The sequence below is a fragment of the Paenibacillus sp. J14 genome (assembly GCF_000518465.1).
Classification (GTDB): domain Bacteria; phylum Bacillota; class Bacilli; order Paenibacillales; family Paenibacillaceae; genus Fontibacillus; species Fontibacillus barengoltzii.
In genome coordinates, this window is record NZ_JADQ01000014.1 from 57185 (window position 1) to 101414 (window position 44230).

The 44230-nt window shown below is 52.3% G+C and carries 51 protein-coding genes and 1 pseudogene (1 of these 52 only partly in view); 6 read left to right on the forward strand and 46 right to left on the reverse strand.

The genetic code is table 11. The annotated features are described in order from the left end of the window. The 3 genes from spoIIM to M891_RS0107355 all read right to left on the reverse strand — a co-directional run. Positions 1–13: the beginning of a stage II sporulation protein M gene (spoIIM, locus tag M891_RS0107345; protein WP_374700816.1), read on the reverse strand. 611 nt of this gene lie to the left of the window's left edge; 13 of the gene's 624 nt are visible here — the first part of the coding sequence; its start codon is at positions 11–13; its stop codon lies off the left edge, out of view. Between the two features lie 103 nt (positions 14–116). Continuing rightward, positions 117–1325 (reverse strand): endonuclease Q family protein, encoded by a 1209-nt coding sequence (locus M891_RS0107350; protein WP_028538357.1) that lies wholly within the window; start codon positions 1323–1325, stop codon positions 117–119. Further along, complete coding sequence (locus tag M891_RS0107355) at positions 1322–1888, reverse strand: NUDIX hydrolase (protein ID WP_084628835.1); 567 nt, start codon at positions 1886–1888, stop codon at positions 1322–1324. Before M891_RS0107355 ends, M891_RS0107350 begins: the two co-directional genes overlap by 4 nt. A 108-nt stretch (positions 1889–1996) precedes the next feature. On the opposite strand from M891_RS0107355, the gene mciZ reads away from it, so the two are divergent. Both mciZ and M891_RS0107365 read left to right on the forward strand, forming a co-directional pair. Then, positions 1997–2176, forward strand: coding sequence for a Z-ring formation inhibitor MciZ (gene mciZ / locus M891_RS23470; protein ID WP_036699636.1), 180 nt, complete (start codon positions 1997–1999; stop codon positions 2174–2176). A gap of 3 nt (positions 2177–2179) precedes the next feature. Next, positions 2180–2743, forward strand: a complete 564-nt coding sequence (locus M891_RS0107365; protein WP_028538359.1) for a tetratricopeptide repeat protein — start codon at positions 2180–2182, stop codon at positions 2741–2743. Between the two features lie 81 nt (positions 2744–2824). Here M891_RS0107365 and M891_RS0107370 read toward each other — a convergent pair whose 3' ends face one another. Further along, entirely contained in the window at positions 2825–3955 is a 1131-nt protein-coding gene (locus M891_RS0107370; protein ID WP_028538360.1) for a M20/M25/M40 family metallo-hydrolase, read from the reverse strand. Positions 3956–4030: 75 nt separating this feature from the next. Here M891_RS0107370 and prli42 point away from each other — a divergent pair, with 75 nt between their 5' ends. Next, the gene (prli42, locus tag M891_RS25265) at positions 4031–4129 is read left to right on the forward strand and encodes a stressosome-associated protein Prli42 (protein ID WP_127575074.1); all 99 of its coding nucleotides are present in this window, start codon (positions 4031–4033) and stop codon (positions 4127–4129) included. 21 nt (positions 4130–4150) lie between these two features. Here prli42 and lipB read toward each other — a convergent pair whose 3' ends face one another. The 5 genes from lipB to lpdA form a co-directional block, all read right to left on the reverse strand. Further along, on the reverse strand, positions 4151–4837 hold the full coding sequence (gene lipB, locus M891_RS0107380) for a lipoyl(octanoyl) transferase LipB (RefSeq protein WP_028538361.1): 687 nt from the start codon (positions 4835–4837) through the stop codon (positions 4151–4153). 30 nt (positions 4838–4867) lie between these two features. Next, a complete protein-coding gene (locus tag M891_RS0107385) occupies positions 4868–6268 on the reverse strand; it encodes a dihydrolipoamide acetyltransferase family protein (RefSeq protein ID WP_028538362.1) in 1401 nt (466 codons plus the stop codon). Positions 6269–6286: 18 nt separating this feature from the next. Further along, the gene (locus tag M891_RS0107390; RefSeq protein WP_016311726.1) at positions 6287–7273 is read right to left on the reverse strand and encodes an alpha-ketoacid dehydrogenase subunit beta; all 987 of its coding nucleotides are present in this window, start codon (positions 7271–7273) and stop codon (positions 6287–6289) included. Positions 7274–7275: 2 nt separating this feature from the next. After that, on the reverse strand, positions 7276–8301 hold the full coding sequence (locus tag M891_RS0107395; RefSeq protein ID WP_028538363.1) for a thiamine pyrophosphate-dependent dehydrogenase E1 component subunit alpha: 1026 nt from the start codon (positions 8299–8301) through the stop codon (positions 7276–7278). 127 nt (positions 8302–8428) lie between these two features. After that, complete coding sequence (gene lpdA, locus M891_RS0107400) at positions 8429–9850, reverse strand: dihydrolipoyl dehydrogenase (RefSeq protein WP_028538364.1); 1422 nt, start codon at positions 9848–9850, stop codon at positions 8429–8431. A gap of 162 nt (positions 9851–10012) precedes the next feature. Here lpdA and M891_RS0107405 point away from each other — a divergent pair, with 162 nt between their 5' ends. After that, positions 10013–10339 carry a DUF2627 domain-containing protein gene (locus M891_RS0107405; protein WP_028538365.1) on the forward strand — a complete coding sequence of 109 codons (327 nt, stop codon included), beginning with the start codon at positions 10013–10015 and terminating at the stop codon, positions 10337–10339. 62 nt (positions 10340–10401) lie between these two features. Here the strand turns inward: M891_RS0107405 and M891_RS0107410 are convergent, their stop codons facing one another. The 34 genes from M891_RS0107410 to M891_RS0107575 form a co-directional block, all read right to left on the reverse strand. Beyond that, positions 10402–10611 carry a hypothetical protein gene (locus M891_RS0107410; protein ID WP_028538366.1) on the reverse strand — a complete coding sequence of 70 codons (210 nt, stop codon included), beginning with the start codon at positions 10609–10611 and terminating at the stop codon, positions 10402–10404. 29 nt (positions 10612–10640) lie between these two features. Next, the gene (locus tag M891_RS0107415; RefSeq protein ID WP_028538367.1) at positions 10641–11588 is read right to left on the reverse strand and encodes a cation diffusion facilitator family transporter; all 948 of its coding nucleotides are present in this window, start codon (positions 11586–11588) and stop codon (positions 10641–10643) included. A gap of 11 nt (positions 11589–11599) precedes the next feature. Then, positions 11600–11908, reverse strand: a complete 309-nt coding sequence (locus M891_RS0107420) for an ArsR/SmtB family transcription factor (RefSeq protein ID WP_016311720.1) — start codon at positions 11906–11908, stop codon at positions 11600–11602. Positions 11909–12151: 243 nt separating this feature from the next. After that, complete coding sequence (gene spo0A, locus M891_RS0107425) at positions 12152–12955, reverse strand: sporulation transcription factor Spo0A (RefSeq protein WP_028538368.1); 804 nt, start codon at positions 12953–12955, stop codon at positions 12152–12154. 303 nt (positions 12956–13258) lie between these two features. Beyond that, entirely contained in the window at positions 13259–14590 is a 1332-nt protein-coding gene (spoIVB, locus tag M891_RS0107430) for a SpoIVB peptidase (RefSeq protein ID WP_028538369.1), read from the reverse strand. 99 nt (positions 14591–14689) lie between these two features. Next, positions 14690–16429 carry a DNA repair protein RecN gene (gene recN / locus M891_RS0107435; RefSeq protein ID WP_028538370.1) on the reverse strand — a complete coding sequence of 580 codons (1740 nt, stop codon included), beginning with the start codon at positions 16427–16429 and terminating at the stop codon, positions 14690–14692. Positions 16430–16459: 30 nt separating this feature from the next. Beyond that, positions 16460–16909: a transcriptional regulator AhrC/ArgR gene (ahrC, locus tag M891_RS0107440; protein ID WP_028538371.1), complete on the reverse strand. Its 450-nt coding sequence runs from the start codon at positions 16907–16909 to the stop codon at positions 16460–16462. Positions 16910–16968: 59 nt separating this feature from the next. Continuing rightward, complete coding sequence (locus tag M891_RS0107445; RefSeq protein ID WP_028538372.1) at positions 16969–17448, reverse strand: hypothetical protein; 480 nt, start codon at positions 17446–17448, stop codon at positions 16969–16971. A gap of 156 nt (positions 17449–17604) precedes the next feature. After that, positions 17605–18468 (reverse strand): TlyA family RNA methyltransferase, encoded by an 864-nt coding sequence (locus tag M891_RS0107450; protein ID WP_028538373.1) that lies wholly within the window; start codon positions 18466–18468, stop codon positions 17605–17607. 12 nt (positions 18469–18480) lie between these two features. Further along, positions 18481–20391: a 1-deoxy-D-xylulose-5-phosphate synthase gene (gene dxs / locus M891_RS0107455; protein ID WP_009225792.1), complete on the reverse strand. Its 1911-nt coding sequence runs from the start codon at positions 20389–20391 to the stop codon at positions 18481–18483. 176 nt (positions 20392–20567) lie between these two features. After that, positions 20568–21443: a polyprenyl synthetase family protein gene (locus M891_RS0107460; protein ID WP_036645822.1), complete on the reverse strand. Its 876-nt coding sequence runs from the start codon at positions 21441–21443 to the stop codon at positions 20568–20570. Between the two features lie 47 nt (positions 21444–21490). Continuing rightward, positions 21491–21772 carry an exodeoxyribonuclease VII small subunit gene (xseB, locus tag M891_RS0107465; protein ID WP_009225790.1) on the reverse strand — a complete coding sequence of 94 codons (282 nt, stop codon included), beginning with the start codon at positions 21770–21772 and terminating at the stop codon, positions 21491–21493. After that, positions 21747–23129 carry an exodeoxyribonuclease VII large subunit gene (gene xseA, locus M891_RS0107470; RefSeq protein ID WP_028538375.1) on the reverse strand — a complete coding sequence of 461 codons (1383 nt, stop codon included), beginning with the start codon at positions 23127–23129 and terminating at the stop codon, positions 21747–21749. The genes xseB and xseA overlap by 26 nt, the downstream gene beginning before the upstream one ends. 247 nt (positions 23130–23376) lie before the next feature. Beyond that, the gene (gene folD / locus M891_RS0107475) at positions 23377–24234 is read right to left on the reverse strand and encodes a bifunctional methylenetetrahydrofolate dehydrogenase/methenyltetrahydrofolate cyclohydrolase FolD (protein ID WP_028538376.1); all 858 of its coding nucleotides are present in this window, start codon (positions 24232–24234) and stop codon (positions 23377–23379) included. A gap of 43 nt (positions 24235–24277) precedes the next feature. After that, positions 24278–24727 carry a transcription antitermination factor NusB gene (gene nusB, locus M891_RS0107480; RefSeq protein WP_028538377.1) on the reverse strand — a complete coding sequence of 150 codons (450 nt, stop codon included), beginning with the start codon at positions 24725–24727 and terminating at the stop codon, positions 24278–24280. Positions 24728–25003: 276 nt separating this feature from the next. Next, positions 25004–25237, reverse strand: coding sequence for a DUF2273 domain-containing protein (locus M891_RS0107485; RefSeq protein WP_009225785.1), 234 nt, complete (start codon positions 25235–25237; stop codon positions 25004–25006). A gap of 14 nt (positions 25238–25251) precedes the next feature. Next, positions 25252–25791 (reverse strand): alkaline shock response membrane anchor protein AmaP, encoded by a 540-nt coding sequence (gene amaP, locus M891_RS0107490; protein WP_028538378.1) that lies wholly within the window; start codon positions 25789–25791, stop codon positions 25252–25254. A gap of 105 nt (positions 25792–25896) precedes the next feature. Beyond that, the gene (locus M891_RS0107495) at positions 25897–26304 is read right to left on the reverse strand and encodes an Asp23/Gls24 family envelope stress response protein (RefSeq protein ID WP_009225783.1); all 408 of its coding nucleotides are present in this window, start codon (positions 26302–26304) and stop codon (positions 25897–25899) included. A 112-nt stretch (positions 26305–26416) separates the two neighbouring features. Continuing rightward, the gene (accC, locus tag M891_RS0107500; protein WP_028538379.1) at positions 26417–27760 is read right to left on the reverse strand and encodes an acetyl-CoA carboxylase biotin carboxylase subunit; all 1344 of its coding nucleotides are present in this window, start codon (positions 27758–27760) and stop codon (positions 26417–26419) included. 87 nt (positions 27761–27847) lie between these two features. Continuing rightward, positions 27848–28345 carry an acetyl-CoA carboxylase biotin carboxyl carrier protein gene (gene accB, locus M891_RS0107505; RefSeq protein WP_016311706.1) on the reverse strand — a complete coding sequence of 166 codons (498 nt, stop codon included), beginning with the start codon at positions 28343–28345 and terminating at the stop codon, positions 27848–27850. Between the two features lie 167 nt (positions 28346–28512). Then, positions 28513–29301 (reverse strand): SpoIIIAH-like family protein, encoded by a 789-nt coding sequence (locus M891_RS0107510; RefSeq protein WP_028538380.1) that lies wholly within the window; start codon positions 29299–29301, stop codon positions 28513–28515. A 58-nt stretch (positions 29302–29359) separates the two neighbouring features. After that, positions 29360–30007: a stage III sporulation protein AG gene (gene spoIIIAG / locus M891_RS0107515; RefSeq protein WP_016311704.1), complete on the reverse strand. Its 648-nt coding sequence runs from the start codon at positions 30005–30007 to the stop codon at positions 29360–29362. Between the two features lie 20 nt (positions 30008–30027). After that, positions 30028–30858, reverse strand: coding sequence for a stage III sporulation protein AF (gene spoIIIAF, locus M891_RS0107520; RefSeq protein WP_028538381.1), 831 nt, complete (start codon positions 30856–30858; stop codon positions 30028–30030). A gap of 47 nt (positions 30859–30905) precedes the next feature. Beyond that, on the reverse strand, positions 30906–32102 hold the full coding sequence (spoIIIAE, locus tag M891_RS0107525; RefSeq protein ID WP_028538382.1) for a stage III sporulation protein AE: 1197 nt from the start codon (positions 32100–32102) through the stop codon (positions 30906–30908). Between the two features lie 32 nt (positions 32103–32134). Beyond that, positions 32135–32524, reverse strand: a complete 390-nt coding sequence (gene spoIIIAD / locus M891_RS0107530; RefSeq protein ID WP_016311701.1) for a stage III sporulation protein AD — start codon at positions 32522–32524, stop codon at positions 32135–32137. 11 nt (positions 32525–32535) lie between these two features. Next, positions 32536–32739 carry a stage III sporulation protein AC gene (spoIIIAC, locus tag M891_RS0107535; RefSeq protein WP_009225775.1) on the reverse strand — a complete coding sequence of 68 codons (204 nt, stop codon included), beginning with the start codon at positions 32737–32739 and terminating at the stop codon, positions 32536–32538. Positions 32740–32799: 60 nt separating this feature from the next. After that, a complete protein-coding gene (gene spoIIIAB / locus M891_RS0107540; RefSeq protein ID WP_028538383.1) occupies positions 32800–33318 on the reverse strand; it encodes a stage III sporulation protein SpoIIIAB in 519 nt (172 codons plus the stop codon). After that, positions 33311–34309, reverse strand: coding sequence for a stage III sporulation protein AA (gene spoIIIAA, locus M891_RS0107545; RefSeq protein WP_028538384.1), 999 nt, complete (start codon positions 34307–34309; stop codon positions 33311–33313). The genes spoIIIAB and spoIIIAA overlap by 8 nt, the downstream gene beginning before the upstream one ends. Before the next feature lie 129 nt (positions 34310–34438). After that, positions 34439–34705, reverse strand: a complete 267-nt coding sequence (locus M891_RS0107550; RefSeq protein WP_009225772.1) for a YqhV family protein — start codon at positions 34703–34705, stop codon at positions 34439–34441. A 132-nt stretch (positions 34706–34837) separates the two neighbouring features. Further along, entirely contained in the window at positions 34838–36091 is a 1254-nt protein-coding gene (locus tag M891_RS0107555; RefSeq protein WP_028538385.1) for an aspartate kinase, read from the reverse strand. A 209-nt stretch (positions 36092–36300) separates the two neighbouring features. Next, a complete protein-coding gene (efp, locus tag M891_RS0107560; RefSeq protein WP_016311697.1) occupies positions 36301–36858 on the reverse strand; it encodes an elongation factor P in 558 nt (185 codons plus the stop codon). 164 nt (positions 36859–37022) lie between these two features. Further along, positions 37023–38096 carry a M24 family metallopeptidase gene (locus M891_RS0107565; protein ID WP_028538386.1) on the reverse strand — a complete coding sequence of 358 codons (1074 nt, stop codon included), beginning with the start codon at positions 38094–38096 and terminating at the stop codon, positions 37023–37025. 50 nt (positions 38097–38146) lie between these two features. After that, complete coding sequence (aroQ, locus tag M891_RS0107570) at positions 38147–38590, reverse strand: type II 3-dehydroquinate dehydratase (protein ID WP_016311695.1); 444 nt, start codon at positions 38588–38590, stop codon at positions 38147–38149. A gap of 68 nt (positions 38591–38658) precedes the next feature. Further along, positions 38659–39219, reverse strand: coding sequence for a YqhR family membrane protein (locus tag M891_RS0107575; protein ID WP_028538387.1), 561 nt, complete (start codon positions 39217–39219; stop codon positions 38659–38661). 186 nt (positions 39220–39405) lie between these two features. Between M891_RS0107575 and M891_RS0107580 the strand changes: the two genes are divergently transcribed. Both M891_RS0107580 and M891_RS0107585 read left to right on the forward strand, forming a co-directional pair. After that, the gene (locus M891_RS0107580; protein ID WP_028538388.1) at positions 39406–40404 is read left to right on the forward strand and encodes a DUF1385 domain-containing protein; all 999 of its coding nucleotides are present in this window, start codon (positions 39406–39408) and stop codon (positions 40402–40404) included. A 5-nt stretch (positions 40405–40409) separates the two neighbouring features. After that, positions 40410–40736: a hypothetical protein gene (locus M891_RS0107585; RefSeq protein WP_028538389.1), complete on the forward strand. Its 327-nt coding sequence runs from the start codon at positions 40410–40412 to the stop codon at positions 40734–40736. 41 nt (positions 40737–40777) lie between these two features. Here the strand turns inward: M891_RS0107585 and M891_RS0107590 are convergent, their stop codons facing one another. The 3 genes and pseudogenes from M891_RS0107590 to M891_RS0107600 form a co-directional block, all read right to left on the reverse strand. Further along, positions 40778–41752: a patatin-like phospholipase family protein gene (locus M891_RS0107590; protein WP_028538390.1), complete on the reverse strand. Its 975-nt coding sequence runs from the start codon at positions 41750–41752 to the stop codon at positions 40778–40780. A gap of 67 nt (positions 41753–41819) precedes the next feature. Next, a complete protein-coding gene (locus M891_RS0107595) occupies positions 41820–43535 on the reverse strand; it encodes a proline--tRNA ligase (protein WP_028538391.1) in 1716 nt (571 codons plus the stop codon). Positions 43536–44018: 483 nt separating this feature from the next. Beyond that, positions 44019–44230, reverse strand: a pseudogene (locus tag M891_RS0107600) (ISLre2 family transposase); the annotation flags it as partial.

Here is a 44230-nt window from a genome sequence, read left to right on the forward strand (position 1 = left end):
GAATTGGGTGCAGCATCGAGTTTTGCCTCCTAGCTTGTTCTATAAGGTCTTATCTTATCCCTATGAACTAGCCTCCCTGTTTATGCCTTCCGCATGTCGAGACCGCCGCCGCTAGATTAAGATTTTTTCACTTTGCCGTATATTCCCCCGCCGCCTGCACTAAGTTCGAGCCTGCCGCTGCGGGCCATGCCAATAAGCTGGGCCAGATCCATACCCACCGCCTCAGCCAGTTCCTCCTCTGGCACGTGATGCAAAATGTTCATCTCCGTGCCGAACCTGTCCAGCAGCAGCTCTAATTTTGCCGGTCCCAGGCCCGGGATAAACTCCAGGGGAACTTGGTAATGATACGGCGGACGATACCGCGGTACACTGGGTTCCGCGCGATCGGCGATCGAGCGAATGCGGTCCAGCACGCCTCGCACCAGCTTCGGGCTGCCGCAATAGGGACATCGTTCTACATTAGCTTCGGCCTCATCGATGATATAGTTACAGTTGCTGCAGTATGTTCGATGATATTTGCCAAGACGCGGATTTAGTCCGTAGTTGCCGGCCACCAACCGCCCCTCTTCACGCCGAAGAGCCTTCACGAATTCATGATAACTCGCTTCCTTCAAGCGCAGTTCATTATACTCCCGACCGATTTTGCCCAGCGAATGTGCGTCGGAATTGGTTAAAATCGGAAAAGGATCAAGCTCACTGATCAATCCGGCCATCTCCGTATCCGCGCTGAGCCCCAGCTCCACCGCGCTGATCAGGGAGAGATCCAGCACATTCGACATTCGAGGAGCGCAGCTTCCGTAAATGCTGCGATGCGGCGTGAAAATATGGGCCGGAATGATCATACCGCCGCGGGCATACACCTCTTCCTGCAGCGTAACCGCCGGAGCGTACACGCGCTGCGAGCTTAACCCCACATTTTTCATTCTTGCTTTCAGCCATTCAGTAAAGCCGCGAATCGTCTCCAGGTGTGGGAAAAAAGCAAGCAAATGCGCCGGCCCCATCCCCGGTTCTCGGATTTCCAGTTCACATCCCAGCAGAATCGTCGTCCCTTGATAGGCGATGCCGCCCTCCTTCAGCTCCTGCATTTCCCCCTGCTCCAGGCACCGGTCGATATCCTCTTGCACCCCTGGGGCATGACAGTCAATGATACCAACCAACCCGATCCCTTTGCGCTTTGCAGCCTCCTTGGCGATCCCGGCAAAGGTCAGATCACGGCTGCCGCTGATCTTCACCGGCTCCCCTCGCCCGGTTCGTCCGATGTGAATATGCAAATCGGCGAATACGGTCGTAAGCTCGGCCGAGGTGGTCGTGGAACTTGAGATCATAATCTTGCCCCTGCCTGTTCGCGCACAACCTTCAGCTGCCAGATATACACTGCCAGAATCGTTTTGGCATCCGCAATCCGCCCCTCCGAAATGAGGTCAAGCGCCTCCTCCAGCGTCACTTCCTGAACTTCAAGGAATTCGTCCGCATCCAGCGACATCTCTCCCGGACTCAACTGCTCGGCCAAGTAGAGATGAATGATTTCATCTGCGAACCCCGGCGAAGTGTAAAAGGAGTGCAAATGAATCAATTTATCGCAGCGATACCCGGTCTCCTCCTGCAGCTCACGGACCGCTGCCTCCGCAGGATCTTCGCCTGGCTCCAATTTACCCGCCGGAATCTCTAATTCACATCGGCCCATCGCTTGGCGATATTGGTCCACCAGCAACAAACGTCCCTCATGCACCGCCAGCACAGCAACCGCACCCGGATGCTTCACAATTTCACGGGTTGCCGTCGTGCCGTCCGGCAGTTTGACAGTATCCAATTGCAAGGAGATCACTCTCCCCTGGAAGATCGACTCTGTGGAAACCGTGGTTTCCTTTAATTTATCGTTAGCCGCCATTTCTTGTTCCTCCCTTAATCGTGTCATCAACCGTTCCAATCATACATAACTTGTCCACACGAGACATATGGTGTTATTATACCAAACCGTTCGGAAAGGAGCCCCCTTATGAAAAGCTATTTTACGGAAGACCGTGTACGCGCTCAGGGTAAAGCTTGGCAGATTCGCCTTCTGCTGTCCCAATGGAAAAAAGAATCAGGACGTGACGTAAAAATCACGGATTTGATTCATTCCTATCAAAATAGTTATTCAGTTAAGGGAAAATCGGTTAATAAAAGGAGGGGGTGAAAAATGCGCAGTCCTACCGGACAGCTTAAAAATATGGGAAAACTCGTAGAAATGATCCAGAATGCCGTATCCACAGGTCGGATTGACGTTGCTGAACAGCTAGCGGGGCAGATGGACAACTATTTGCTTAGCGAGCTGATCCAGTCTTTATATAAAGAAGGTTATGTCGCACTAGCCAAAGAACGGCTGCTGCAGATCGAACCTCGGTTGCTTCGCGAGCCCACTCCCCCCTTCTTGGAGCTAAGTCTGATTTGGGCAGAGATTTGTTATGATGAGAGAAATTACGAAGAAGCCGCTCCCATCTTTGAAGCACTTGCTGAGCAGAATCCCGATTTCGCAGCAGCTCGTTTCGGTGCAGCCTCCTGTTACTTGCAACTCGCGATCACCAATCTCGAGCGACGAATCCAACTGTATCACCCGCCAAAATATGAGCAGGAGAAAATATGCAAATATTTAGACGATTTCCACCAAGCTCTGAACTTGATTCAAGCTTCAGGCTGGCATACCAAGTGGAGTACTACGCAGGTTCGTCACTTCCCGGCCAAATCGTCTACTCGGCTGCATTAATGTGAATTAATGGTAGAGAATATACAAAATAAAACCCGGTGCGCATTGGTCGCACCGGGCATTCTGACATTCTTTAAGGGATCAAGAGGAGGATACCGATTGGCGTACGATCTCCAGCGCAAACTGCGCTGTTTTTACGAGATCGTCCTTCTTGATTCTTTCGCTGGTCGTATGGATGTCCTCATAGCCGATCGCCAAATTCACCGTTGGAATCCCCAGGCTATTAAAGACATTCGCGTCGCTGCCGCCGCCGGTCGTAAACGTCGTTCCCGCAAGCCCGAGCGCAGCCGCCGCTTGCTTGGCGATCCGCAGCACAGGGGCTTCCTCCGGGATCCGGAATGCCCGATACAGCACCTCGCTGCGGAATTCTCCCTTGGCTCCAAAGTCGCGGCATGCGGATTCCATCGCTTCCTTCATGTCCTGAAGCTGCTTGTCGACCTTCTCTTGGGACATGCTGCGTGCTTCGCCATATAAGATGACGTGATCCGGTACGATGTTCGTCGCACCGCCGCCTTCAAACTTGCCGATGTTAGCGGTTGTCTCTGCGTCAATACGCCCGAGCTTCATACGTGCCAACGCCTTGCCCGCGACCTGAATTGCGCTGATGCCGTCTTCCGGATTGACACCGGCATGAGCCGCTTTGCCGTAAATCTCGATTTCTACTCGCGCCTGTGTGGGAGCGCCGATGCAAATCGTGCCTACTTCACCGCCGGTGTCGATCGCGAACCCGAACTTCGCATCAACATACTGTGCCTCCAGCGCCCGTGCCCCGCGCAGGCTCGATTCCTCGCCAGCCGAGATGACAAACTGGATTTGTCCGTGTGGAATTTGCTTCTCCTGAAGAACTTGAATCAGCTCCAGCAGCACCGCTACACCCGCTTTGTCGTCCGCTCCAAGGATCGTCGTGCCGTCGCTGCGAATCCATCCGTCCTCCCCAACAATCGGTTTAATCCCTTTGCCCGGAGTAACGGTATCCATGTGGCAGGTGAACAGGAAGGGTTCCGCGGACACGCCTTCACTAGCTTTCAGCGTAGCGATCAGGTTCCCGGCGCCATGTCCCGTCTCTGCCGCCGAACCGTCCTCTACAACGTCCAGTCCCAATTCGCTGAATTTCTGTTTTAACACATCGGCTATTTGGCGCTCGTGTTTCGTTTCGCTGTCCACCTGCACCAGCTCCAGAAATTGTCCGATGAGGCGTTCCTCGTTAATCATTGGACTTTCCTCGCTTTCTTCGATACGATAATAAGAGTGAGAATAATATACGTTTAAGTCAAAGGAGTTACCATGATGCGCAAAAATACAATGAGAATCGTCGTATATTTGATGTTGTTTGCCATGCTGGCTTCAACGCTGATCGCTTTCCTAGAACCCTTCTTCATTCGCTAACCAACCCGCTTTGGGGGCTGCTTAAGCCTCGACCCAAGCCCCCGAACGCCCAAATATCGCGTTAAACTTCGGAACGATTTCCCTTGCGACTTGCTCAACCGTAAATGAGCGGCCAGTCACGTCTTCGAGCGAGGTCACCCCGTATTCTTGAATCCCGCAAGGTATTATTCCGCGAAAGCCTTCCTCTTGAATACCAGACTTCACATTAAAAGCAAAGCCGTGGCTCGTAATAAAACCTCGATGATGCCTGCATTTGTTGAACTTGACGCCAATCGCACAAATTTTCACGTCACCAACCCACACTCCGGTATATTCCGGTTTACGTGAGCCTTCGATGCCAAACTCGGCCAAATAATCGATAATCACCTGCTCCAGCTGGCGCAAATACCCGTGCAAATCCAGCCCGCGCCCGGCCTCTAACCGAAGCAGCGGATAGCCAACTAGCTGCCCGGGGCCATGGTATGTAATATCTCCCCCGCGATCGATTTCAAACACAGCAATGCCCCGCTCCTGCAGTTGCTCAGGGCTTAGGAGCAAATGTTCAGGATGGTTTTGGGAGCCTATCGTATAGGTCGGCGGATGCTGCAACAGCAGCAGGTGTTCTCCCTGCTGCTGTGCATCCATCTCTTTAATGAGCCGTTTCTGCAAATCCCAGGCTTCCCCATATTCCATCATCGGATAATAGCGTACTGTCAAGCCTTCGTTCATCGCATTGTCGCCTCGATTCTTATGTTACGTTCAATATACCTGCGTGTCCAAATTGTAGCTTTCCATATTTTCCTTCACCCGCTGCATAAAGCGGCCGCAAATTACACCGTCCAAAATCCGGTGGTCCAAGGACAGGCACAGATTAGCCATCGAACGGACGGCAATCATATCGTTGATCACAACCGGCCGCTTCACGATCGACTCAAACGTCAGAATCGCGGCTTGCGGGTAATTGATAATCGGTTGCGTCAAAATGGAACCAAAGGAACCGGTATTGTTCACCGTAAACGTGCCGCCCTGCATGTCTTCCAGCTTCAACTTGCCGGAGCGGACCTTCGTTGCCAGCTCCTCGATTTCCCGTGCCAGACCTGCGATATTTTTCTGATCGGCCTTCTTGATGACCGGCGTCAGTACCGAATCCTCGGTCCCAACGGCAAGGGAGATATTGATATCGCGTTTGACGATGATCTTGTCCACAGCCCATACCGAGTTCATGATCGGATAATCCTTGATGGCTCCTACAACCGCCTTCAGCAGGAAAGCCAGGTACGTCAGATTGACGCCTTCCTTCTGCATAAACTCCTGCTTGATCTTGTTACGCAGCTGGACCAGGTTGGTCACGTCGACCTCGATCATCATCCAGCCGTGTGGAATTTCCGACACACTTTGGCGCATCCGGGTTGCGATCGTGTTGCGGATCGGGGTTACGTCGATAAAATACTCGGAACGGTCGCCCCCTTCCACCTCGATGGTTGGGATCGGCGGGTTCTCCGTCAAGTGCAAGCCGGAATGACGCACCGGACCCGGAGCATCGTTGATCACGGCCGGGATCACGCGCTGCGACACCGGTGTAGCTGAAGACGCTGCTGGCGCTGACTGCAGCGGCACGGACGGTGCAGCAGCCGTCGTTGCTGCCGGTGCTGGTGGCGCAGCAACACTGCCGCGGCCGCCTTGCTCGATGTAAGCCAGCACATCCTTCCGCGTAATCCGTCCGCCAAGCCCCGTGCCCGTAATTTGCCGCAGATCAATCCCGTGTTGGGCAGCTAACGTCTGCACGGCCGGCGAATACCGGTGGCGCTGCGACTGATCGGGCTGTTCCCCCGCACTTGCCGCGCCGGCAGCAGAACGGGCAGCTTCATTCACCGCTGAGTCGCCGGCTGGCGCATCAGCAGCCGCGTTCGCCGTCTCGATCCGACAGATCACGGCACCAACCTGAACCTCTTGCCCTTCTTCTGCTAGCAGCTCGCCCATTACACCGTCGACCGTCGAAGGGATTTCCGCATTAACTTTGTCCGTAATAACCTCAAGGATCGGCTCGTATTGTTCAACGGGATCCCCCGGCTTCTTCAGCCATTTCCCGATCGTCGCCGAGACAAGCGATTCGGCGAGCTGGGGTAATTGCACGTCTATCAATGTTTTATTGGATGACATTCGTATCCTCACTCCCAATCAATAAAGCGCCAATTGAAGCATCGCTTCTTTGACCTTATCTTTGCTAAGCATAAAGAACTTCTCCATCGGAGGGCTAATCGGCATCGCCGGAACGTCCGGTCCGCACAGTCTTGCAATCGGAGCATCCAACTCGAACAAGCACTCTTCAGAAATAATCGCCGATACTTCTGCACCAATACCGCCGGTTTTATTATCCTCATGGATAATTAGGACCTTGCCTGTCTTGCGGGCAGCCTCAATAATAGCTTCGCGGTCCAGAGGCTGCAGCGTGCGCAAATCAAGAATGTGGGAGCTGATCCCTTGCTCTGCCGCCAGCTCTTCCGCAGCCTGCATCGCAAAATGCAGCGGCAAGCTGTAGCTTATAACCGTAATGTCATCGCCTTCCCGCAGCACCTTCGCTTTGCCGATCGGAACGATATAATCGTCCTCCGGCACCTCTTCCTTGATGAGCTTATAACATTTCTTATTCTCAAAGAACAACACCGGATCGGGGTCGCGGATCGCTGCCTTCAGCAAGCCTTTGGCATCATAAGCGGAATAAGGGGCAACGATCTTCAGCCCCGGGGTACCGAAGAAAATCGATTCCGGACATTGGGAATGGTACAACCCGCCAAAAATCCCGCCGCCGATTGGAGCGCGGACCACAACCGGGCAATTCCAGTCGTTGTTGGAACGATAGCGAATTTTCGCCGCTTCGTTAATAATCTGGTTCGTCGCCGGCAGCATAAAGTCCGAATATTGCATTTCTGCGATCGGCTTCAGACCATACATCGCTGCACCAATCGCAACACCGGCAATGGCCGATTCCGCCAGCGGCGTATCGATGACGCGCATTTCACCGAACTGCTCCTGCAGCCCTTTCGTTGTGGTGAACACGCCGCCCTTAACGCCGACGTCTTCCCCCAGAACAAACACGCTTTCGTCCCGCTCCATTTCTTCCTTCATGGCCAGACGAATCGCGTCGATATATTCCATCACCGGCATGATTACTGCTCCTCCCCTTCGCTGGCATAGACATGCAGCAGCGTGTCTTCCGGCCGTGGGAACGGCGCATTGTCAGCCGCTTCCACCGCTTCCTTCAGCTGTTGTTGGATATCCCGCAACAGCGCTTCGTCCTGCTCCTCGCTCCAAATGCCGGTTTCGATCAGGTACGACTTCATTTTAGGGATACCGTCTTTTTTCCAGTTCTCTTCTACTTCTTCCTTCGTCCGATACGCCAGATCATTATCCGATGTCGAGTGCGGAGACAGGCGGTACATCATCGCTTCAATCAGTGTAGGCCCTTCGCCGCGAATCGCGCGTTCCCGCGCTTCCTTCACAACTCGGTACACCTCCAGCGCATCATTGCCATCGACACGAACCCCAGGGAAGCCATACCCTTGAGCCCGATCCACCACGCGACCGCCCAACTGCTTCTTCACCGGCACAGAAATGGCATATTGGTTATTCTCACACAAGAAGATGACCGGCAGCTTCTGAACACCGGCAAAGTTTAACCCTTCGTGAAAATCCCCCTGATTGCTGGAGCCTTCCCCAAACGTGACATAAGAAACAATGTCTTTCTTCTGCATTTTGGCCGCCAAGGCAACGCCTACGGCATGGGGCACCTGCGTGGTTACCGGACTGGAGCCGGTCACGATACGCAGCCGTTTGCTGCCGAAATGTCCTGGCATCTGACGGCCGCCGCTGTTCGGATCATCCGCTTTGGCAAAGGCTGAGAGCATTAATTCCGTAAGCGACATGCCCACGGCCAGTACAAAGCCGTAGTCCCGGTAGTAAGGCAGGAAATAGTCGCGCTCACGATCAAGCGCAAACGCCGCAGCAACCTGCGTGGTTTCTTGACCGATCCCGGAAACGTGGAAATTAATTTTTCCGGCCCGCTGCAGCAATAGGTTACGCTCATCGAATTTGCGTGCGGTCACCATATATCTGTACATCTCAATGACTTCTGCATCTGTTAGTCCGAGTTGCTTATGTTTTGGCTCGGTTTGAACTACACTTTTGGCATTCATGGGAGTTACCTCCTTTGATTGGGGCGTTACATACCTTAATCTTAACACCAGGTACTAAGACTTGGAATAAGTTTATTATAATCGTTTTGCAGCGAAAAGGAAAATATTCATCATTTTGCCCGTTACCTCAAGCGTTTAAGGAGTTCCCGTCCACGGCCAGCGCTGCTTCCCCGATAATTTCTGCCAGCGTCGGATGGGCAAAGGTGACTTGTCCAACTTCCCAAGGCGTCGCATCCAGCACCTGGGCCAGTGCCGCTTGGCTGATCAGCTCCGTCACATGCGGCCCGATCATCTGTACGCCGAGAATATCATTGGTGCGGGCATCGGCCACCATTTTCACAAATCCTTCCGTTTCGCCATGCACCAGCGCCTTACCAATCGCCGAGAACGGAACTTTGCCAACTTTAACCTCCAGCCCTTTAGCCTTCGCTTCCTTGGCGGTGATTCCAACCGATGCGACTTCAGGACGGGTGTACACGCAGCGCGGAACTTGGCTTTCTTGATAACCATGCGAGGCTTCCCCGGCCAAATGATGGACGGCAGTTAACCCTTCATGGCTGGCGGCATGTGCGAGCTGAAGCCCGCCGATGCAATCGCCGATGGCGTAAATATGCGGTTCCGTGGTTTGCATATATTCATTTACCCGAATGAAGCCGCGTTCTAACCCGATGTCGGTATTTTCGAGCCCAATATTCTCCACGTTGGCCTGGCGTCCGATGGATACCAGCAGCTTGTCCGCTTCGAGCCGGATCGATTCGTCCCCTCGTTTTGCGGAGATTTGCACCCGGTTATGACCAACTTCTAAAGAACTCGGATCAACCGTAACCCCTGTGATGACTTGAACGCCGCGCCGTTGCAACTGCTTCTGTAATTCACGGGCGATATCCTCATCTTCTGCCGGCAGCAGCTGATTCGCGGCTTCTACCACGGTCACCTGCACGCCAAAATCATTTAGCAGGGAGGCCCATTCAACCCCGATGACGCCGCCTCCCACAATCAGCATCGAGCCGGGAAGTTCGGATAGCTGCAGCGCTTCATCGCTGCTAAGAATATAATTCCCGTCCGGCTCAAGCCCTGGCAGCATTCGCGGCCGTGAGCCTGTGGCGATGATCAAGTTCGTAGGCACGACCGTCTCCATTTCACCATCCGGAAGCTCCACGGCAACGGCTCCGCTTTTGGGAGAGAAAATCGACGGCCCGATCACTCGCCCATTTCCTTCAATCACGCGGATTTTATGTTTACGCATCAAATATTGGACCCCTTTATGCAGTTGATCCACGATGCTTTGCTTTCGTTCCTGCACTTTCGGGAATACGAGCGTCACACCGCTTGTCTCGATGCCGTAACTTGCACTGTCCTTCATTTGCGCGTAGAGCTCCGCACTGCGTAGCAGCGCTTTGCTTGGGATACATCCGCGATGCAGACAGGTTCCCCCCAGCTTGTCCCGCTCAATAATGACAACGTCTTTCCCCAACTGTGCCGCGCGAATGGCTGCGATATATCCGCCGGTCCCTCCGCCAAGCACCGCTACATCACAAGTAATTGCCATAATTCATCTCCACCCATTCTATCAATTCAGTCACTTTCCCCTATTTTACCTTGTTTTTCCGTTATTACAAATCAAAGCCGTAAATAGACATCCCCTCAGGAAAAAGGTATGATATTTTTAACAATACATAGCCATTTCGAGAGGGAAAGGAAGATCTAGCGCATGAGGCTCAAGTTCTCCCGGTTTATTGCGATTATTTTGCTGGTGATTCCCGGCATTGCAGCGATGATCGGATTTATAAAAATCAAAGACACCTTATTTGATTATATGTCAGCACACGGCGACGATTCGTTAACCCGAGTCACATTTGACTGGTTAAACTTCGGGCTAGGCGTTGTTCTGTTTGCAGCCGGCGCCGGATTTTTGGGCGGGTGGATCTTCTTCCGGGATCGCAAGCGGAATTACCTAGGTCCCAGATTTCGCAAAAAAGACGAAGCTGCCCAAGCCGCTGCAAAAGAACCAGAATCCGCTGTGGTACAGCACGACTAACCTATAGAATCATATGAAAAAACCTCTTTCGCTTTATCTTCAGCGTAAAGAGGTTTTTTAGCTTATTCATATAACGCTTCCTTCAGTTTGGTCGACATCCGCGAGCCTTGATGGGCATTTGCACGAAGCAATGCCTTGCGTAACCTAGCGTTCTCTGCAAGAAGCTGTTCGTAACGTTGGATTAGTTCCAGAAGGGCCTGCCGTTGATTTTCTTCCAAATCCGTGCCCTCCAGCAATTCCCGGTAAGCTGCCGGCTCAAGATCGTTCGTCATATTAATGCTCATCCTTTCTCCTGATGGCATTATACCATAAGCTCCCGATGCTGGATGTGCGAGGTTTCCACCTGAATGGTGGTATGACCGATGTGGAACGTCTTCTCCAAGGCAGTAATTGCTTCCTGTAACACGGCTTGGCTTTGACTGCCATCCTCTATTGTTAAGTGACAGCTTAACGCATCCATCCCCGAAGTGATGGTCCAAATATGCAAATCATGGACTTCCACAACCCCAGGAATCCCTTCCAGACACTGCTTCACCTGACTTTGATCGATCGATGCGGGCGAGCCTTCCATCAATATGTGCACCGATTGGCTGATGACGCTCCAGGCACTTCGAAGAATTAACAAAGCGACCAGAACACTGATAATCGGGTCAAAAATATACCAGCCAAACAACGACATCACGATTCCCGCGAGAATAGCGCCAACCGAACCCAAAGCATCTCCAAGTACATGCAGATAAGCGCTTTTCAGGTTTAAGTTGCCTTTGACGTCGCCTTTCTTCAGCAATACCGCTGCGCTAGCTAAATTCGCAAATAAACCGATCACTGCAATCACGATCATCGTATTGCTGGACACGGTTGGCGGATCAAGTAATCGCCCGTAAGCTTCCCAAAAGATAAACCCGGCGATCACAAACAGGGCTCCCCCATTCAGCAGAGCCGCCAGGATCTCCATACGGTGGTATCCGTACGTATTTCGCTTAGAAGCAGGTCGAGCGGCAAACCAAAAGGCAATCAGGCTAAGCAGCAGCGAGCTGGCATCGCTTAACATATGACCGGAATCAGACAATAAAGCAAGGCTGTCGGTAATCAAACCGCCGCAAAATTCAAGAACCGCGATCGAAGCCGTGATCAATAAAGCGATCCACAGCCCCTTCTTGTTTCCAGAACGCGCCGCATGATGATCGTGGAAATGGCCGGCATGGCTAGGGTCATGGCCGTGATGATGATGAGCGTGATGATGTCCCATGAATCTCCCTCCTATTCGCAACAAGCGTGTTGAATCGCCTGTTTCAAGAGTGAAATCACATGCTCGTCGTCACAACTGTAGTACACCGTATTGGCCTCTCGCCGGAACTTGACCAGCCGCAAATTTCGCAGCAAACTGAGTTGGTGGGACACCGCCGACTGCGACAAATTCAACACCTCCGACATATGCGTCACGGAACATTCTTCTTCCGACAGCAAATGAAGAATTTTGATTCGGGTCGGATCAGATAATGCTTTGAATATCGTAGAAACCTTCTCCAGTGTATCCGGGCTCAGATCAACGTGTAATTTTTTATCCACTTGGTCGTTCCCCTCTCGAAATAACTGTATATGAACATATGCTCATATACAGAATAATCCTAAAGGTCCTATATTGTCAATCAACAAGTGCGGATTTTCGTCTTAGGCAAAATAAAAAACGGCCGCATCCCGGTATACACCGAGAGGGACCGCCTTTCATTGAACCTTTCTGGATCGCTGCATAAGTGAACGACCAACGGCTTATGTTCTCCCGTCGTTATCACTATTCGTGTCCTCAGACTTTCAAGACACCTTATGCTCGATCCGCAGCTTATCCGCTACCATGGCGATGAATTCACTATTGGTCGGCTTGGATTTGGAGATATTGATCGTATAACCAAAAAGATGGCTGATGGAGTCGATATTGCCACGGGTCCAAGCGACTTCAATCGCATGACGAATTGCACGCTCTACGCGGGATGGCGTCGTTTTAAATTTCTCCGCGATTGCTGGATACAGCGTTTTCGTAATAGCGCCTAAAATTTCGATGTTGTTATACACCATTGTGATCGCTTCGCGCAGATATTGATACCCTTTAATATGCGCCGGAACTCCGATTTCATGTATGATCGATGTGATGTTCGCATCGAGGTTCTTCCCTTTGCCCAAAGGCACCACATTCGATTTGGCAAACGAAGTAGAAGGTGCGCTGTTGCTCAAGGTTTGGACACCCACGAGCTGACGAATCCGATTCGCCAACACTTCCATGTCAAATGGTTTCAAGATGTAGTAAGAAGCTCCAAGCTGAACGGCACGCTGCGTGATGTTCTCTTGACCAAAGGCGGTCAGCATGATGATTTTAGGCTGAGGGGTCAGGTTCAGGCCGCGAATGCGCTCAAGCACACCGAGTCCGTCCAGATGAGGCATAATAATGTCAAGGATCAAGACATCGGGAACTCTTGCTGCTTGATCGATCATCTCCAGTACTTCTTCCCCGTTATAGGCGATTCCCGAGACGACCATATCGTCTTGCTCCGAAATGTATTCCGCGAGCAAATTCGTAAATTCACGATTATCATCTGCCAACAACACTTCGATTTTCTGCACTGCCTACTTCCTCCTTCAGGTAATTGGATAGGTTTATTCATTGCTTCTCTTCTTACCAGAATAAGGATTCGACATGCAAAAGTAAATTCCTTCTGTCGAAAATTATTTTTATTTATTTTTTTGCATGATTGATATATAATAAATTATTTATTTACAGAAAGCGATCTAATTCGGATACATTCGACATTTGCATACAGATTGAAAGCTGTGTTTGTCGACCTATGCTTAAGGAAATTCCCTTCTTGGATGCCAATCCCCTGAAGTTTATACTTTCTGATATCTAAAAAAATCTTAAGGCAGCGTTTAGCTCGCCTTAAGATTTTGCATCGAGTCTTTCGTGCTTTGTAAAATACCGGCATCCTGCAGCATCCATTCGATAAAGCAACCATATCCTGATTTCGGGTCGTTGACGAACACATGAGTCACAGCACCGATGAGCTTGCCGTTCTGAAGAATTGGACTACCGCTCATGCCTTGAACGATACCACCGGTCTTCTCCACGAGACGCGGGTCGGTAATGCGAATAACTAATCCTTTCGTTTCCGGTGCACTCTGTTTGGAAACATGGACGATTTCGACTTTAAACCGCTCTACACGTTGACCTTCAACGACGGTCAGAATTTCAGCCGGTCCTTCCTTCACTTCTTCTGAAAAAGCGACGGGAATCGGTTTCTCATAAAGGCTATGCTCTGGATTTTGCGACATCTTCCCGAAGATCCCAAAATTCGTATTGCGTTCGATATTGCCTAGGGTCTTACCTTCTTTGAGAAAGTGAGCCCGCTTCTCCCCGGGTTCACCGCTTTCGCTCTTGGAGATGGATGTGACGCTGGATTGCAGAATTTGCCCGCTGCCGACGACGATCGGCGTTTGGGTATTCATATCGGTAATAATGTGACCGAGGGCCCCATAGACGCCGTGATCCGGGGCATAAAACGTCAAGGTGCCGACCCCTGCAGCCGAATCCCGGATATACAAGCCAAGTCTCCAGGCCCGATCCTGCTGATCATATGCTGGATTTAAGGACGTGGTGAGCTCCTTATCGTTCCGCATATAGGTGATCTTAAGAGGCCGTTGATGTTTGCCAGCTTCAGCGGCAATTTCCGCCACTTCACGAACATCGTGGAGCTTCATTCCGTTAATGTGGGTGATCAAATCACCGGCTTGGATTCCGGCCGCTTCGCCGGGTGAAACTTTGCCGGTATCCGTTACAACTTGATGATGCCCGACCACTAAGATCCCGGCGGATTTCACCTTGACACCGATGGTTTGTCCGCCGGGAATCACTTTAAGGTCCGGGATGACATTGACCTTGACGGTCTTTAGAGGAATTTGACCGAATAATTTCATGCGGAGGTTGGCTTCTCCACTCCGAAGCGACGAAAGCTTGAGCGGATGTCCTAACGATACTTTCATGGATGGGTTCGCTTGCCCGTTGACCATCACTACATCAGGGCGATCTACGCTGACTTCGGCCTGCACGGGTAAAGCAAATGAAATTTGTGTTCCCTGACCCTGAAACAGGCGTAACTCGTCCGGCAGTACAGGAAGCCGCCCTTCAGCGGCAGACGTGCCGAGAAAACAAAAGAAGAAGGCAAGAAAAAGACCGAGCATTCGATTCCTGAGGTTCGGGTTCAATGGCTGTCACGCTCCCTTAGCTTCTTTCGCTTGACGAAACGGTGGTCGCCAATTGCGTACCTATAAGATACCCCGGGTCAGGTGTTTTATTACTGTCAATCATTGTGCCAGACTTAATAAAACATCCTTTTGTGCCTGTGCCAGCTTCAGCATTTCTTGGGCATGATGCTGGGTCTTTTCCGTGATTTCTACCCCGCCGAGCATGCGGGCCAGTTCATTCACTCGTCCGGCTTCATCTAAGGAAGCAACGCGTGTCATGGTGCGGCCGTCTTCAACGACTTTCTCGATGAGGTACTGCCGATCCGCCATGCAAGCCACCTGCGGCAAATGTGTGATGGCGAAAACTTGGCACAATCCAGACAATCGCGACAATTTGTCGGCAATCGACTGAGCGGCCCGTCCGCTGACACCCGTATCCACTTCGTCAAAAATGAGTACAGGAACCTGTTCATGCCGGGCAAAGATGCTCTTAAGCGCCAGCATCATGCGGGACAGCTCACCGCCGGATGCAATCTTGCTAAGCGGTCGGAGCGGCTCTCCGGGATTTGGCGAAATGAGGAATTCAGCATTGTCGATACCGTGTTTGCCGGGACGGATCTTCTTTCCTTCCCATTCCAATCCGTTGGCATCCTCCATAAGGCTTAACTTCACTTCCAGAGAGGTCCGACCCATTTGCAGGTCTTTAAGCTCCGCCTCGATCTGGGCCGCGAGTTCAACGGCCTTCTGCTGCCGTACTGCACTTAGCTCGAAAGCCTGCTTCATCAGCCGCTCGGTTAATTTCTCCCGTTGCACCTGCAGCTGCTCCAGGCGTTCATCCTTATTCTCCAAGGCATCCACTTCCTGGCGAATCTTCTCATAATACGCAAGGATCCCTTGAATGTCATCACCGTATTTACGGCGGAGCGTCGAGATCAGGTCCAGGCGTTCCTCGACTTCTTCCAGCCGTTCAGGATTAAACTCGATCCGTTCGCGATAGTTCCGCAGGCTAAAGGACGCATCCTCCAGTTGATAATAAGCGGATTGAAGCTGCTCCAGGAGCGGAGATATTCCTTTGCTGTCATATGCGGATACTTCACTTAGCTTCGAGACAGCCTTCGCAATCGCATCCAGTCCCTGAGGGCCATACAGCAAATCATAGGCTTTCGAAATGGACTCCATCATTTTCTCGCTATGGGATAGCTTGACCTTTTCCTCCGCGAGTAATTCATCTTCACCCGGTTTTAACTCGGCTGCAGAAATTTCACTCAGCTGAAAACGGTATAAATCAAGCATTTGCAGCGCCTGTTGGCTTGTATTGCGCAGCTCGTGATATTCCTTGTCGATCCGTACGAATTCGGCGTAGGTCGCTTGGTAAGCCGCCTTCACCGGATCAACCGCCTCTGCCCCGTAGGCGTCCAGCAACTCTAAATGGCGTTCCGGTCGAAGCAGGGTTTGGTGCTCATGTTGGCCATGCAGGTTAATCAGCTTCTCCCCAACCTCACGCAGCATGGATAAATTCACGAGCTGTCCGTTAATGCGGGCTGAGCTCTTGCCTTGGACACTGATTTCCCGGCGAATAATCAGAAGCTCTCCGGGATCTCCCGCGATGCCGAATCCTTCCAGGGTTGTCCAAACCGGATGTCCTGCTGGCAGATCGAAGGAAGCCTCCATCTCGGCTTTATCACAACCATAACGGATTAAATCGGCTGACCCCCTGCCGCCGGCAATCAAGCTCAGGGCATCAATGATGATTGATTTGCCCGCCCCGGTCTCCCCTGTCAGGACATGAAAGCCGGAACCAAACGATACATCGACCGCTTCAACCACTGCCAGATTACGAATGGATAAATGAACCAACATCCGGGCAATCCTCCCCTACTCCCAACTCAATTAAGATATGTATCCCATGATCTGATCAATCAGATACCGGCTATAGTCCTCGTTGCGGCAAATCAGTAAGATCGTGTCGTCACCGCAAATTGTGCCAAGCAGATCCGGCCATTCTATATTGTCCAGCAGCACGGCTACCGAATTCGCGGTCCCCGGAAGACACTTCATGACAACCAAATTGCCGGTATAGTCGATATGCACGAAACTGTCGACCAGCGCCCGTTGCAGCTTCTGCACCGGATTATAACGCTGAGCCGTCGGCATGGAGTACTTGTACCTGCCGTCGTCCGTAGGCACCTTAATCAGCATTAATTCCTTAATGTCGCGGGAGACCGTCGCTTGAGTGACTTGATACCCCGCCTCGCGTAATGCTTCTACCAGCTCATCCTGGGTTTCGATTTCCCTGGCCGAAATGATTTCCCTTATCTTGATATGTCTATGCCCCTTCATTCTGCCCTCCATTAGCCTTGTATGGTCGTATTTAGTCGTATTTATCAGTATTTATCGGTTTAGGCGGATTCATCTTCTTCATTATCGTCCGTCGTTAGGGATATGACCTTCAGTTCCCCTTGCTCCGGATCTACGTATAACACGCCAGCGCATTCCGGATATAACAGCAGGAACGGCAACAGGTCCCGGCGCAAACCGCTACCCGTCCATTCCACCGGGCGGCGTTCCCGCGCAGTTCTAACAAGATAGAATTCCCCATTCTTGACTGCAATATAGTCAATAAAGAGACGGCTGTGCAGAAGTTCTCCGTCCACACGGAAGGTGAGCGGAACTTTCAGTTTATCGCTGACGACTTCGTACCCTGCTTCTTCCAGCATGTCCACCGCAGGGTGCTCTATAATCTCCTCATTCATCTCAAATCCGATGCCGGATCGTAAAGAAAACGGCTTGCGGACCCAGGAACGAAAACCGCGGTATAGCAAATACACGCCGATTCCCGCGATCACTACCATCAGAAGACCGTCCGAATAAGCTCCCACCGATATCACCTCATCCCTTATTTCGACGCTTCCGCGATTAGCTCCTGTCTAGAGAAGCACAAAATTTAGAAGGGAATGAGGACAACATCAAGGTTTTGATTCCATTATAGGGAACAAGCGTTCGATTTGCAAGATGCTGCAATGAAAAAAGACCCATCACTTGGATGGGCCTCCTGTAAAGGTGTTTGATGCTTCATGAACGACGCTGGCCGCCAGCTCGCGGATCCGTGTAAGCTGATCCACATCCTGCTCCTCTGCCGTACCAGCCGCAGCTTCTTCTTCCAATCTGAGATGAGCTAAAAATTCGATGTTCCCTTCCCCGCCGGTAATCGGAGAGAAGGTCAACCCGGCCACCTCATAGCCTTGCTCCACCGCAAAGCTCAGCACGGTCTCCAACACTTCCTGGTGTACTTTGGGATCGCGGACGACCCCCGATTTACCAACCTTTTCACGACCAGCCTCAAACTGCGGCTTAATGAGCGCAGCGATGTCCGCCGGCCGTTTCAACAACGCAAGAAGCGGCGGCAAAATGATTTTTAGCGAAATGAAGGAAACGTCGATACTGGCAAAATCCGGCGGAGGACCGTCCAAATCCTGCGGCGTCATATAACGGAAGTTGGTGCGTTCCTTGACGTTCACCCGCGGATCGTTGCGTAGCGACCAATCCAGCTGATTGTATCCGACGTCAATCGCGTATACATACTCAGCACCATGCTGTAAGGCGCAATCCGTAAATCCGCCGGTCGAAGATCCGATATCTAGCATCGTACGACCGGTCAGATCCAGGTTAAACTGCTTGATCGCTTTTTCCAGCTTAAGTCCGCCCCGGCTGACATAAGGATGGATCGCTCCCTTGACCGACAACACGGTATCCCGGGGAATCTTCGTCCCCGCCTTCTCGATCCGTTCCTGTCCGCCAAACACCAGTCCGGCCATGATCGCGGCTTTCGCCTTTTCTCTGCTGTCAAAATACCCCTGCTCGACGAGCAGGACGTCTACGCGTTCCTTGGAAACCGACATGCCAATCTCCCGTCAATAATTTACTTTCTTGCCTAGCGTTAAATGTGGTTCGCTCCGTAGTTTGTGTACCTCACGAACGACGTTCTCGGCGGTCAAGCCGACTTCTTCCAATTGCTCCTTGATGCTGCCGTGCTCGATAAACCGGTCGGGCACGCCCATCAATCGGATGTCCAGACCCGTGATTCCTTGCTCTGCATAGAACTCCAAGATCGCACTACCCAAGCTTCCCGCCTGCGAAGCTTCCTCCAGCACGATCATGGTCCCGCTGCTTTGCGCGAGTTGAACCAGCATCTCTCCGTCCAGCGGTTTTAAGAATCTGGCGTTCACCACCGCAGCGGACACGCCTTCCCGCTTCAGCCTTTCCGCCGCTTCTTCGGCAACCTGCACCATCGGGCCAACCGCAACGATCGTCAGGTTGTCGCCTTCCCGCAGCAGCTCCCACGTTCCGATCGGAATGGGCACCAGCTCTTTGTCCAGCGGAACCCCCGGTACGTTGATCCGCGGATAGCGGTAAGCAATCGGCCCGTCGTTATATTCCAGCGCCGTCTTCATCATGTGGCGCAATTCATTTTCATCCTTCGGCATCATTAATACGATATTTGGAATATGACGCATAAAAGCGATATCGTAAACCCCTTGGTGGGTCTCCCCGTCCGCTCCTACGAATCCAGCCCGGTCGATGGCGAACATCACGTTGGCGTTCTGGCGGCAAATATCATGCACGATCTGGTCGTAAGCCCGCTGCATGAACGTGGAATACACCGCATAGACCGGCTTCAAGCCTTCCATCGCCATGGCGGCGCACATCGTCGCGGCATGCTGCTCGGCGATACCGACGTCAATCATGCGTCCAGGAAAACGTTCGCCGAATTTCACCAATCCGGAACCGCCCGGCATCGCCGGAGTCACCGCCACGATCCGTTCGTCCTGTTCGGCCAGCTCGATCAAGGTCTGTCCGAACACCTCCGTGTACATCGGATTCCCAACAGCCTTCAGCACTTGGCCGGATTCGATTTTGTACGGCGTGATGCCATGCCATTTATGCGAATCCTGTTCTGCCGGGGTATAGCCTTTGCCCTTGGTGGTCAGAACGTGCACCAAAACTGGTCCGCTGACGTTATTGGCCTGCTTGAAGGCATCGATAAGGCCCGGCAAGTCATGGCCGTCAACCGGTCCCAGGTATTTGAATCCGAGCTCTTCAAATAAGACGCCGGATACCATCAAATACTTCAGGCTGTCCTTCACCCGCTCCACGGTTTTGGCGACTTTGCCGCCAATGGCCGGGATTTTCTTCAGCAGTTGCTCCACTTCGTCTTTGGCCCGCAGGTAATTGCGGTCTGAGCGGATTTTGGTCAAGTAGTTATGCAAAGCTCCGACATTTGGCGCGATCGACATCTCATTGTCGTTCAAGACCACCATCAAATCTTTCTTCTCATGGCCGATATGGTTCAGCGCTTCAAACGCCATCCCGCCGGTTAACGCACCGTCCCCGATGATCGCAATCACGCGGTTCGATTCGCCCTTCATATCCCGGGCCAGCGCCATCCCCATAGCCGCTGAGAGGGAGGTGCTGCTGTGCCCTGCTTCCCACACGTCATGCACGCTCTCGCTCCGTTTGACGAACCCGCATAATCCATGATGTTTACGAAGCGTGTCGAACTGGTCCTTCCGCCCGGTTAGTATTTTATGTACATAGGCTTGGTGTCCTACGTCAAAGATGAGTTTATCCTGCGGACTGTTGTAGCAATAGTGCAGGGCGATCGTCAATTCCACCACGCCCAAATTCGAAGCCAAATGCCCGCCGGTAACCGACAGCTTCTCGATCAAGAACTGGCGGATTTCCTCAGCGAGCGGCGTCAATTGCTCCAGGGACAAGTTTTTCAGATCGGCAGGCTCATGTATTTGCGAAAGCAGCACAGCCATTCCCCGCTTTCCTAAATGTATGGTTCAAAAAGCCGGCATCTAAGTCCGGCCTTTTCTTGCACATGTTGATAATAGCCTTCATTATACCATATGTCATCATGATGTCGAAATCACTTGCGGCGGATAGGTAAGTCATTTTTCCCTGATTTCGACCAACGCCTTCGATGGGAAAGTGACTAGTGATCGCGGCGAAGCAGCAGATCGGCAATTTCCAGCAGCCGCTGCGGGTTCGGAATCGCTCCGTTTTGTAACGCCTGCTTCGCCTCACTCGTCAGCCGTTCGACTTCCGCCCGGGAAGCCTCGATGCCGATAAAGTAAGGATAAGTCACCTTCTGTTGGATGACATCGCTTTGCGTTTTTTTGCCGAGCTTGCTTTCATCCCCGATCAGATCCAGGATGTCGTCCTGAATTTGAAACGCATGCCCCAGCGCCCGTCCGTACCGCTCCAAAGCCTCAAGCTGCTCTGCATTTCCCGAAGCGATATGTCCGCCCGCTCTGACCGAAAATACGATCAGATCTCCGGTTTTGTGCTCATGAATGTAGCGCAGCTGGTCGAGATCGGTCACTCCCTGCTCGCCTTGCATGTCGGCCACCTGGCCGCCCACCATGCCGCCCGGCCCGGCAAACCGCGACAATTCCTCCACGATCGCTAAGGAAGCCTCGGCCGGCACCCCTTGCTTGCGGCTCGCTTGAACCACGCTGTAAAAAGCATGCGTCAACAGCCCATCCCCGGCCAAGATGGCCATCGCTTCTCCAAACACTTTATGATTCGTTGGTTTCCCGCGACGGAAGTCATCGTTGTCCAAGGCCGGGAGATCGTCATGGATCAGCGAGTACGTATGTACCATTTCCACGGCGCAGGCGACGGGCATTGCCGCATCCCGGCTGCCGCCGAGCGCCTCCGCCGCAGCCACGACGAGCAGCGGCCGAAGCCGTTTCCCACCCGCCATCAGCGAATAATCCATCGCCCGGCTTAGCGTTTCCGGCACCTGCCATGCCGCCGGAAGGCTGGAGGACAAGCGTGTGGACACGGCTTCAGCAATCTCCTTCATGTATGCCTCTATCGATAATTGCTGCTGCAACAAGATCACCGCTCTCCTCAGAAGTCCAAACTATCGCTTAACGGCGGCTGAAACGGCTGCTTCTCTACCGCCCCGTCTTCTTCAACAATCATTTCGATCTTACGTTCCACCTGTGCCAGCTTTTGACCGCAGATTTGCGAGAGCCGCATGCCCTGCTGAAACAGATCAATCGCTTTCTCCAACGGCACGTCTCCGCGTTCCAGCTGAGACACGATGTCCTCCAGCTGGTTCATCGCATCTTCGAAATTTAGTTCCGCTTGCTGCGCCTCTGCATTAAGCTTGGTTTCCTGTTCCTTCATCTTCCCCCGCTCCTTCCGGCCTCATGCCCCAAACTTGACAATCTAGTTCTCCGTCCGTCACCTTCACCGTTATCCGGTCGCCCAGTTCGACGTCCGATAACGACTTGATGATCCGTTCTCCTCGTTCATCGTAGACGAGGCTATAGCCCCGCGCCATGACTTTAAGCGGGCTTAGCGCATCCAGATGGCGAATGCCCGAGGCCAGCTGGCTGGACTTCTCCCGCAGGATGCCCTGCATCGCTTGCCGCAGCAGGCGATCCGCCTCCCGCCGCCGGCGTCCCGCGAACTGCAGCGCATCCCGTGGATGGAAGCGCAGCAGACGCTGGTGCAGGCGGTCTTGCGCCGCGCCGGCCAATTGCAGGCGCGTCTGCATGTGGCCCGTCAGCCGCGAGGACAGCCGGTCCAGCCGCTCCGCGTGCTGGAGCAGGCTGCGCCGCGGCTGCGTCAGCGCCGGCGAGCGTTGCAGCCGGCGCAGCCGTTCGCGCGCCTGCTGCAGGCGGTGCTGCAAGCTCTGCTGCAGCACCTGTTCTCGCTGGCGCAAGAGCGCGCGCAGCTCGGCCGTGTGCGGCACGGCCAGCTCGGCGGCCGCTGTGGGCGTGGCAGCTCGCAGGTCGGCGACGAAATCGGCGATAGTGAAGTCCGTCTCATGGCCCACGGCCGAGATGACGGGAATCGCCGATTCATAGATCGCCCGCGCGACCTGCTCCTCGTTGAACGCCCACAGCTCCTCGAGCGAGCCGCCGCCGCGGCCGACGATGAGCACGTCGGCCTCGCCCATCGCGTTCAGCGTTCGGATCGCTTTCACGATCGACGGCGCTGCCCCCTTGCCCTGGACAAGCACGGGGTACAGGATCACTGCTGCCTGCGGATAACGCCGCCCCAGCGTCGTTAAGATGTCGCGGACCGCCGCTCCGGTTGGCGAGGTCACCACGCCGATCGTCTTCGGGAACCGCGGCAACGGCCGTTTGCGTCCCGGCGCGAACAAGCCCTCCGCTTCGAGCTTCTGCTTCAGCTGCTCAAAGGCCAGATACAGGCTGCCTACGCCGTCCGGCTGCATATGCGTCACGTAGAATTGATACTGGCCATCCCGCTCGTAGACGGAAACATTACCGCGTGCAATCACGCGCGTGCCTTCTTTAGGTCGGAACGGCAGCCGCTGGTTATACGATGCGAACATAATGCTTTTGATCCGGCTGTCCGCATCCTTCAGCGTGAAATACATATGCCCGCTGGAATGATGCGTGAAATTGGAAATTTCACCGCGAATCCAGACGTCGGTGAGCACCTGATCCGATTCCAGCTTCATCCGGATGTAGCGGTTTAATTCCTTGACCGTCAAAATCCGTTGCTGATCCAAAGGTGCCGCCTCCTTTCCGAGAATAAGGGCAATGTATACCCTTATTTGCTTCTCGTTGTCGCTGCTGATGAAGATAAGGGAACTTTTTTCCGTTATTTTATCGCTGTTGCCCCTATATGCGGGGTTTTCCACCTATCGCCCAGCAATAAGGCCAAAAAAGTCCTCTATTTTCCCAAAATGCCATCATCAGAGCGAAATAAGAACGTTTTGTTCCCTTATTTGAACCCAGTTATTCGACAACTTTAGCTTAAGCCAGCCCTTGCAGGCGTTTGGCTGCAATCAGCGTATTTTGCATCAACATCGTAATCGTCATCGGGCCAACGCCGCCAGGTACCGGTGTGATGGGTCCAGAGATCTCTTTTACGCTCTCAAAGTCAACGTCCCCAGCCAGCTTGCCGTTATCCAGACGATTCATCCCTACGTCAATCACGACTGCACCCGGCTTCACATAGGAAGCGTCTACGAAGTTGGCGCGTCCGATCGCAACGACAAGAATGTCCGCGAGGCGAGTCAACTCTTTCATGTTCGCCGTGCGCGAATGGCACATCGTGACCGTGGCGTTCTCCCGTTGCAGGAGCAGGGAAACCGGCTTGCCGACGATGTTGCTGCGGCCAATAACAACCGCATGCTTCCCGGCGATCTCCACGCCGGTGCGTTTGATCAGCTCAATCACCCCTGCCGGTGTGCACGGCAACAGGCTGTCGTCGCCGATCATCAAGTTCCCAACATTAATCGGATGGAATCCATCAACGTCTTTTTCCGGCGAGATGGCATCGATAACGGCTTTCTCATCAATATGCTTAGGCAGCGGCAGCTGTACCAGAATCCCATGGATATTCGCCTGATGGTTCAGCTTGTCCACCAAAGCGAGCAAGTCCGCCTGCGACGTATCGGCTGGCAGACGGTGAACCTCCGAATAGTAGCCCAACTCATGGCAGGCTTTCTCCTTATTCCGCACATACACCTGCGAAGCCGGATCTTCCCCGACGAGCACGACGGCCAGTCCTGGCGTAAAGCCTTGTTTCACCAGCTGTTCTACCTCTGCGCGCAAATCCTTGCGGATATCCTCCGAAATTTGTTTACCGTTAATAATTGGTGCTGTCATGCTCGTCCTCTCCTCTTCTATAAAATAATATTGGATGAAAAAATTATCGTTTGCTCTTCAGCTGATCGATGTCTTGAATCATCTTCCCCAGTACGCCGTTGACGAACTTGCCGGATTCCGGGGATCCAAAATGCTTGGCCAGCTCGATCGCTTCATTTACAGCGACTTTCCCCGGCACGTCATCGCGGAAGATCATTTCATAGGTTGCCAGACGCAACACCTGCCGGTCCACCTTAGACAAACGGCTGATCTGCCATCCCTTCAAATAATCTTCCAGCAAGCCATCGATCGCATCCTTCCGGCTCCAAGTGCCATTGACCAGCTCCAGGACGAAAGCTCGTGTCGCATCCACATCCGACAGCTCGACTTCACCTTCGTTCTCTTCCATCGCTTCCGTCAGCAGCATCGTCACCGCTTCGTTTGCGTCCACCTCATTCATTTCCATCTGGTACATGCTCTGCACCGCAATCTCTCTCGCCAAACGCCGTTTCATCTGTTTCCTCCTAACCAATTTCTACGCTTACTCTTCCATCATGGCTTACTTTTAAGTTGCTATGCTTCATTTCCTATCCCTCAGTACTTACCCATAAGCATAGACCAAAACCGGCTTAAACATCACCGGACATTTCACATTTCTCGACTCGCTTTAACACAAAAAAAGACCCGTAATAGGCTTACTCCACAAAAGGGGCAAGAACACGTTCCTAGCTCTTTTCCGGAGTAAGCATATCACAGGAAGCGGTAATGAGGAATTCAAAATTCAAAAATCTCATTTAAAGGGACGCCAACGCGTAGACAGCCATTCCCAAATCGTGCCCCAAGGTAGGAGCGGGCCTCCCTCCAAGTCCTTCTGCTTACCAATCGTATACCCGATAAATAGCAGCAAGGCGCAGAACAACATATTCCAGAATCCGAAAAACAGATAGATCGGGCATAAAAACACGGCCGCCGCTATCCCGAGCAGGCGTCCTTTGTGACTCTCCCACAATTGTTTCCAGAACACCCCGCTGCTCACCCCTATTCAACCCGGCCTTTGAGAACCGGGGAATGGACCAGATTGGCAATGTACACCGATACGTAGGAGACAGGAATCCCGGTAATTTCCTCGACACGGTCATGGACTTGCTTCTGAACTTCTTCCGTCAACGCAGGGATCGATGTCTCCCCGTCCACCAACGCACGCACGACGATTTCAAGGCCGGACTCCGTGATCCGAATCCGCGTCTTCACTTCCTTGATGCCGCGCACGCGGGAAGCGGCTTTATATGCTAAGTTCTCAATGGTGTCCACCGAGATCTGGATATCACCGTATTCGTTGCGTTGGTCAATCGAGGTCGCCGCACTGCGATCTCTGCTGATGGATATGTAAAATACCCGAATGCTGATCAAGAGCAGCAGGATTGCCGCTACCCAGGTACCGATATAGATCGGTTGTTGCTCCAGAACTTTCAGCTCCATAGGAACAGCGTCCGTGAGCACAAGAATGACAAATACGGATAGGATGGCAATGCTCAAGCTGTAAATAAACATCAAAATTCGATCTAAAATTTTGGCCACGACAGGTATTGCCTCCTTAAAAAGAGGGTTGCTTCAGCTTGTCCCAGCTGAAAATTACAGTAAACCCCTGACCAAGGAAGCGGTCAAGGGGTTCATGACAAATCGTTATTTCACGCGATGGGTCGCTTCCACTTCTTCCACACGTTCGGCTGCTTTGAAAATGACGTCGTGAATATGTACGTTCACTTCAACGACATTCAGTCCCGTCATGTTTTCGATGGAGCGTTTCACATTACGTTGGATTTCCGAGGCGACTTCCGGGAGACGGTTGCCGTATTCGACGATAACGGATACGTCCACCGCAGCTTCACGTTGACCGACTTCCACCTTCACACCCTTGGAAAGGTTCTTTCTTCCCAACAGTTCGGCGATTCCGCCGGCAAATCCGCCGCTCATTCCGGCAACCCCCTTGACCTCGACGGTAGCTAGTCCAGCAATCACCTCGATGACTTCAGGGGCAATTTGAATTTCACCAATATCCGTACGTTCGAATTCCGTTGGCAATGTGCTCATTCTATTCATCCACCTCTCAATAAGTATGACGCTGCTCTATCGATAGATACCGCGCACTTATTATACATACTATATCATTTTGGGTTCATTATGACAAACACGAGGCGGCTTTCTATATCTCGTTTTCTTCCAAAAATTTGATATCAAAGTCACCTTTAATAAAGGTTGGATGCTCCAGCAGCTTCTGATGGAAAGGAATCGTGGTATGAATTCCTTCGATCGCGAATTCGGACAAAGCCCGTTTCATCTTCGCAATCGCTTCCTCCCGTGTAGGTCCCCAAACGATCAGTTTCGCAATCATGGAATCATAATGAGGCGAGATCATGTACCCTGGATAAGCCCCACTATCGACGCGAACCCCTGGACCGCCCGGAGGCAAATAGAAGCCGATTTTCCCCGGAGACGGCATAAAGTTGCGAGTCGGATCCTCCGCATTAATCCGGCACTCGATCGACCAACCGTTCAGCTTGATGTCCTCTTGGGTGAAGGAAAGCGGATTGCCTTCGGCCACGGAAATCATCTCTTGAATCAAATCAACGCCGGTCACCATCTCGGTAACCGGATGCTCAACCTGAATCCGCGTATTCATTTCCATGAAGTAAAACTGTCCGTCCGGACCCAGAAGGAATTCCAGCGTACCCGCACCGGAGTAGTTTACCGCCAATGCAGCCCGAACCGCCGCTTCTCCCATCTCTTGCCGTTTCTCAGGCGAGAGCACGGGGCATGGCGCTTCCTCTAGCAACTTCTGGCGGCGACGTTGCACCGAGCAATCGCGTTCGCCCAAGTATACAGCATTGCCGTGCTTGTCGGCGATGATTTGGATCTCCACATGCTTCATGCCGGTCAAATATTTTTCGAGATACACGCCGGCATTCCCAAAAGCTTTTTGCGCTTCCTGTTGCGCCGTTGTAATTTGCTTAATCAGCGATTCCTCGTCCTCGGCAATACGAATCCCTTTGCCTCCGCCGCCAGCTGTCGCTTTGATGATGACCGGATATCCGATGTCCCGAGCAACCATCACAGCTTCTTCGAGGTCCTCAATCAATCCGTCCGAGCCCGGAATAACAGGCACGTTGGCCTCTTTCATCGTTTGCTTCGCCATCGCCTTGTCCCCCATGCGGGTAATCGCTTCCGGGGAAGGGCCGATAAACGTAATATTGCAGGAGCCGCAGATCTCCGCGAAGTCGGCATTTTCAGCCAGGAACCCGTACCCGGGATGAATCGCGTCGCACTCCGTTAACGTCGCTACACTCATCAAATTGGTCAGATTCAAATAGCTGTCCTTCGACGGCGTAGGTCCGATGCAATAAGCTTCGTCAGCTAAACGGACGTGCAGCGAATCCTTGTCCGCTTCGGAATAGACCGCTACGGTAGAAATCCCGAGTTCACGGCAAGCACGAATGATCCGCACAGCAATCTCGCCGCGGTTGGCAATCAATATTTTATGAAATTTCATGAGATACTCGTATCCTCCTTTGGAAAGCTAGGGTAACGGCCCTTGAAGCTGCAACATACTTGATGCGTTAAGGGCGTATTCCTTGGTTTACTCCGGCTTCACCAAAAAGAGAGGCTGACCGTATTCGACCATCTGCCCATTCTCCACCAGGATGTCGATGATTTCGCCTTTCACTTCCGCCTCTAGCTCGTTCATCAGCTTCATTGCTTCAATGATGCAGACCGTCGTCTTCTCGCCGACTTTGTCGCCGATATTTACATAAGGCTGAGCTTCCGGCGACGAAGCACGATAAAACGTCCCGACCATCGGCGAAACAATGGTATGTAAATTCGCAGCAGGTGCCGCCGATGGAGCCGAGTCTGTCGCTTGAGGAGCCGATACCGTTTCTTGCGGAGCCGGAGCCGATGCGGCAGCTTGGACATTTTGCGGTACAGCGGCAACAACTTGCGGCTGCACGTGAACAACTTCACTCGCGCCGTTCTTGCGAATGGACAAGCGAGCGCCTTCATTTTCGATTTCTAGTTCATGCACGGACGTTTGGTCCAGCAGCTCGATCAATTCTTTAATTTCACTCAGCTTAAACATATCTTCACTCTCTCTCCTTCAGCTTTGTAGGAAAAGCCTTGGCCTTCAACCATAAGCCTTCTCGGCTCATAACTTTATGTATTATATCATAATCGATCAAAATGGAAAGAGTCCAAGTTGCCTCGGACCCTTCCCTTCTCGGTTGCTATTCAACTGAGCCTATAACCTTATTGTTTCACATATTGTACGCTGACTTTATCCTGAGATACACCCAGTTCCTTGATCACGAGGTCCATGATGCTGACGGCTTCTTTTGCTTCCATCTTCTCGCTGATCACCACGACTTTATATTTGTCGTCCGCTTCTTGTACAACAGCATTGGCATATTGCTGTTTCAATCTTTCTTCGATGTCATAGATTTTCGCTTCCTTCTCTTCCAAAGCGCTTAATTCTTGTTGAGCCATTGCAGCTTCTTCGAGAGATTCGTTTTCATTGATCGCTTTCATCAGCTCTTCTTGCTTTTTCATGTTCTCCTGAGCACGAGCGAATTGGTAAGCGTTCAGCGTGTCCGTAGAGGAGACGCCTTGAGCTTCCAGTTGACTCAGCACGCCTTCATCTGTAGTGGTTTCCTTCTGGCCGCTGTCCGCAGCTGCCGTATTTTCCGACGCTTTACCGGCATCAGCCGTTTGCGTATCCGCGGAAGTTGCGGTATCGTCTTCTTGAGCTACATCTGTATTTTCGTTGTTGCTCTCATCGGTGGATTGCTCCGTTTGATCAGCGACCGTTGTATCGTCCGTGATCGTGCTGCTGTTTTCAGTGCCGTCCGTTGTCACTTCGGACAGGATCACGTCATCGCCTTCTGTGCTATTCATGCCGTTATTTGTCGTAGCCACCTGTTGTCCGTCAGCTGTTGTTGCAGGTTGCGGTCCTTCTTCCGTAAATAAGTAGTAAGCCGATAAAATCACCATCAAGCTCAGCATGGAAACCAGCCAAATCGTTTGTCTTTTGGATTTCATAATGGATTTTCCTCCTCAGAATGTATTCGAACAATTTCCTTCATTTTCGATTGCTTCCTTATTGAGATTGCTTGCGCGGGACGACAGAGATCCGGTAGGCCGGTACGTTAAGGCCCTTCTCAACCGCATCAACGATCAAGCTCTTCACCGTTTTGTTCTCAGCTCCTCGGGCGACAACCAGCACGCCGCGAACCTTCGGCTTGATCTTCTTGGTAACGATCGGCTGCTCGCTGCCGGAAGCTTCGTAGGTGACGATCTGTCCGTCTCGGGTATATTGGGTGATATGCCGTTTCCCCCCATCCGCATCGCTTTCTTCTGTCAGCTCCTGCGAATCTTTGATATTTCGTTGGACCACGATTTCCTCGGTCGAATCGATGGTAACCAGCACATCTACCGCACCAACGCCCACGATTTTCTCCAAAATCTCTTTGGTCTTGCCTTCGAGCGCCGTTTCGATGCTACTGAAATCATCGTCACCCGCGATGCCTGCAGATCCTGTCGAACTCGATAGGTCCTGCATCATCGGCGGTTCGCGACTCCCTTCGCCGTTGTTATCCAGCTGCTTCACGTTAACGAAGGAGTTAAACAACATGATGGCAATCCCAACCAACCCGAGGATCAACAGCCAGCGGAACGTACTTGCGGCCTTTTTGCCGTCCGTCCCCTTGCCTAACCATTGCTCCAGTTTCTTCAGCCATCCCGGCACTTTCTTCACCTCCCGGCGTGTTAATCATTTAGATGCTCGGCCCTTAGGACCGTGATTGCCTCTCGATCAACGCCCCAGTTCTCCTGGAGCAGGTCTTCGATTTGCGAGACCAGCCGGTCTGCGGCTGGCTCGGCATCGCTTGCGACCGTCTTGCCCTCTCCCCCTGAGCCGTTCTTGCCCATTGGCTCTTCAAGTGTACCAGCCATCACCGCTTGGCTCTGCGCTTCGGATTCCTCCTCAGCGTCCTTGGTCTTGCCGGAATCGCTTGTGTTTACGCTGATTTTTATTTTTTCAACCGGTGCGATCGATACCCCCGGCCCCCGTCCGGCTTCACCGGCCTTTGCGGTTTGCTCTTCCGACTTCACCTGTGCCATGACAACCTCTACCGCGGAAATGACCGGCTCAGCAGCCAGCGGAGCGACTCCTCCGGCTCCGGATTTGTCCGTTGGCTTCGTTTTCAGCTTGACCGTTACTCGTTCAACTTGCTGTCCCGTCGAGCGCTCGATCTGCTGCTTCATTTGCCTTGCCGCCTCCTCGCCTGCCCAGGCCAATGCTTCGGATTCCTGCTTCTCCCTCAGCTTCTCGCCCTGTTGCAGGATCGCTTCTGTGCTTTGAACCTGGGAATGGCTCTCTAGTCCATCCCAGCTCGTCGAGAATGCTGCCTCGAGCTGATCTTTGGCATCGGCGGAGAAGAAACGCATGATCGGGGAAATTAACGTTAGCAGGATCAGCAGGCTGACCACGAATCTGACGTAACGCTCCATCGCGCGGTTGGGCAGCAGCAAATCGATAAACACGGCGATTAATACGATGAAAATGATTTCTCTTAGCCACCCCGCCAACCAGTCCACGCATGATCACCACCCCTTGTATATCGTTTAGGTCCCCTTAGGACGACTCACCTCATCATCACGGTGATGTTTCCAGCGGTCAGCATGATCGTGATCGCCAGGAAGAACATCATGCCCACCGCGGCCAGCGCTGCGAAGACATACAACATGCTCTTACCGATCGTCTCCAGACATGCGATCACGGGTGAATCGCCGAGCGGCTGCATCACCGCCGCAGCCAGGTTGAAGATCAGTGCCAGCGTAATGATCTTGATTGCCGGGAAGGCGCATAGAAACAGCAGGATGATCACTCCAACCAGCCCGATCGAATTCTTGACGAGCAGGGAAGCCGAGATCACGGTGTCCGTTGCATCGGCGAACACTTTGCCGACGACCGGAACGAAGTTGCCGGTCAGGTACTTGGCTGCTCGCAGGGTGACCCCGTCGGCCACGGATCCGGCGATGCCCTTCACCGAGATGACGCCAAGAAATACGGTGAGCAGGACCCCAAGCAAAGCCATGCTCACGGTGCGGAGTAAATTGCCCAGCTGAGTAAGCTTATACTTGTCTGACAACGAACTGACGATGTGCAGCACCGCCGAGAAGAACAGCAGTGGGAATACGACCGTATGTACCGCTGTCCCTACCGCATGGACCATAAACACAACCAAAGGGTGAGTCACGGTTACCGTTACCGCATTGCCCAGAGAAGCTAGCAACGTGAACAGCAGCGGCACCATCGCCATCATGAAGTCAATCATTCCGCTAATCGCATTCGTCGCATAGGTGATCGCCACATGGAAGCTGTTGATCGCAAGCACCAAAATCACCATATAGCAGATGGAGTAAGCCACTTTACTGACCTGTTTGCGCTCGAATGCGGTTTGCAAGGTTTCCAGAATCATACTAAAAATGGAGAGCAGCACGATGGTCACTAAGATGTGCCCGTTATACAGCACCTCGTGCCACATATATCGCATCAGGCCGCTTAGCCCCGCCTTAAGACTAAAGCTCTGGTCCTGCTGCAGAAGCATATCCATAAAGGAAGGGAGGTTCTGATCCGGGAAGAACCCGCCGTACTCCTTCATCAGCTGCTGCCAATACGTTTCGACCTGATCGGTGGGAAGCTCCTTGGCCTGGCGTTGGATCCAGTTATCCCCTTCCCCTTCAGCGGAGGCGATGACGGGCATGTACCAAAACATCAGGACCCCTAAGATGATCAAGAGCAGCGTAGACCCGCGCCATCGTTCAATCGTTGCTGGCATAACTTTCTCCCCAATCTGATGCAATGCGCCTGCTAAGCCGGCAGCAGCTTGATGACCGTCTCGATAATAATGCTGATAATCGGTATGGCTAGCACCATAATGAGCACTTTACCCGCCATTTCGATTTTGCTGGCGATGCTCTCCTGACCGGCATCCCGGACGATCTGCGCCCCAAATTCGGCGATGTAGGCGATGCCGATAATTTTCAGAATCGTCTTCAGATAGATCATCTGGACGCCGGATTTCTCGGCCAGATCCTCCAGCACCTCGATAATTCCGCCGATTTTTCCGATCAGGTACAGGAAGATCAGAACGCCCGTGCTTGCGGCAATCAGGAATGCGAACATCGGCTTTTGTTCCTTGACGACCAGGACCAGCACGGTTGCGATAAGCCCGAGCCCTACAACTTGGATGATTTCCACGGAGCGCTCACCTACTGGAATAAAAAAATCGATTTAATTTCCTGAAACAGACTGTCAAGCAATCGGATGACCATGAACAGAACGACCACAAACCCGATCAGGGTCACCCAATGCGCCATGTCCTCTTTGCCCATCTGCTTCAATACCGTATGGATCATGGCGATGATGATACCGATGCCAGCAATCTGAAAGATGGCGTTCACTTCTATGTTCATTGATTTGGCACCTCACTAACGATTTCACAGGCGTCAATCAGCCGTGGAGGGAAATGGTATTCAGTAGAACAAAATGACGATGAACGCTCCGCACAAAAGCCCCAAGCTTCGATACATTTTTTCATAGCGGGCCTGTTCTTCCCGTGCTGCGGATTCCTCGCTCTCAAGCTGCCGCACCGCTGTGGCGATATGACCCAGCTGATCCTTCCGGTCGCTTGTCCCGAGCGTGATGCTGAGCTGCCTGATGACCTCTTGCTCGGGCGCCTTCATCGCGGTGTAGCTCCACAGCTTCGTTACAGCTTGCTCCAGACTCTCCTGGGCGGTCAGCGGGTGGGCGGAACTCATATGGTCCGCCGCCCGAACGAAGATCGCCCGGATCGGCTCCCCGCTCTGCTCGCCGATTCTTCGGAGAGCATCCGGCAGCGGGGTAAAGCCGTACATAATCTCTGTCTCGAGCCGCTTTAGTGCGAGGATCAGCCTCCGGATCTGACTTGGCCGTGCTGCGAATTGCCTGGCTTTCAGCCAGCCCGCCAAGGTGGCAGTCAGCAGGACGAGGGCGGCTCCAAACATCTTAAGCATGCTCTTCCCTGCCTCTCCATCCAGGGACAGCCGCCGGAATTCCGCGGCGTTTGCCGTCCCACAGCTTAAAGGCAAGTCCCTTATCCGTCCGCGCAATCACCGCGTACATTTGGAAGAAAGAGCTCTCCGCCAGCCTGGACAATGCCGGACGGGCGACCAAATCGTCCACGCTTGAACCATGCGCCGTGGCAATGACCCGGACGCCGGCGTGCAGCGCTTCAGCCAAAGCCTCGGCATCCTCCGGCCGACCGATTTCATCAACGATGATGACGTCCGGCGACATGGAGCGAATCATCATCATGATTCCTTCTGCCTTCGGGCAGCCGTCCATCACATCGGTTCGCGGACCCATGTCAAAGCCGGGCACGCCCCGCTTACTGCCGGCGATTTCGGAGCGCTCGTCGATGACCGCAACCTTGAGCCCCGGCCAGGAGGCCTCGGGATGTCCCCAGGTTCCGCTGCTAATCTGGCGCGCTAAATCGCGAATTAGCGTCGTCTTCCCTTGTTGGGGCGGAGACAGAATTAAGGTGTGATACACCGTCTTGTGCTTGAAATCGAGCAGCCTCGGCAGGATCGGATCCGCAATGCCTTTTATCTCTCGGGCAATCCGCACGTTAAAGCCGCTGATGTCACGCAGATGCTCCACCCTTCCTCCGCTGAGCAGGGTTCTCCCGGCTAGTCCGATTCGATGCCCGCCAGCGATCGTAATAAACCCTTTGCGAAGCTCCTCTTCCATCGTGTACAGCGAATGGTTGGTGATCAGGTCAAGCAGCCGTTTGCCGTCCTGCTTGCTTGGCTTGTATGCGGCGTTCGGATTTCGCGTCATCTCCCCGTCCGACGTTAGAAAATAGTAGCGGCCGCCCGTATTAATCTCCAGCGGGCGTTCCTCGCGAATGCGAATTTCTTCCAAAGCCGGAAAGATAGAAGGCGGAAGCTTCAGCAGCAAGTCCCGGAGATTGTCGGGAAATACGGTTAACCAACTTGGGTTCATAGGCGTACCCCCAAAACTCTTACTTTTCACGCATGTCCATATCGCCTGATTTGCTTTCTCTTATTTGGATTGTTTTTTGCTATATCACATGTGTATGCTTGTACTTGGTCAATATGCTAGGGAACTCTATCATTTCTTCAAAATGCCGATTAAGAGACAAGTCACTCCGCACCCAATCCATGCCATCTTTCCCCACGATAGCTTGTCGGCCATACCGGCAAGTCCAATCGACGTGGTGACAAGCAGTATGGTCGGGCCAACGAACGCCAGCGCCGAATTAACGGCCAGCGCCTTGTCCACCCTGCCCAGCTTCAGCATCAGCAGCGCTGCGAGAATTTCGATCGTCCCCGAAAAAATTCGCAAGGCCGCCATGCTTGTCACGAATTTATCAAGCATATATACCTCCTTTTTGTCCCATCTGTTCTCTTAACGATATGCCTGAAACTCTCTATTTATTAAAAAAATCCCCCGAAGCCATTCGCTTCGAGGGATTCCTTAGTACCGTTCTTCAGTTAATTGATATACGGGTTAGCGCCGTTCTTGCGGACCGCCAACAAATGCGGTGGTCTCCGCGTCCAAACCATATGCCGTATGCAAGGCCTTCACGACATCGTTCAGCTTGCTTCCTTCAATCACGCAAGATACCTTAATCTCCGAGGTGCTAACCATCTCAATATTAACGCCCTGCTTGGAGATCACTTCAAACATTTGAGCTGCAACGCCCGGATGGCTGACCATCCCTGCGCCTACGATCGAAACCTTCACAAGCCCCTCCTGGGAGGTTACCTTCTCATAAGGCAGCTCGTTACGGATCCCTTCCAATACCTTCACTGCCTTATCGCAATCGGACAGGGCTACGGTAAAGGAGAAATCCGCTTTCCCATTCGTTACCCCGCTTTGGACGATGATGTCCACATCGATCTTGGCTTCCGCCAGAGAGCCAAACACCTTCGCCAGTACGCCGGGCACGTGCGATACGCCCAATATGCTGATTCGGGCCACGTTCTTATCGTACGCGATTCCGCTGACTACCACACCTTGTTCCATATTGACATCCTCCTTCACGACCGTACCTTCATGATTGTTAAAGCTGGAGCGGACAACGAGCCGTACATTGTTGTGCTTCGCATATTCCACCGCACGTGGATGCAAAACCGCCGCACCTAAGTTCGCGAGTTCAAGCATCTCGTCGTATGAGATTTCGTTCAGCTTGCGGGCATTCTTCACGATCCGCGGGTCCGTTGAATACACCCCGTCCACATCGGTATAAATCTCGCAATAATCCGCTTTTGTCGCCGCAGCCAAAGCGACGGCTGTCGTATCCGAACCGCCGCGCCCGAACGTCGTAATCTCTCCGTCCTCAGTCAAGCCCTGGAAGCCGGCTACAATCACGATATACCCTTCTTCCAATGACTTGAGCACCCGCTCCGGCTTAATATCGGTAATCCGAGCTTTACCATGCTCTGCCTCCGTGCGGAAGCCTGCTTGCCAACCGGTATAAGAAACGGCCTTAGCGCCCAGCGCATCGATAGCCATTGCCATCAATGCGATCGAGATTTGCTCGCCGGTCGTCATCAACATATCCATTTCCCGCAAAGGTGGGTCCGGATTAATCAGCTTCGCTTGATCGATCAAATCGTCCGTCGTGTCGCCCATCGCGGAGACGACCACCATCACCTGATGCCCTTCCTGCTGTTTGTCTACAACCCGCCGGGCGACGCGTTGCATACGCTCCGTATCGCCTACAGAGCTGCCTCCAAATTTCATCACGTATAAAGCCAAGTCAGACCCTCCCTAATGGTGCTCCAAGTCGGAGCGTTCAACCCATTGAATCCAGTAACGCTTTAAACCAGTATAATACGAAAGACCCGAAGTTCGTCAATGGTTTTGCCGATATTAACAAAAATTCCTCCACCCAGGTAGGTGGAGGATGCCTATTAGTACAAGACTCCGCCTGGAGCGGAGCCTTGTACCAAACAACTGCTGAGGGATTATGCCCGCGAAATATACTTACCTTCGCGTGTATCGATCAAGAGTACATCGCCTTCATTAATGAAGAGCGGTACCTGAACGTTCAAGCCGGTTTCGACTTTAGCGTTCTTTGTTGCGCCGGTAGCCGTGTTACCTTTGATTCCCGGTTCCGTTTCAATAACCTTCAGCTCGACGCTGTTTGGCAGGTTGATCCCGATAATTTCGCCTTGGTAGCTGACGATTTTTACGTTCATATTTTCTTTCAGGAAGTTCAGTTCCCATTCCAATTGATCCGACGTCAATGTAAATTGATCGAAGGTTTCATTATCCATGAACGTATGCTCTTGGCCGCTGGCATACAGATAGGATACATCACGGTTTTCAATCATCGCCCGGCTGATGGTTTCGCCGGCACGGAACGTTTTCTCTACAATGTTGCCGTTCCGCAGATTTTTCAGCTTGGAGCGGACGAACGCTGCACCTTTACCCGGTTTTACGTGTTGGAACTCCAGCACCGTATAAATGTCGCCGTCCACCTCGACGGTCAAGCCTGTTTTAAAATCGTTTACTGAAATCACAAAAGTACCTCCTCAAGTGGGTTAACACCTATATTAAAATTGAAAAATACCCAAATTTCAAGCTGCTCACGTTAGCTGCTGTTCCCCCACGCTTGGAGACCCTGCGAAACCACGCACTACAGCCGGGCATCCGGTCCTTTATAAAGACCGGCGGCAACCCTATTTTAGCCTAGTGAAATAAAATCCTTCGTCGATTCCGTCAACCGGCGAATTCCGGTTTCCGTGATGACGACATCGTCCTCGATGCGAACGCCGCCGATTCCCGGCAGGTAGATCCCTGGTTCAACGGTGACAACCATCCCCGGCTTCAGCACCGTGTCGCTTGCTTTGGAGACGCGCGGAGCCTCATGCACTTCCATTCCAAGGCCATGTCCGGTGCTGTGTCCGAACTGTTCACCGTAGCCGTAACGGGTAATGACGTCGCGTGCCAAGGCGTCGGCTTCCCGTCCAGTCATTCCTGGACGAAGGAATTCCAGCGTATGCAGCTGGGCTTCCAGAACGATATCATAGATTTCACGCAGCTTGGCGCTTGGCGTTCCCAAGGCCACCGTCCGCGTAATATCAGAGCAATAGCCCTTATACAAAGCGCCGAAATCCATCGTGACCAGTTCGTTCGCTTGCATAATGCGTTCGCTCGCTCGCCCGTGCGGTAATGCGGAGCGTTCTCCCGAAGCCATAATCGTATCGAACGAAGGTCCGGTAGCACCGTTCTTCTTCATGAATGTTTCCAGTTCCAGAGCGGCATCCCACTCGCTCATGCCCGGCTTCAGAACGTCGAGCATATGCAGGAAAGTCCGGTCAGCCAATTCCGCCGCTTCCTTCATAATCGCTAATTCTTCGTCATCCTTGAAGATCCGCAGTTCTTCAACCAACCCGCTAAGCGGAACCAGCTTCACCGGCTTCAATTCATTTTCATAAGTCCGGTAGGTGGCATAGACCAACTGATCTTCTTCAAAACCAAGCCGTTCGATGCCCTCTTGCTTCAGCAAGCTTTGAATCGTTCCAGTAACCGATGGCCCGTGATCCACAATTTCGAACCCAGGCGCCTGTTCGGCAGCTTGGGTTAAATAGCGGAAGTCTGTGAGCAACCAAGCCTTCTGATCGGTAATCAAGACATAGCCGGAACTTCCCGTAAATCCCGTCAAATAGCAGCGGTTCACTTCTCCGGTGATGAGTACGGCTTCGATTTGCTGCGATTTCATCGCCTCACGGAGCCGGGCTACACGTGTACTCGCCATAACCAACTCTCCCTTATTATAAAGGTAATAACCTTCTTACGATCTCTCCGTTATTTTGCCCGCTCCAAGTGACGTTTTAAGGCCAGTAGTCCCATTTCGTATCCGTAGGATCCGAATCCAGAGATTTGACCGACAGCGATCGGTGCGATGACCGAGTGGTGCCGGAACGCCTCACGGGCGTGGATATTGGACAGATGGACCTCAACCACGGGGATGCTTACGGAAGTCAAGGCATCCCGAAGCGCATAGCTATAATGCGTGAGTGCACCTGGATTCAACACAATTCCATCCGTATTTCCGTAGGCGGCATGAATCCGGTCGATCAGCTCGCCCTCGTGATTGGACTGAAAGAAGGATAACTCCAGCCCGTTTGGCGCAGCCAGTTCCTTCAGATGGTTTTCGATATCAACCAGTTTCTCGGAACCATAGACGCCGGGCTCGCGCACGCCAAGCATGTTTAAGTTCGGTCCGTTCATCACTAAGATGCGGTACATGGCGGCTCCCCCTTTCCGAAAAATAACCAAAAATAATTTTAACATAGGTAGGAGTCGCTTGAGAAGCTTTAACTTTTTGCCCCGCCCTCCATGGAAAGCGCCTGTTCGCCGGTTTTTTTAGGTTCACGTGCGCGCTCATCCGTGTATTCCTCAGCCGTGGTATAACCGATGAACAACCCCCACAGCAAATACAAGCAAAACTCGCTGATGATCGTCGTCCGCGACAATTCGCGCAGCGGAGGGATCATGTCAAGCAACGGGCCCAGCACTCCAAACAAAATTCCCCACCAGGCAATGCCATATAGAATGCCCGGACCTGGCCCTTTGAGCTTGCGGAACGCCAACACATAAATCAGCGTCGCCAGAATCGATAATCCGATAAACGCCAGCCAGCCCAAATAGTACCCGGCTTGACTATGCAAGAACGAATTTTTGAAGAACGGCTCCAACAAATAGCCTGGCAGCACCGAGGTGAATCTCATATAGAAGAATACCCCCTTCACGCCACCCCAAATTAATCCAGCAAAACACCCGATTTCCAGCGTATACAGCCAGATATTCGTATGTTCCCGGTGTTGCTGGCGCCACGGTTGAACCCGGTTCTGCTTCTTCTCCTTATCCGCTTTCATTCGCATCCTTCCTTTCCAAAGGAATAAGTTCCTGCGTTTTTTTTGAAGATTAGTATGCACATTTCCAAAACGACTAATCCAACTAGAATTTGCCCGCAAAGTCCGTTACAATGGAATCATTACAAATTATCGATGTCTTGCCGCTTATACCAAACCAAACTTATACATTATAGGAAGGTGAAAGTTTTGCCTGAACAATCCACACCGACGATTTACGGCGGCCAAGCCGTTATAGAAGGCGTCATGTTTGGCGGGAAATATGTGAATGTGACCGCTGTGCGCCGGAAAAACGGGGAAATCAGCTTCTTAGAGGTCCCAAAGGAAGATAAGGAATGGGTCAAAAAGCTGCGCAAAATCCCGCTGATCCGCGGTATCGTCAGCATCGTTGACGCAAGTGCCAAAGGCTCCAAACACCTGAACTTTTCGGCAGAGGCGATGGCCGATGACGAGATGGACCCCGAAGAACGCGCCAAACAGAAGGAAAAAGAAGAGTCAGGCTTTTCTCTCACGATGCTGCTTGGAGTTGCCGTCGTAGGGATCTTGTCCTTTATCGTAGGAAAGCTCATTTTCACATTGGTACCGGCGCTCTTGGAGCAATATTTGTTCCAACATGCGTTTGCCAGCCAGACGTTGCACTCCTTGGTTGAAGGTGTCATTAAAATTGTTCTTCTTCTCGGATATCTGTGGCTCATGTCCCAGACCCCTGTGATCAAACGGCTGTTCCAATACCATGGAGCGGAGCATAAAGTGATTTCTGCTTATGAAGCAGGCGAAGAATTAACCCCGGCCAATGTACAAAAATATTCCCGCCTGCACTACCGGTGTGGCAGCAGCTTTATCATCTTAACGGTAATCGTTGGCGTGATCATTTATTCACTGCCGATTTTCAGTTGGGACACGGTTTGGGAACGGATCTACATTCGAATCTTGCTGCTCCCGCTTGTAATTGGACTTTCCTTTGAAATGCTGCGGTTCACGAATGCGGTTCGCGACATTCCGGTGCTGCGGTTCCTGGGATATCCAGGACTTTGGCTGCAGTTGTTGACTACAAAAGAACCGACCGATGATATGGTTGAAGTATCGATCGCTTCTTTTAACCGGATGCGCGAGCTGGATGCGCAGTTGGAACAAGTCGGTGTGATGGAGACGCCGGTTGGTACATCATTGGATCCCTTGAAAGGATGAGTAACATGAGAAAACAAGGCATCATGTTTTGGATCATCGTCCTTCTCGTCGCGTTTTATATTATTGATGGTTTGTTTATCAGTCATCAGATTCATTGGAGCAGTATCATCATTCCGGTTGCTGTCTTTGGTATCGTCTTCCTGCTATATAAATATCCGCCCCGGAAGTACCGGAAGGCACAGCAGCCCAAAATCAAACCTTCCGCGCGTACGATGGCCAAAGTAGCCGCGGAACGAAAAACCACTCGAACGGAGAAACGCAAAACTTATCCGTTTCAAGTTATCGAAGGCAACAAAGGCAAAAACGATGACGATTTGCCGAAATATCATTAAAATGCAAAAGGACGGAACCGCTGGGGTTCCGTCCTTTCCTTTTATTTGAACGTGCTATTTGCTTGTTGGTACTTCTTAAACTGTTCTTCATATAGCTGCAGGCTCCAGTTGGCGAAAAACCGGTCCCCCGCCAGAAACCCGGATTCGAACAACAGCTGGCTTTCCTCCTCGCTAATATCAAATTGCGTAGTGCCGATGCCTAGCGTCGGAATTTTCACGGTACGATAGCGGTTGGATTGCTCAATGTACCGCTCATCATGGGCCGACAACATCGTCTCCACGATCGCCTGCAGCATCGTAAATGGGCCGGTGATTCGATGCGGTTTATTCGTATTTTTGCCGACCATTTGAAAGCCGACCGTCGGAATAAGACGCCCGCCTTGCCGCGGTTCTTCCTGATCAAATAACCATAGCGGAAAATTACTGAGCAAGCCGCCATCCACGATATGCAGAAATTGCTCGGTGAACGGTTTTCCTCTAGCCAGCTTCGGCGGCAATCGCAGCAACACCGGATCAAAGAAATACGGAATGCTGCAGCTCATACGAACCGCTCGGGCAACCTCAAACGTCGTTGGGTCGATGCCAATCTTCTCTAAATCGTCCGGCAGTATCATGATTTTCCCACTGGTGATATCCGAGGCGATGATCGTCAGCTTCCCCCGCTCCAAATCGCCAAACGTCCGAATACCCTTCAGCAGTAAAAGTTGGCGGATCCACTCCTCCAACGCTTCCCCGGCATACAAGCCTTTTTTCAGCAAGACCCGAAGAGCGGGGCCAATTAATGCCAAATTAAAAAGGGGCGCTCTCTTCAGAAATTTGGTGAAGGACGTCGTCATAATCAGTTCTTTCATTTCGTCTGCGGTATAGCCTGCAGCAATCATTGAAGCGACAATTGAACCTGATGAGGTTCCGGCCACTCGATGAAACTGCGCTCCATGCTTTTCGGCTGCCCGGACCGCACCAGCCAACGATATCCCTTTGACTCCGCCGCCCTCAAAAACTCCGTTAATCAGCATCCGGCGCCCTCCTCCCAACCCACATTCAGTTTACTGCTTATGTATGTTGGGAGAGGTGTACGTATGACTAAAGAACTTGGCGCGTGTGAATTCGCCGAATGGCTTCATCAATGGGGATCAGTTCTCGCTTCATAGAGGCTCGTTCTACCCATTCGACTTGTCCTTGTGCAGCAGACTTCCCAATGATGATCCGATAAGGAATCCCGATCAAATCAGCATCATTAAATTTGCTACCGGGGCGCTCATCCCGGTCATCCAACAATACCTCTACGCCGGCTTGAGTTAACTCTTCATAAAGCTTGAGGCTAAGTTCCATTTGCTGCGAATTTGAAGCGGAAATTGGGATGATGTGTACCTGGTATGGTGCGATCGATACCGGCCAGATGAGGCCATGTTCATCGTGATGTTGTTCGGCAATTGCGGACATAAGTCGAGAAAGGCCGATTCCATAACATCCCATGATCATCGGCTGCTGACGCCCCTGGGCGTCCAAAAATACGGCGCCTAACCGCTCGCTGTATTTGGTTCCAAGTTTAAACACATGGCCAACCTCAATGCCCCGCAACAATTGGAGCCTTCCCTCCTTGCAGCGTGGGCAAGCATCTCCTTTCACCACGTTGCGAAAGTCGCCGATGGAGGCTTCAGCTACATCGCGTGTTGGGCAGACCGAGCGTAAATGGGTGTCCGGCGCATTTGCCCCTGCAATCGCTGTGTCCATGTTTGAAGCCTCCCTGTCCATCAAGACCGGGATCATAAGGCCGATCGGGCCAGCAAACCCTACCGGGGCACCGGTTATTTTCTCTACTGTCTCATGATCAGCAAGCTGCACGTGATCTACGCCTAACCAGGCAGCCACCTTCAGCTCGTTCACTTCATGATCACCGCGTACGACGACCGCAACTGGCTCTTTCCCTTCAGGAACGTAAATCAGCGTTTTGAGGAAATGTTCAGGGCCCACTTGAAAGAACTGACCTAATTGTTCGATGGTATGCACGCCCGGCGTATCAACCACTTCGGGACGGTCAGCTGCCGCTGATTGAGTTTGCAGGCTTGGGTCTGGCAGCGCTGAAGTCGCTTTTTCAAGATTCGCTGCATAATCGCAATTCCCGCACACAGCTACAACGTCCTCGCCAATATCGGCTAAGGCCATGAATTCATGGGTGCCGCCTTCCCCGCCAATCGTTCCAGGGTCAGCCTCAACAGCTCGGAACTTCAGACCGCAGCGGCGGAAGATTTTCTCGTAAGCAGAAACCATGGATTGATATGCGCCATCCAAGCCGGTCCAATCGGTGTCAAAGGAGTAGGCATCCTTCATCAAGAACTCTCGACCGCGCAGCAAACCAAACCGGGGACGGCGTTCGTCACGGAACTTCGTCTGAATTTGATAAACCGTTAGAGGCAGCTGGCGGTATGAGTTCACCTCATCTCGCAGCAATGAAGTGATGACTTCCTCATGCGTTGGACCTAAAGCAAATTCGCGATCATGCCGATCCTTGAATCGGATCAGCTCAGGGCCATAGCGTTCATAACGACCGGATCTCTGCCAAAGCTCCGCCGGCTGCATCGCAGGGAGAAGCAGTTCCTGAGCTCCGGCCCGGTTCATTTCCTCCCGCACAATCTGTTCGATTCGAAGCAGCACCTTTCTTCCTAAAGGCAGGTAGGAGTAGATCCCCGCTGCCAATTGGCGGATGTAGCCCGCGCGCAGCAGGTGCTGATGGCTGGCCGCTTCTGCATCGGATGGAGCCTCCCGCAGGGTTGGGGATAATAATCGGCTTTGGCGCATTTCAATGACCTCCTTCATCTGAAAACAAAAAGACACATTCGTCAAGGGACGAATGTGTCGTGGTACCACCCTAATTCCACCGTCGATCAAGCTCATACGGTGCTCTAACCATGATAACGGTTGGGGACCGGTACGTGTTCAATTTCCACAGAGGAAATCTCCCCGTACAGCTCACAAGGCGGGAAAAATTCACGTGCGACAGAGACCTTCCAGCTCCCGGGTCTCCTCTCTGAGGACGCAGTCGTTAATTTCAATCCTTGATCACGGCTGATGGAACATTAATATCATTTAAATCATGTTGACAACGAATTTAACGCATTTCATTGTTCCTGTCAAGGCTGCACTCCATAATAGTCAGTGTCAAGCTAGCGTGGGCAGTCATTTAAGATGCCTGGAACGCGAACCCCGAAGGAACCTCTTCCTTGTAAGCGCTTTGCTTCGTTCTTTCATCAAACACAAGTGATTTGTCAGAATTTTTTGCCGTTATCCGCGAAGTGCTTTGAGTGCCATACCCGTTGTGCTGCTTTGCTTCGGTCCTTGCAGCATGCGAATCATTCCAGCGATACAACCCTTGACCGGTTGCGTCACGTTCTTGAGCAATTGCCGCATGTTTATCGACTGCTGCGGCGTTGCCTGCTTACTCGCTTGTCCTTCAACCGTTCTTACCACCGTGCCCGCTTCTTGAATCCTCATCA

What these genes read in the sequence shown, in the direction of transcription:
- M891_RS0107350 (WP_028538357.1), bottom strand. Translation starts at nt 1,325, where the DNA reads ATGATCTCAAGTTCCACGACCACCTCGGCCGAGCTTACGACCGTATTC.
- M891_RS0107355 (WP_084628835.1), bottom strand. Translation starts at nt 1,888, where the DNA reads ATGGCGGCTAACGATAAATTAAAGGAAACCACGGTTTCCACAGAGTCG.
- mciZ (WP_036699636.1), top strand. Translation starts at nt 1,997, where the DNA reads ATGAAAAGCTATTTTACGGAAGACCGTGTACGCGCTCAGGGTAAAGCT.
- M891_RS0107365 (WP_028538359.1), top strand. Translation starts at nt 2,180, where the DNA reads ATGCGCAGTCCTACCGGACAGCTTAAAAATATGGGAAAACTCGTAGAA.
- M891_RS0107370 (WP_028538360.1), bottom strand. Translation starts at nt 3,955, where the DNA reads ATGATTAACGAGGAACGCCTCATCGGACAATTTCTGGAGCTGGTGCAG.
- prli42 (WP_127575074.1), top strand. Translation starts at nt 4,031, where the DNA reads ATGCGCAAAAATACAATGAGAATCGTCGTATATTTGATGTTGTTTGCC.
- lipB (WP_028538361.1), bottom strand. Translation starts at nt 4,837, where the DNA reads ATGAACGAAGGCTTGACAGTACGCTATTATCCGATGATGGAATATGGG.
- M891_RS0107385 (WP_028538362.1), bottom strand. Translation starts at nt 6,268, where the DNA reads ATGTCATCCAATAAAACATTGATAGACGTGCAATTACCCCAGCTCGCC.
- M891_RS0107390 (WP_016311726.1), bottom strand. Translation starts at nt 7,273, where the DNA reads ATGCCGGTGATGGAATATATCGACGCGATTCGTCTGGCCATGAAGGAA.
- M891_RS0107395 (WP_028538363.1), bottom strand. Translation starts at nt 8,301, where the DNA reads ATGAATGCCAAAAGTGTAGTTCAAACCGAGCCAAAACATAAGCAACTC.
- lpdA (WP_028538364.1), bottom strand. Translation starts at nt 9,850, where the DNA reads ATGGCAATTACTTGTGATGTAGCGGTGCTTGGCGGAGGGACCGGCGGA.
- M891_RS0107405 (WP_028538365.1), top strand. Translation starts at nt 10,013, where the DNA reads ATGAGGCTCAAGTTCTCCCGGTTTATTGCGATTATTTTGCTGGTGATT.
- M891_RS0107410 (WP_028538366.1), bottom strand. Translation starts at nt 10,611, where the DNA reads ATGACGAACGATCTTGAGCCGGCAGCTTACCGGGAATTGCTGGAGGGC.
- M891_RS0107415 (WP_028538367.1), bottom strand. Translation starts at nt 11,588, where the DNA reads ATGGGACATCATCACGCTCATCATCATCACGGCCATGACCCTAGCCAT.
- recN (WP_028538370.1), bottom strand. Translation starts at nt 16,429, where the DNA reads ATGTTGGTTCATTTATCCATTCGTAATCTGGCAGTGGTTGAAGCGGTC.
- ahrC (WP_028538371.1), bottom strand. Translation starts at nt 16,909, where the DNA reads ATGAAGGGGCATAGACATATCAAGATAAGGGAAATCATTTCGGCCAGG.
- M891_RS0107450 (WP_028538373.1), bottom strand. Translation starts at nt 18,468, where the DNA reads ATGTCGGTTTCCAAGGAACGCGTAGACGTCCTGCTCGTCGAGCAGGGG.
- dxs (WP_009225792.1), bottom strand. Translation starts at nt 20,391, where the DNA reads ATGGCTGTGCTGCTTTCGCAAATACATGAGCCTGCCGATCTGAAAAAC.
- M891_RS0107460 (WP_036645822.1), bottom strand. Translation starts at nt 21,443, where the DNA reads ATGAAGGAGATTGCTGAAGCCGTGTCCACACGCTTGTCCTCCAGCCTT.
- xseB (WP_009225790.1), bottom strand. Translation starts at nt 21,772, where the DNA reads ATGAAGGAACAGGAAACCAAGCTTAATGCAGAGGCGCAGCAAGCGGAA.
- folD (WP_028538376.1), bottom strand. Translation starts at nt 24,234, where the DNA reads ATGACAGCACCAATTATTAACGGTAAACAAATTTCGGAGGATATCCGC.
- nusB (WP_028538377.1), bottom strand. Translation starts at nt 24,727, where the DNA reads ATGAAACGGCGTTTGGCGAGAGAGATTGCGGTGCAGAGCATGTACCAG.
- M891_RS0107495 (WP_009225783.1), bottom strand. Translation starts at nt 26,304, where the DNA reads ATGAGCACATTGCCAACGGAATTCGAACGTACGGATATTGGTGAAATT.
- accC (WP_028538379.1), bottom strand. Translation starts at nt 27,760, where the DNA reads ATGAAATTTCATAAAATATTGATTGCCAACCGCGGCGAGATTGCTGTG.
- accB (WP_016311706.1), bottom strand. Translation starts at nt 28,345, where the DNA reads ATGTTTAAGCTGAGTGAAATTAAAGAATTGATCGAGCTGCTGGACCAA.
- M891_RS0107510 (WP_028538380.1), bottom strand. Translation starts at nt 29,301, where the DNA reads ATGAAATCCAAAAGACAAACGATTTGGCTGGTTTCCATGCTGAGCTTG.
- spoIIIAE (WP_028538382.1), bottom strand. Translation starts at nt 32,102, where the DNA reads ATGCCAGCAACGATTGAACGATGGCGCGGGTCTACGCTGCTCTTGATC.
- spoIIIAC (WP_009225775.1), bottom strand. Translation starts at nt 32,739, where the DNA reads ATGAACATAGAAGTGAACGCCATCTTTCAGATTGCTGGCATCGGTATC.
- spoIIIAB (WP_028538383.1), bottom strand. Translation starts at nt 33,318, where the DNA reads ATGCTTAAGATGTTTGGAGCCGCCCTCGTCCTGCTGACTGCCACCTTG.
- spoIIIAA (WP_028538384.1), bottom strand. Translation starts at nt 34,309, where the DNA reads ATGAACCCAAGTTGGTTAACCGTATTTCCCGACAATCTCCGGGACTTG.
- M891_RS0107550 (WP_009225772.1), bottom strand. Translation starts at nt 34,705, where the DNA reads ATGCTTGATAAATTCGTGACAAGCATGGCGGCCTTGCGAATTTTTTCG.
- M891_RS0107565 (WP_028538386.1), bottom strand. Translation starts at nt 38,096, where the DNA reads ATGGCGAGTACACGTGTAGCCCGGCTCCGTGAGGCGATGAAATCGCAG.
- aroQ (WP_016311695.1), bottom strand. Translation starts at nt 38,590, where the DNA reads ATGTACCGCATCTTAGTGATGAACGGACCGAACTTAAACATGCTTGGC.
- M891_RS0107575 (WP_028538387.1), bottom strand. Translation starts at nt 39,219, where the DNA reads ATGAAAGCGGATAAGGAGAAGAAGCAGAACCGGGTTCAACCGTGGCGC.
- M891_RS0107585 (WP_028538389.1), top strand. Translation starts at nt 40,410, where the DNA reads ATGAGAAAACAAGGCATCATGTTTTGGATCATCGTCCTTCTCGTCGCG.
- M891_RS0107590 (WP_028538390.1), bottom strand. Translation starts at nt 41,752, where the DNA reads ATGCTGATTAACGGAGTTTTTGAGGGCGGCGGAGTCAAAGGGATATCG.
- M891_RS0107595 (WP_028538391.1), bottom strand. Translation starts at nt 43,535, where the DNA reads ATGCGCCAAAGCCGATTATTATCCCCAACCCTGCGGGAGGCTCCATCC.